Source organism: Serratia sp. CC22-02, assembly GCF_900182895.1.
GTDB classification, from domain to species: Bacteria; Pseudomonadota; Gammaproteobacteria; order Enterobacterales; family Enterobacteriaceae; genus Serratia; species Serratia nevei.
Genome location: NZ_FXUD01000002.1, coordinates 396,086 through 452,099 on the forward strand (window position 1 = coordinate 396,086; position 56,014 = coordinate 452,099).

The 56,014-nt window shown below is 61.3% G+C and carries 53 protein-coding genes, 6 tRNA genes and 3 other RNA genes (1 of these 62 only partly in view); 44 read left to right on the forward strand and 18 right to left on the reverse strand.

Features of this window, described 5'->3' with window-relative positions; translation table 11 throughout:
• Together sucC and sucD are read left to right on the forward strand one after the other, a co-directional pair.
• Positions 1–65: the final stretch of an ADP-forming succinate--CoA ligase subunit beta gene (gene sucC, locus QOL81_RS08680; RefSeq protein ID WP_283439782.1), read on the forward strand. The gene continues 1,102 nt to the left of window position 1, outside the view; 65 of the gene's 1,167 nt are visible here — the last part of the coding sequence; its start codon lies beyond the left edge, outside the window; its stop codon occupies positions 63–65.
• Complete coding sequence (sucD, locus tag QOL81_RS08685; protein ID WP_004939878.1) at positions 65–937, forward strand: succinate--CoA ligase subunit alpha; 873 nt, start codon at positions 65–67, stop codon at positions 935–937. The genes sucC and sucD overlap by 1 nt, the downstream gene beginning before the upstream one ends.
• A gap of 72 nt (positions 938–1,009) precedes the next feature.
• Here the strand turns inward: sucD and QOL81_RS08690 are convergent, their stop codons facing one another.
• Positions 1,010–2,908, reverse strand: a complete 1,899-nt coding sequence (locus tag QOL81_RS08690) for a bifunctional metallophosphatase/5'-nucleotidase (protein WP_283439783.1) — start codon at positions 2,906–2,908, stop codon at positions 1,010–1,012.
• Positions 2,909–3,591: 683 nt separating this feature from the next.
• Here QOL81_RS08690 and cydA point away from each other — a divergent pair.
• The 22 genes from cydA (at position 3,592) to pnuC (ending at position 16,060) form a co-directional block, all read left to right on the forward strand.
• Positions 3,592–5,160 carry a cytochrome ubiquinol oxidase subunit I gene (cydA, locus tag QOL81_RS08695; protein WP_019454034.1) on the forward strand — a complete coding sequence of 523 codons (1,569 nt, stop codon included), beginning with the start codon at positions 3,592–3,594 and terminating at the stop codon, positions 5,158–5,160.
• Positions 5,161–5,174: 14 nt separating this feature from the next.
• On the forward strand, positions 5,175–6,314 hold the full coding sequence (gene cydB / locus QOL81_RS08700; RefSeq protein WP_019454033.1) for a cytochrome d ubiquinol oxidase subunit II: 1,140 nt from the start codon (positions 5,175–5,177) through the stop codon (positions 6,312–6,314).
• 17 nt (positions 6,315–6,331) lie between these two features.
• A complete protein-coding gene (gene cydX, locus QOL81_RS08705; protein ID WP_004939868.1) occupies positions 6,332–6,445 on the forward strand; it encodes a cytochrome bd-I oxidase subunit CydX in 114 nt (37 codons plus the stop codon).
• Positions 6,445–6,741, forward strand: coding sequence for a cyd operon protein YbgE (gene ybgE / locus QOL81_RS08710; RefSeq protein ID WP_038877538.1), 297 nt, complete (start codon positions 6,445–6,447; stop codon positions 6,739–6,741). The genes cydX and ybgE overlap by 1 nt, the downstream gene beginning before the upstream one ends.
• Positions 6,742–6,871: 130 nt before the next feature.
• Complete coding sequence (gene ybgC / locus QOL81_RS08715) at positions 6,872–7,276, forward strand: tol-pal system-associated acyl-CoA thioesterase (protein WP_025160034.1); 405 nt, start codon at positions 6,872–6,874, stop codon at positions 7,274–7,276.
• Positions 7,273–7,956 (forward strand): Tol-Pal system protein TolQ, encoded by a 684-nt coding sequence (gene tolQ, locus QOL81_RS08720; RefSeq protein ID WP_004939862.1) that lies wholly within the window; start codon positions 7,273–7,275, stop codon positions 7,954–7,956. Before ybgC ends, tolQ begins: the two co-directional genes overlap by 4 nt.
• Before the next feature lie 12 nt (positions 7,957–7,968).
• Positions 7,969–8,397 carry a colicin uptake protein TolR gene (gene tolR, locus QOL81_RS08725; protein WP_004939859.1) on the forward strand — a complete coding sequence of 143 codons (429 nt, stop codon included), beginning with the start codon at positions 7,969–7,971 and terminating at the stop codon, positions 8,395–8,397.
• 81 nt (positions 8,398–8,478) lie between these two features.
• Positions 8,479–9,705 carry a cell envelope integrity protein TolA gene (gene tolA / locus QOL81_RS08730; RefSeq protein ID WP_060440506.1) on the forward strand — a complete coding sequence of 409 codons (1,227 nt, stop codon included), beginning with the start codon at positions 8,479–8,481 and terminating at the stop codon, positions 9,703–9,705.
• A gap of 132 nt (positions 9,706–9,837) precedes the next feature.
• A complete protein-coding gene (gene tolB, locus QOL81_RS08735) occupies positions 9,838–11,130 on the forward strand; it encodes a Tol-Pal system beta propeller repeat protein TolB (RefSeq protein ID WP_004939856.1) in 1,293 nt (430 codons plus the stop codon).
• A gap of 44 nt (positions 11,131–11,174) precedes the next feature.
• Positions 11,175–11,684, forward strand: a complete 510-nt coding sequence (gene pal, locus QOL81_RS08740; RefSeq protein WP_025160033.1) for a peptidoglycan-associated lipoprotein Pal — start codon at positions 11,175–11,177, stop codon at positions 11,682–11,684.
• Between the two features lie 9 nt (positions 11,685–11,693).
• Positions 11,694–12,488, forward strand: coding sequence for a cell division protein CpoB (gene cpoB, locus QOL81_RS08745; RefSeq protein WP_033647153.1), 795 nt, complete (start codon positions 11,694–11,696; stop codon positions 12,486–12,488).
• Between the two features lie 178 nt (positions 12,489–12,666).
• Positions 12,667–12,742, forward strand: a tRNA-Lys gene (locus QOL81_RS08750).
• Positions 12,743–12,873: 131 nt separating this feature from the next.
• A tRNA-Val gene (locus QOL81_RS08755) sits at positions 12,874–12,949 on the forward strand.
• Positions 12,950–12,956: 7 nt separating this feature from the next.
• A tRNA-Lys gene (locus QOL81_RS08760) sits at positions 12,957–13,032 on the forward strand.
• A gap of 15 nt (positions 13,033–13,047) precedes the next feature.
• Positions 13,048–13,172, forward strand: a non-coding RNA gene (locus QOL81_RS08765) — RtT sRNA.
• A gap of 154 nt (positions 13,173–13,326) precedes the next feature.
• A tRNA-Lys gene (locus QOL81_RS08770) sits at positions 13,327–13,402 on the forward strand.
• Positions 13,403–13,415: 13 nt separating this feature from the next.
• A non-coding RNA gene (locus QOL81_RS08775) (RtT sRNA) lies at positions 13,416–13,538 on the forward strand.
• Between the two features lie 36 nt (positions 13,539–13,574).
• Positions 13,575–13,650, forward strand: a tRNA-Val gene (locus QOL81_RS08780).
• A 7-nt stretch (positions 13,651–13,657) separates the two neighbouring features.
• A tRNA-Lys gene (locus QOL81_RS08785) sits at positions 13,658–13,733 on the forward strand.
• A gap of 74 nt (positions 13,734–13,807) precedes the next feature.
• Positions 13,808–13,932: non-coding RNA, RtT sRNA (locus QOL81_RS08790), on the forward strand.
• Positions 13,933–14,252: 320 nt separating this feature from the next.
• Entirely contained in the window at positions 14,253–15,314 is a 1,062-nt protein-coding gene (gene nadA, locus QOL81_RS08795; protein ID WP_015376982.1) for a quinolinate synthase NadA, read from the forward strand.
• Positions 15,315–15,334: 20 nt separating this feature from the next.
• Complete coding sequence (pnuC, locus tag QOL81_RS08800) at positions 15,335–16,060, forward strand: nicotinamide riboside transporter PnuC (RefSeq protein ID WP_048232945.1); 726 nt, start codon at positions 15,335–15,337, stop codon at positions 16,058–16,060.
• 36 nt (positions 16,061–16,096) lie between these two features.
• Here pnuC and zitB read toward each other — a convergent pair whose 3' ends face one another.
• The 3 genes from zitB to QOL81_RS08815 are packed head-to-tail and all read right to left on the reverse strand — an operon-like array spanning position 16,097 to position 20,861.
• A complete protein-coding gene (gene zitB, locus QOL81_RS08805; RefSeq protein ID WP_033637476.1) occupies positions 16,097–17,059 on the reverse strand; it encodes a CDF family zinc transporter ZitB in 963 nt (320 codons plus the stop codon).
• Complete coding sequence (locus QOL81_RS08810; protein WP_283439784.1) at positions 17,059–20,259, reverse strand: ATP-binding protein; 3,201 nt, start codon at positions 20,257–20,259, stop codon at positions 17,059–17,061. The genes zitB and QOL81_RS08810 overlap by 1 nt, the downstream gene beginning before the upstream one ends.
• Complete coding sequence (locus QOL81_RS08815) at positions 20,256–20,861, reverse strand: response regulator (protein WP_060423720.1); 606 nt, start codon at positions 20,859–20,861, stop codon at positions 20,256–20,258. Before QOL81_RS08815 ends, QOL81_RS08810 begins: the two co-directional genes overlap by 4 nt.
• A gap of 212 nt (positions 20,862–21,073) precedes the next feature.
• On the opposite strand from QOL81_RS08815, the gene aroG reads away from it, so the two are divergent.
• From aroG to QOL81_RS08830, 3 genes are all read left to right on the forward strand, one after another.
• Entirely contained in the window at positions 21,074–22,126 is a 1,053-nt protein-coding gene (aroG, locus tag QOL81_RS08820; protein WP_047568857.1) for a 3-deoxy-7-phosphoheptulonate synthase AroG, read from the forward strand.
• 270 nt (positions 22,127–22,396) lie between these two features.
• The gene (locus tag QOL81_RS08825; RefSeq protein WP_060423723.1) at positions 22,397–23,587 is read left to right on the forward strand and encodes a YjgN family protein; all 1,191 of its coding nucleotides are present in this window, start codon (positions 22,397–22,399) and stop codon (positions 23,585–23,587) included.
• A 7-nt stretch (positions 23,588–23,594) separates the two neighbouring features.
• On the forward strand, positions 23,595–24,638 hold the full coding sequence (locus QOL81_RS08830; RefSeq protein ID WP_070914098.1) for a M48 family metallopeptidase: 1,044 nt from the start codon (positions 23,595–23,597) through the stop codon (positions 24,636–24,638).
• Positions 24,639–24,694: 56 nt separating this feature from the next.
• Here the strand turns inward: QOL81_RS08830 and gpmA are convergent, their stop codons facing one another.
• The 9 genes from gpmA to modE form a co-directional block, all read right to left on the reverse strand.
• Positions 24,695–25,447, reverse strand: coding sequence for a 2,3-diphosphoglycerate-dependent phosphoglycerate mutase (gpmA, locus tag QOL81_RS08835; protein ID WP_004939834.1), 753 nt, complete (start codon positions 25,445–25,447; stop codon positions 24,695–24,697).
• A gap of 215 nt (positions 25,448–25,662) precedes the next feature.
• Entirely contained in the window at positions 25,663–26,010 is a 348-nt protein-coding gene (locus tag QOL81_RS08840; protein WP_283439785.1) for a PsiF family protein, read from the reverse strand.
• A gap of 197 nt (positions 26,011–26,207) precedes the next feature.
• Positions 26,208–27,251, reverse strand: coding sequence for a galactose-1-epimerase (galM, locus tag QOL81_RS08845; RefSeq protein ID WP_283439786.1), 1,044 nt, complete (start codon positions 27,249–27,251; stop codon positions 26,208–26,210).
• Positions 27,245–28,396, reverse strand: coding sequence for a galactokinase (galK, locus tag QOL81_RS08850; RefSeq protein WP_060423662.1), 1,152 nt, complete (start codon positions 28,394–28,396; stop codon positions 27,245–27,247). The genes galM and galK overlap by 7 nt, the downstream gene beginning before the upstream one ends.
• Entirely contained in the window at positions 28,393–29,445 is a 1,053-nt protein-coding gene (gene galT, locus QOL81_RS08855) for a galactose-1-phosphate uridylyltransferase (protein ID WP_283439787.1), read from the reverse strand. Before galT ends, galK begins: the two co-directional genes overlap by 4 nt.
• A gap of 284 nt (positions 29,446–29,729) precedes the next feature.
• Positions 29,730–30,551, reverse strand: coding sequence for a CPBP family intramembrane glutamic endopeptidase (locus QOL81_RS08860; protein WP_060440498.1), 822 nt, complete (start codon positions 30,549–30,551; stop codon positions 29,730–29,732).
• 167 nt (positions 30,552–30,718) lie between these two features.
• Complete coding sequence (locus QOL81_RS08865; RefSeq protein WP_283439788.1) at positions 30,719–31,291, reverse strand: cysteine hydrolase family protein; 573 nt, start codon at positions 31,289–31,291, stop codon at positions 30,719–30,721.
• Between the two features lie 95 nt (positions 31,292–31,386).
• Positions 31,387–32,874, reverse strand: a complete 1,488-nt coding sequence (modF, locus tag QOL81_RS08870) for a molybdate ABC transporter ATP-binding protein ModF (RefSeq protein ID WP_060423726.1) — start codon at positions 32,872–32,874, stop codon at positions 31,387–31,389.
• Between the two features lie 90 nt (positions 32,875–32,964).
• Complete coding sequence (gene modE / locus QOL81_RS08875) at positions 32,965–33,756, reverse strand: molybdenum-dependent transcriptional regulator (protein ID WP_049201184.1); 792 nt, start codon at positions 33,754–33,756, stop codon at positions 32,965–32,967.
• A 189-nt stretch (positions 33,757–33,945) separates the two neighbouring features.
• On the opposite strand from modE, the gene QOL81_RS08880 reads away from it, so the two are divergent.
• From QOL81_RS08880 to modC, 9 genes are all read left to right on the forward strand, one after another.
• Positions 33,946–36,105, forward strand: a complete 2,160-nt coding sequence (locus QOL81_RS08880; RefSeq protein ID WP_060432148.1) for a TonB-dependent siderophore receptor — start codon at positions 33,946–33,948, stop codon at positions 36,103–36,105.
• A gap of 4 nt (positions 36,106–36,109) precedes the next feature.
• A complete protein-coding gene (locus QOL81_RS08885) occupies positions 36,110–37,105 on the forward strand; it encodes an ABC transporter substrate-binding protein (RefSeq protein ID WP_283439789.1) in 996 nt (331 codons plus the stop codon).
• Between the two features lies 1 nt (position 37,106).
• Complete coding sequence (locus QOL81_RS08890; protein ID WP_033642220.1) at positions 37,107–37,862, forward strand: class I SAM-dependent methyltransferase; 756 nt, start codon at positions 37,107–37,109, stop codon at positions 37,860–37,862.
• 1 nt (position 37,863) lies between these two features.
• Positions 37,864–38,889 carry a FecCD family ABC transporter permease gene (locus tag QOL81_RS08895; RefSeq protein WP_060423683.1) on the forward strand — a complete coding sequence of 342 codons (1,026 nt, stop codon included), beginning with the start codon at positions 37,864–37,866 and terminating at the stop codon, positions 38,887–38,889.
• Positions 38,886–39,674 (forward strand): ABC transporter ATP-binding protein, encoded by a 789-nt coding sequence (locus QOL81_RS08900; protein ID WP_149572044.1) that lies wholly within the window; start codon positions 38,886–38,888, stop codon positions 39,672–39,674. Before QOL81_RS08895 ends, QOL81_RS08900 begins: the two co-directional genes overlap by 4 nt.
• A gap of 145 nt (positions 39,675–39,819) precedes the next feature.
• Positions 39,820–39,969 (forward strand): AcrZ family multidrug efflux pump-associated protein, encoded by a 150-nt coding sequence (locus tag QOL81_RS08905; RefSeq protein ID WP_004939813.1) that lies wholly within the window; start codon positions 39,820–39,822, stop codon positions 39,967–39,969.
• Between the two features lie 158 nt (positions 39,970–40,127).
• Positions 40,128–40,901, forward strand: coding sequence for a molybdate ABC transporter substrate-binding protein (gene modA, locus QOL81_RS08910; RefSeq protein WP_038870956.1), 774 nt, complete (start codon positions 40,128–40,130; stop codon positions 40,899–40,901).
• On the forward strand, positions 40,898–41,587 hold the full coding sequence (gene modB / locus QOL81_RS08915) for a molybdate ABC transporter permease subunit (RefSeq protein WP_019454005.1): 690 nt from the start codon (positions 40,898–40,900) through the stop codon (positions 41,585–41,587). Before modA ends, modB begins: the two co-directional genes overlap by 4 nt.
• On the forward strand, positions 41,588–42,655 hold the full coding sequence (gene modC / locus QOL81_RS08920; RefSeq protein ID WP_016928697.1) for a molybdenum ABC transporter ATP-binding protein ModC: 1,068 nt from the start codon (positions 41,588–41,590) through the stop codon (positions 42,653–42,655).
• A gap of 31 nt (positions 42,656–42,686) precedes the next feature.
• On the opposite strand, the gene QOL81_RS08925 is transcribed toward modC, so the two are convergent.
• Positions 42,687–43,505, reverse strand: a complete 819-nt coding sequence (locus QOL81_RS08925; RefSeq protein WP_149572570.1) for a pyridoxal phosphatase — start codon at positions 43,503–43,505, stop codon at positions 42,687–42,689.
• Between the two features lie 178 nt (positions 43,506–43,683).
• Between QOL81_RS08925 and pgl the strand changes: the two genes are divergently transcribed.
• Positions 43,684–44,679 carry a 6-phosphogluconolactonase gene (pgl, locus tag QOL81_RS08930; RefSeq protein WP_060423698.1) on the forward strand — a complete coding sequence of 332 codons (996 nt, stop codon included), beginning with the start codon at positions 43,684–43,686 and terminating at the stop codon, positions 44,677–44,679.
• Between the two features lie 67 nt (positions 44,680–44,746).
• On the opposite strand, the gene QOL81_RS08935 is transcribed toward pgl, so the two are convergent.
• Positions 44,747–45,229, reverse strand: coding sequence for a kinase inhibitor (locus QOL81_RS08935; RefSeq protein WP_060420913.1), 483 nt, complete (start codon positions 45,227–45,229; stop codon positions 44,747–44,749).
• Positions 45,230–45,385: 156 nt separating this feature from the next.
• Between QOL81_RS08935 and QOL81_RS08940 the strand changes: the two genes are divergently transcribed.
• Positions 45,386–45,787, forward strand: a complete 402-nt coding sequence (locus QOL81_RS08940) for a YkvA family protein (protein WP_038870940.1) — start codon at positions 45,386–45,388, stop codon at positions 45,785–45,787.
• 4 nt (positions 45,788–45,791) lie between these two features.
• On the opposite strand, the gene bioA is transcribed toward QOL81_RS08940, so the two are convergent.
• Positions 45,792–47,066, reverse strand: a complete 1,275-nt coding sequence (gene bioA / locus QOL81_RS08945) for an adenosylmethionine--8-amino-7-oxononanoate transaminase (RefSeq protein WP_060440490.1) — start codon at positions 47,064–47,066, stop codon at positions 45,792–45,794.
• Between the two features lie 88 nt (positions 47,067–47,154).
• On the opposite strand from bioA, the gene bioB reads away from it, so the two are divergent.
• Genes bioB through bioD form a run of 4 tightly spaced genes read left to right on the forward strand, consistent with a single transcriptional unit; the run spans position 47,155 to position 50,761 of the window.
• Entirely contained in the window at positions 47,155–48,192 is a 1,038-nt protein-coding gene (gene bioB / locus QOL81_RS08950) for a biotin synthase BioB (protein WP_031299723.1), read from the forward strand.
• Positions 48,192–49,343, forward strand: coding sequence for an 8-amino-7-oxononanoate synthase (gene bioF, locus QOL81_RS08955; RefSeq protein WP_197757747.1), 1,152 nt, complete (start codon positions 48,192–48,194; stop codon positions 49,341–49,343). The genes bioB and bioF overlap by 1 nt, the downstream gene beginning before the upstream one ends.
• Positions 49,327–50,094 carry a malonyl-ACP O-methyltransferase BioC gene (bioC, locus tag QOL81_RS08960; protein WP_060420921.1) on the forward strand — a complete coding sequence of 256 codons (768 nt, stop codon included), beginning with the start codon at positions 49,327–49,329 and terminating at the stop codon, positions 50,092–50,094. Before bioF ends, bioC begins: the two co-directional genes overlap by 17 nt.
• Positions 50,087–50,761 carry a dethiobiotin synthase gene (bioD, locus tag QOL81_RS08965; RefSeq protein WP_070914085.1) on the forward strand — a complete coding sequence of 225 codons (675 nt, stop codon included), beginning with the start codon at positions 50,087–50,089 and terminating at the stop codon, positions 50,759–50,761. The genes bioC and bioD overlap by 8 nt, the downstream gene beginning before the upstream one ends.
• Positions 50,762–50,787: 26 nt before the next feature.
• On the opposite strand, the gene QOL81_RS08970 is transcribed toward bioD, so the two are convergent.
• Positions 50,788–51,510, reverse strand: coding sequence for an ATP-binding cassette domain-containing protein (locus QOL81_RS08970; protein ID WP_049195911.1), 723 nt, complete (start codon positions 51,508–51,510; stop codon positions 50,788–50,790).
• 1,106 nt (positions 51,511–52,616) lie between these two features.
• On the opposite strand from QOL81_RS08970, the gene uvrB reads away from it, so the two are divergent.
• Together uvrB and QOL81_RS08980 are read left to right on the forward strand one after the other, a co-directional pair.
• The gene (gene uvrB, locus QOL81_RS08975; protein WP_049201153.1) at positions 52,617–54,629 is read left to right on the forward strand and encodes an excinuclease ABC subunit UvrB; all 2,013 of its coding nucleotides are present in this window, start codon (positions 52,617–52,619) and stop codon (positions 54,627–54,629) included.
• A 100-nt stretch (positions 54,630–54,729) separates the two neighbouring features.
• Entirely contained in the window at positions 54,730–54,996 is a 267-nt protein-coding gene (locus tag QOL81_RS08980; RefSeq protein ID WP_049201151.1) for a VF530 family protein, read from the forward strand.
• Between the two features lie 6 nt (positions 54,997–55,002).
• Here QOL81_RS08980 and yvcK read toward each other — a convergent pair whose 3' ends face one another.
• Positions 55,003–55,920 (reverse strand): uridine diphosphate-N-acetylglucosamine-binding protein YvcK, encoded by a 918-nt coding sequence (gene yvcK / locus QOL81_RS08985; RefSeq protein WP_060420927.1) that lies wholly within the window; start codon positions 55,918–55,920, stop codon positions 55,003–55,005.
• Positions 55,921–56,014 lie beyond the last annotated feature (94 nt).

Here is a 56,014-nt window from a genome sequence, read left to right on the forward strand (position 1 = left end):
TCATTGCTGCGACCAGCCTGACTGATGCGGCTCAGCAAGTTGTTGCAGCAGTGGAGGGTAAATAATGTCCATTTTAATCGATAAGAACACCAAAGTAATTTGCCAGGGCTTCACCGGTAGCCAGGGGACTTTCCACTCCGAACAAGCTATCGCTTACGGCACCAAAATGGTTGGCGGCGTAACCCCGGGCAAAGGCGGCACTCAGCACCTGGGCCTGCCGGTGTTCAACACCGTGCGCGAAGCGGTTGAAGCGACCGGTGCGACGGCCTCGGTCATCTACGTTCCAGCGCCGTTCTGCAAAGACTCCATCCTGGAAGCGATCGATGCCGGCATCAAACTGATCATCACCATCACCGAAGGCATCCCGACCCTGGACATGCTGACCGTGAAAGTGAAGCTGGACGAAGCCGGCGTGCGCATGATCGGGCCGAACTGCCCTGGCGTGATCACCCCAGGCGAGTGCAAAATCGGCATCATGCCTGGCCACATCCACCTGCCGGGCAAAGTGGGCATCGTTTCCCGCTCCGGTACCCTGACCTATGAAGCGGTGAAACAAACCACCGATGCCGGTCTGGGCCAGTCTACCTGCGTGGGCATCGGCGGCGACCCGATCCCGGGCTCCAACTTCATCGATATCCTGAAGATGTTCCAGCAGGATCCGCAGACCGAAGCGATCGTGATGATCGGTGAGATCGGCGGCAGCGCTGAAGAAGAAGCGGCAGCTTACATCAAAGAACACGTCACCAAACCGGTTGTCGGCTACATCGCCGGCGTGACCGCGCCGAAAGGCAAGCGTATGGGCCACGCGGGCGCCATCATCGCAGGCGGCAAAGGCACGGCGGACGAGAAGTTTGCTGCGCTGGAAGCCGCGGGCGTGAAAACCGTTCGCAGCCTGGCAGACATCGGCGACGCGGTAAAAGCGGTGCTGAAGCGCTAAGAATTTAGTACGAAATAACAATATCTCGACATGTTTGGCCACCCATTGGGTGGCCTTTTTTATGGGTGAAGATCAGAAATCGTTGAGTGCCTTGATCAGCGCGATCCGATCCTGCAGGCGGCGCTGTTGCACCGGATCCGTAGCGGCTTGGCGCTGTTGCTCCAGCGAGGTGAGGGTGGCGCGGTAATCGTCGGCGTTGCGGAACAGCGCGTCTTTGACGTTGATCGAGGCGACGTTGGTGTAGCGGCCGTCGTCGGTGGTCGGTACCTGGATAACGCCTTCATTGAGCAGCTGTTTGACGATCGCCCGCTGCGGTTCGTACCCCTCCATGCCGATCAGCTTCCAGCGCTGCGGCGGCACGCCCTGATAGTGGCCGTGTTTCACCTCCGTCAGGTAGCGCAGAGTCAGGTGGCGAATAGTGCCTTCTTCTTCACCGTATTGCGCTTTGCTGTCGAACAGCACCGGGAAGGATTGCCCCTCCAGCGCACCACCCTTTTGCGTCAGGTGGCCCATACGGTAACTGTTCATGCCCAGGCGGATCGGCATATCGTCGGTGACCGGCGTGCCGTCCGCCAGGCGCAGGTCGACGATGCGCGAGCCGGCAGGTTGGCGCAGGTCGATGGTGTAAGTGACGCCGTCGAAGAAATCATTGGTGGAATATTTGGACGATCGCCGCGCCGGGTTAAAGCTGTAGGTGACATCGCCAGGCTGCAGCTGATTGAAATAGTCGGCGGACCACTCCATGTAGCGTTTAAGCGCTTTGCCGTTGAGCTGATACACGGTGATCTCACCGCCGGCGTATTGGTAGTTAAAGGCGATGTCCTTGGCCTTGATGTCGCCGACGTCCAGCTTGGCGCGATCGTTGTCGATCTGCAGGGCGATCACCTGCGCCAGCGGCGCATAGTGGCGGGCGGCCTGCTGGAACAGCGCGCCGATGCCGGTATCCTGCACGTGTACCTGGGGAATGCCGCGGAATTCGTCGGCGGGCACCAGATCGCTGCCGCTCAGCTTCGCCACGACCCGGTTGGCGTTGGCGCGCAGAATGTCATGGTACGGCTGGTAGAGCGCTTGCATGGCGCTGTCCGGCGTCATCCCCTTGATGGAGTAGGTGTAGCTGTTTTTGTCGATCAGCGTGAACTTGCCGTCGCGGCGCTCAAACTGCAGATCGATGCGCGACAGCGCGCGGCCGTATTTATCCGGCTCGGTGATGATGACGCCGTTAACCACCGCTTTGTCGATCTTCACATGCATATGGCCGGCGACGATCGCCGCGAGCTCCGGGTTGGCGTTGGCTATGTCGGCTACGCCGGTGCCGGGACGCTGATTTTCGTTGTCGATGCCCATATGCGCCACCAGCACGATGGCGTCGACCTGGCCGTCGATTTGCCTGATGACCTGTTTCACCGCCTGCACCGGATCGGTGAAGTTCAGCCCTTTGATGCGATCGGTGCCCTTGGCGAATTCCGCGGTCATCGGCGTGTCCATGCCGATAATGCCGATCTTCACGCCCTGGCGTTCGACGATGGTGTAGGCGGGCAGATAGGGCTTGCCGTTGTCCCAGACGATATTGCCCGCCAGCGCCGCGCCCTTGAACTGCTTGAGCGGGGTGGCCAGCACCGGCAGGCCGAAGTCGAACTCGTGGTTGCCCATCACCCAGACATCGTAATTGAGCGCGTTGAGGCCCAGCATCATCGGGCTGACGGCCTCATGCTTGAAAGTTTCGACGAAGTTGCCCTGAATGGTGTCGCCGGCGTCCACCAGGATCAGGTTGGGCTGCTCGGCCCGCACTTTTTTGACCTGGGTGGCTATCTGGCTCAGGCTGCCCGCCAGATTTTCCGTGTCGCTGGCGTAGTCCCAGGGCACGAAGGTGCCGTGCAGATCGGAGGTGCCCAGCAGGGTGATATTTACCGTTTCGGCGGCCATGGCGTTTCCCGAGAGTCCCAAGACAGAGGCAAAGATGATTTTTTTCATAAGTTATTGTCACTCAATGCAATTTTAACATAAGTGGTCATTTTGCTACAAAATCGCAACCTTTACGATCCCATCGCGAGAAATAGACTAATATTGGAGAGAGATTTGTTGTTTTGTGACTGCTATCACTGTCACGGCTTATTGGAAATAAAAGGTTAATTATGTCGCATAATAAGCGCGTAATAATACAATGGCGGCCCTTTTAAATTACATTTATTTAACACAAAAATATCATTAAAAAACAATTAAACCATTGCGCAACATGACCCTAAGAAAATTATGCGAAATGTGCTGATGAATATGGAAATAAGATGCGGATAGGCTTAAATTGTCTCAGATCAAATTAGCCCGAAGTACCTCTTTCGGCTAAGATTTGACCTGTAACCAAAAGTCTAACCCACGTCACGTAAAAACCTATTTATTGTGTGGGATTGGGCGAGTATCATCCATGTTGTGATTATGGATGGTTGATCTTGTTGCATTTGTTACCCGTTGTCGGTTTTCAGTGGCGTGCTTGTCGGCGGCCCGTGGGGCTATTGGCCGAGTGTGCGGTTGAAAGCGGAGAAGCTGGATCAAATTTGTTGTGTTTAAGGGCATTCACTGCGGGGCGTTACTGGCGGCTTTGAAAGAGGCGTGCCGATAACCGCGTGTCGGAGTCTTCCTGCGAGGAGCAAGGAGTCAAGATGTTTGATATTGTCGAACTGTCGCGCTTACAGTTTGCTTTAACGGCGATGTACCATTTCTTATTTGTCCCATTAACGCTCGGTATGGCGTTCTTGCTGGCAATTATGGAAACGGTATATGTCCTGTCTGGCAAACAAATCTATAAAGACATGACCAAATTCTGGGGAAAGTTATTTGCGATTAACTTTGCTCTGGGTGTGGCCACCGGTTTGACCATGGAGTTCCAGTTCGGGACTAACTGGTCGTATTTCTCTCACTACGTCGGCGATATCTTCGGGGCCCCTCTGGCTATCGAAGGTCTGATGGCGTTCTTCCTTGAATCGACGCTGGTCGGCCTGTTCTTCTTCGGCTGGGATCGTCTGAGCAAGGTGCAGCACATGGCGGTAACCTGGTTCGTGGCCCTCGGCTCCAACCTGTCCGCGCTGTGGATCCTGGTCGCTAACGGCTGGATGCAGAACCCGATCGCTTCGGATTTCAACTTCGAAACCATGCGCATGGAGATGGTCAGCTTCTCCGAACTGGTGCTTAACCCGGTTGCGCAGGTGAAATTCGTTCACACCGTGGCTTCCGGCTACACCTGTGGCGCGATGTTCGTTCTGGGCATCAGCTCCTACTACCTGCTGAAAGGCCGCGACATCGCCTTCGCCAAGCGCTCCTTCGCCATCGCTGCCAGCTTCGGTATGGCTGCCATTCTGTCCGTTATCGTTCTGGGTGATGAATCCGGCTACGAAATGGGCGACGTGCAGAAAACCAAACTGGCCGCTATCGAAGCGGAATGGGACACCCAGCCGGCGCCGGCGTCCTTCACCCTGTTCGGCATTCCCGATCAGGACAAGATGGAAAACTCCTTCTCTATTCAGATCCCGTATGCGCTTGGCCTGATCGCCACCCGCTCCACGGACACTCAGGTCACCGGCCTGAAAGATCTTATGGCGCAGCATGAAGTGCGTATCCGCAACGGGATGAAAGCCTACCAGCTGCTGGAAGAGCTGCGCGGCGGCAACACCGATCCTGCGGTGCGCGCCGAATTCAATAAAACCAAGCAAGACCTGGGCTACGGCATGCTGCTGAAGCGCTATACCCCGAACGTCACCGACGCGACGGAAGCGCAGATCCAGCTGGCGACCAAGGACTCCATTCCGCGCGTGGCGCCGCTGTACTTCGCCTTCCGCATCATGGTGGCCTGTGGCGTGATCATGCTGCTGATCATCGGCCTGTCGTTCTGGAACGTGATCCGCGGCCGCATCGGCCAGAAAAAATGGCTGCACCGCGCGGCGCTGTACGGTTTGCCGCTGCCTTGGATCGCGATCGAGTCCGGTTGGTTCGTGGCGGAATACGGCCGTCAACCGTGGGCGATTGGTGAGGTGCTGCCGACGGCGGTCGCCAACTCTTCGCTGACCGCGGGCGACATTCTGTTCTCGATGGGGCTGATCTGCGGCTTGTACACCCTGTTCCTGGTGGCTGAATTGTACCTGATGTTCAAGTTTGCGCGTCTGGGTCCAAGCAGCCTGAAAACCGGCCGCTATCACTTTGAACAACCGACTGCCGCCGTGCAGGAAGCGCGCTAAACAGGAGTCCACGTATGTTTGACTATGAAGTACTGCGATTTATTTGGTGGGTCCTGGTTGGCGTACTGCTGATCGGCTTCGCCGTCACCGACGGTTTCGACATGGGCGTCGGCATTCTGGTGCGCATCATCGGGAAAACCGATACCGAGCGCCGGGTGATGATCAACTCCATCGCCCCGCACTGGGACGGTAACCAGGTGTGGCTGATCACCGCCGGCGGCGCGCTGTTCGCCGCCTGGCCGATGGTCTACGCAGCGGCCTTCTCCGGCTTCTACGTCGCCATGATCCTGGTGCTGGCCGCCTTGTTCTTCCGCCCGGTCGGTTTCGACTACCGTTCCAAGCTGGAGAGCAGCCGCTGGCGCAACATGTGGGACTGGGGCATCTTCATCGGCTCCTTCGTGCCTGCCGTGGTATTCGGCGTGGCGTTCGGCAACCTGCTGCAGGGCGTGCCGTTCCACATGGACGAGTACATGCGCCTGTTCTACACCGGTAACTTCTTCCAACTGCTGAATCCGTTCGGTCTGTTGGCGGGCGTGGTCAGCCTGACCATGCTGGTTACCCAGGGGGCGACCTACCTGCAAATGCGCACCACCGGCGAGATCCACCTGCGTTCACGCGCTGCGGCGCAGATCGCGACGCTGATCATGGCGGTGTGCTTCCTGCTGGCGGGCGTATGGCTGGTGAAAGGCATCGACGGCTTCGTCGTGACGTCGGCGCTGGACACCCTGGCGGAATCCAACCCGATGCGTAAAGAAGTGGCGCATCAGGCCGGGGCCTGGCTGATCAACTTCAACAAGTACCCGCTGCTGTGGGCGTTGCCTGCGCTGGGCGTGGTGCTGCCGTTGTTCACCATCCTGTTCTCGCGTCTGGAGAAAGGCGCACTGGCGTTCGTCACCTCGTCGCTGACCATCGCCTGCGTCATCCTCACCGCCGGGGTCACCATGTTCCCGTTCGTGATGCCGTCCAGCACCGTGCCTAACGTCAGCCTGACCATGTGGGACGCGACGTCGAGCCTGTTGACGCTGAAAGTGATGACCGTCGTGGCGGCGATCTTCGTGCCTATCGTTTTGGCGTACACCAGCTGGTCGTACTACAAAATGTTCGGTCGCCTTGACAAGAACTACATCGAAAACAACAAGCATTCGCTGTACTAAGGATAAGGAGCTAAACCATGTGGTATTTTGCCTGGATTCTCGGAACGCTTCTTGCCTGCGCCTTCGGCATCATCACGGCGCTGGCGCTTGAGCAGAGCGAAGCAACCAAAGCTCAGCAAGATGGTAAGTGATGAGCTCGTCCGTGATTGACAAGCTGTACGCTGTCACCGACAAGGGCCCGATCCGGGCCCTTTCCCTGGTGCTGGCGTTGATTTTGGCGGGGTGCGTGTTCTGGGATCCGACGCGTTTCGCCGCCAAAACCAGCTCGCTGGAGATTTGGGAAGGGCTGTTGCTGATTTGGGCGGTGTGCGCCGGGGTGATCCACGGCTTCGGATTCCGCCCGCAGCGCAGCATCTGGCGCGCCTTTTTCGCGCCACTTCCCGCAATTGTGATCCTGTGCGCAGGATTACTTTACGTTTCTTTATAATCTCCCTGATGTCCCCACGTTATGGGCCCTCACGGCCCATAATTATTTTCATTCCCATCTTGTAACCCATTCCCAACCCGATCCGTCTTGCGTATAGTAGCAGCGTTAAATTGCATTGCTGGGAAGTAGAGTGAGTAATACGTTGTTTCGATGGCCGGTTCGCGTTTACTACGAGGATACCGATGCCAGTGGTGTGGTCTATCACGCCCGCTACGTCGCCTTTTTTGAAAGAGCGCGCACAGAGATGCTGCGTCAGCACAACTTTCATCAACAGCAGCTGCTCAGTGAACAAGTCGCTTTTGTCGTCCGGCGCATGACGGTGGATTATCTGGCTCCGGCTCGTCTCGACGAGCAACTGGAGGTCCAGAGCGAAATCACCTGTCTGCGCGGGGCTTCTCTCACGTTTGCTCAACGCATTGTCAATTCTGACGGGGCCCTACTGAGCCAGGCAGATGTCCTGATTGCCTGTATTGATCCACACCAAATGAAGCCAAGAGCGCTTCCTAAGTCTATTGTCGCGGAGTTTAAGCAGTGACTGACATGAACATCCTAGATTTATTCTTGAAGGCGAGCCTGCTGGTTAAGCTTATCATGTTGATTTTGATATGCTTCTCGGTAGCCTCTTGGGCGATCATCATTCAGCGCACCCGCATCCTCAATGCGGCGACGCGTGACGCCGAAGCCTTTGAAGACAAATTCTGGTCCGGTATCGAGCTTTCCCGTCTGTACCAGGAAAGTCAGGCGCGTCGCGATAGCCTGACCGGTTCCGAGCAGATCTTCCATTCCGGGTTCAAAGAGTTCGCCCGCCTGCACCGCGCCAACAACCATGCGCCGGAGTCGGTGATCGAAGGGGCGTCGCGCGCGATGCGTATTTCGATGAACCGCGAGCTGGAAACGCTGGAAACCCATATTCCGTTCCTCGGCACCGTCGGTTCGATCAGCCCGTATATCGGCCTGTTCGGCACCGTGTGGGGGATCATGCACGCCTTTATCGCGCTGGGCGCGGTGAAGCAAGCCACGCTGCAGATGGTGGCGCCGGGTATCGCCGAAGCGCTGATCGCCACCGCGATCGGTCTGTTCGCCGCCATCCCGGCGGTAATGGCCTATAACCGTCTCAACCAGCGCGTCAACAAGCTTGAGCAGAATTACGACAACTTTATGGAAGAGTTCACCGCTATTCTGCATCGTCAGGCCTTCTCCAGCGACAGCAAATAAGTAGGAGGTAGCATGGCGAGAGTACGTGGACGTAGTCGGCGCGAGCTGAAGTCCGAAATTAACATCGTTCCGCTGCTCGACGTGTTGCTGGTGCTGCTGCTGATCTTTATGGCAACCGCGCCAATCATCACGCAGAGCGTGGAGGTTGACCTGCCGGACGCCACCGATTCCAAAACGGTGTCCAGCGATGACAATCCGCCGGTGATCCTCGAGGTTTCCGGCGTAGGTCAATACACCCTGGTGGTGGATCACAACCGTATGGAGCTGCTGCCGCCTGAGCAAGTCGCGGCCGAAGCCAAGTCGCGTTTGGCAGCTAACCCGAAAACGGTCTTTTTGATCGGCGGTGCGAAGGAAGTCCCTTACGATGAGATTATCAAGGCATTGAATATTCTCCATCAGGCGGGCGTGGCTTCCGTGGGGCTGATGACCCAGCCGATCTGACCGTAAGGCGAACGGCAACCCGGTTCCTGCGCTGCGGCCCAGGAACCCCGTATAAGCAACACCAGTTTTTGGGAATCTATTTTGGTAAAGGCAACTGAGCAAAACGATAAGCTGAACCGCGCCGTTATTGTTTCGGTCGTTCTGCACTTCATATTGATTGCCCTGCTGATTTGGGGATCGCTGCAGGAAAAGGTCGACATGGGCGCCGGCGGTGGCGGTGATGGCACCGTGGTGGGCGCAGTGATGGTCGATCCTGGCGCGGTGGTGGAGCAATACAACCGCCAGCAGCAGCAGAGCAACGATGCGCAGCGTGCCGAGAAGCAGCGCCAGAAAAAGGCGGAGCAACAGGCCGAAGAGCTTCAGCAGAAGCAGGCGGAGCAACAGCAGCGCCTGAAGGAGCTGGAGAAAGAGCGTTTGGCGGCGCAGGAGAAAGCTGCGCAGGACGCCAAGGCGCAGGCTGAGCAACAGCAGAAGGCAGCGGAGCAGCAGAAACAGGCCGCCGAGCAGCAAAAAGCGGCGGAAGCCGCCGCAGCCAAGGCCAAAGAGCAACAGAAGGTCGCCGAAGCCGCCGCCGCCAAGGCGAAGGCCGAAGCGGAAAAGGTCGCCAAGGCACAGGCGGACGCGCAGAAGAAAGCCGAAGCGGAAGCCAAGAAAGAAGCGGCCGCCGCTGCCGCCGCCAAGAAACAGGCGGAAGAGGCGAAGAAAGCCGCGGCGGCTGCCGCAGAGCAAAAAGCCGCAGAGGCCGCGGAGAAGAAAGCGGCCGCTGAAGCTGAGAAAAAAGCCGCAGCGGAAGCCGAGAAGAAGGCTGCCGCCGAGGCAGAGAAGAAAGCTGCGGCCGAGAAAGCGGCTGCCGCCAAAAAAGCCGCTGCGGATGCCAAGAAGAAGGCTGCCGCTGAGGCTGCGAAACAATCGGATGAAGTTAGCGATCTGTTTGGCGGCCTGGCGGACGGCAAGAACGCGCCGAAAGGCGGCGGTGCTAAATCGAAAGGCGACGGTAAACCGGCCGGGCAGGGCAATGCCAAAGCGGCTGGGGCCAGCGGGGCGGATATCAGCGGTTATATGGGGCAGATTCAAGGGGCGATTCAGAGCAAATTCTATGACGCCAGTTCGTTCGCCGGCAAAACCTGCGACCTGCGTATCAAGCTGGCGCCGGACGGCCTGCTGATAAGCGTACAAGCGGCGGGGGGCGATCCTGCTCTGTGTCAAGCAGCAGTGTCTGCCGCCAAGTTGGCGCATATACCGAAGCCGCCGAGCGATGCCGTTTATCAGCACTTTAAGAATTCTATACTTGAATTCAAGCCGCAATAACGGTTGATTGAGTGAGTGATATCACAGGGATGTACTAAGGTAACCAACAGGGATTATGTAGTTTTACGTAAGTTGGTTTGTTAAAATTCTGCTAATTTATCGCAGGCATCCCGCCTGGATAAGGGAGATGAGATGAAGCAGGCATTTCGAGTAGCGCTAGGTTTTTTAATTCTGTGGGCGTCCGTACTGCACGCGGAAGTTCGCATTGAAATCACCCAAGGGGTCGACTCCGCTCGTCCGATTGGCGTGGTGCCGTTTAAATGGGCGGGCCCTGGCACGCCGCCGGAAGATATCGGCAAGATTGTCGGCGCGGATCTGCGCAACAGCGGCAAATTCAACCCGATCGACGTGGCGCGCATGCCGCAGCAACCGACCTCCGCGTCTGAAGTGACGCCGGCGGCCTGGACTGCGCTGGGCATCGACGCCGTGGTTGTCGGCCAGGTTCAACCTGGCGCCGACGGCAGCTACCTGATCTCCTACCAGCTGGTGGACACCTCGGGTTCGCCGGGCACCGTATTGGCGCAGAACCAGTATAAAGTAACCAAACAATGGTTGCGTTATTCTGCCCATACCGCCAGCGACGAAGTGTTCGAGAAGCTGACCGGCATCAAGGGCGCGTTCCGTACCCGTATCGCCTACGTCGTGCAGACCAACGGCGGGAAATTCCCGTATGAGCTGCGCGTAGCGGATTACGACGGTTACAACCAGTTCACGGTGCACCGTTCGCCTGAGCCGCTGATGTCACCGGCCTGGTCGCCGGACGGCAGCAAACTGGCTTACGTGACCTTCGAGAGCGGCCGTTCCGCGCTGGTGGTGCAGACCCTGGCTAACGGCGCAATCCGCCAGATCGCCTCGTTCCCGCGCCACAACGGTGCGCCGGCGTTCTCGCCGGACGGCAGCAAGCTGGCCTTCGCGCTGTCCAAGAGCGGCAGCCTGAACCTGTACGTGATGAACCTCGGCTCCGGCCAGATCACGCAGCTGACCGATGGTCGCAACAACAACACCGAACCGACCTGGTTCCCGGATGGCCAGTCGCTGGCGTTTACCTCCGACCAGGGCGGGCGTCCGCAGATTTATAAAATCAGCGCCAGCGGCGGTGCCGCACAGCGTCTGACGTGGGAAGGCTCTCAGAACCAGGATTCTGAAGTCAGCTCCGACGGTAAATTCCTGGTGATGGTAAGCACCAACAGTGGTGCGCAACACATCGCCAAACAAGATCTTGGATCGGGCGCCGTTCAGGTTTTGACCGGCACCTTCCTGGATGAAACGCCTAGTATTGCGCCAAACGGCACCATGGTGATCTATAGCTCCACGCAAGGTATGGGCTCCGTGTTGCAGCTGGTGTCAACTGATGGGCGTTTCAAAGCGCGTCTTCCGGCAACTGATGGACAGGTCAAATTCCCTGCCTGGTCGCCGTATCTGTGATGCATGTGTAAATATGTATGGCAAACTATAAAAGGATCAAAGAAATGCAACTGAACAAAGTGCTGAAAGGGCTTCTGCTGGCACTGCCAGTTCTGGCTGTAGCAGCTTGTAGTTCTAACAAAAGCGCAAACAACGACCAATCTGGTATGGGCGCTGGCACTGGTATGGAAAACGGCAGCAGCAACCTGTCTTCCGAAGAACAAGCTCGTCTGCAGATGCAAGAACTGCAGAAGAACAACATCGTTTACTTCGGCCTGGACAAGTATGACGTAAGCTCCGAATTCGCTCAGATGCTGGACGCGCACGCTGCATTCCTGCGTAACAACCCGTCTTACAAAGTGACCGTTGAAGGCCACGCTGACGAACGCGGCACGCCGGAATACAACATCGCTCTGGGTGAGCGCCGTGCTAACGCCGTTAAAATGTACCTGCAGGGTAAAGGCGTTTCCGCTGACCAGATCTCTATCGTTTCTTACGGTAAAGAAAAACCAGCAGTACTGGGCCACGACGAAGCGGCTTATGCTAAAAACCGTCGTGCCGTTCTGGTTTACTAAGAGAATCGCATGAACAGTAACTTCAGACGTCACCTGTTGAGTCTGTCGTTACTGGTTGGCGTAGCGGCCCCTTGGGCCGCTACTGCCCAAGCGCCAATCAGTAATGTCGGCTCCGGCTCGGTCGAAGACCGTGTCACCTCGCTTGAGCGCATCAGCAATGCTCAAGGCCAGCTTTTAAACCAACTCCAGCAACAACTCTCTGATAACCAACGCGACATTGATTCTCTCCGTGGGCAAATCCAGGAAAGTCAGTATCAGTTGAATCAGGTGGTTGAACGCCAGAAGCAAATCTATCAGCAGATGGATAGCCTCAGCCAGGGCGGCGCTCAGAGCGCCTCTGCGGCCGCGGGCGCTGCCGGTGGGGCAGCCGCAGGCGCATCTTCCGATGCGGGCGGCAGCGCGCCTGCAGCCGCGTCTGCAACGCCGAGCGGCGGTGATGAGAACAGCGACTACAACGCCGCTGTTTCTCTGGCGCTGGAAAAAAAACAGTATGACCAGGCGATTTCCGCCTTTCAGTCCTTCGTAAAACAGTACCCGAAGTCTACCTACCAGCCCAACGCCAACTATTGGCTGGGGCAGTTGTTCTACAACAAGGGTAAAAAAGACGACGCGGCCTACTATTTTGCGGTGGTGGTGAAGAATTACGCGAAATCACCGAAGGCGCCGGACGCCATGTACAAGGTGGGTATCATCATGCAGGAGAAAGGGCAGGCCGATAAAGCCAAAGCCGTGTTCCAGCAGGTGATTAAACAGTACCCAACCAGTGCGGCGGCCAAACAGGCGAAAAGCCGCGTAGGCGGTTAACAGTCAGAAAAATGAGCCCAGAAGTTAGTCGATTTGACCGATTTCTGGGCTCATTCGCGTGAAGAACAAGCAGTTGAACGCATCAGTAAAAAATTTAGGTTGCGCTGCCAAGATAAATTAGTAATATATGCCGCCGTTGCCAAGACATCTTGCAAGATGTTAAAGCGGCAGGGAAATTGGGTCGTTAGCTCAGTTGGTAGAGCAGTTGACTTTTAATCAATTGGTCGCAGGTTCGAATCCTGCACGACCCACCAATTTTGAAGCAAGAAATGAAGTGGAATCGGGAAGGATAACATCACGAAGTGATGGCCCGTCAGGGCGAGGCCAAAGGCCGAGTCATCCTGCACGACCCACCAATTTCTGAAGTAGCAGTAACCACAACAGTGGGTGATTAGCTCAGTTGGTAGAGCATCTCCTTTACACGGAGGGGGTCGGCGGTTCGAGCCCGTCATCACCCACCACTGTTATGGGTCGTTAGCTCAGTTGGTAGAGCAGTTGACTTTTAATCAATTGGTCGCAGGTTCGAATCCTGCACGACCCACCATTCTTTAAGAATGGCTGCGATAGAGAATCGTAAAGGATGAGAACCGTAAAGGTTCGAGTCTCGCGAAGCGAGACAACATCACTCCGGTGATGGCCCGCAAGGGCGAGGCCAAAGGCCGAGTTATCCTGCACGACCCACCATTCTTTAAGAATGGCAGCTTCAGAATCGGTTTGATGTGGCAAAGTAAAGGTCCGAGTCGAGTACCCGTCGAGTTGTCCTGAACATCCCCATCCTTGTTTTCCGCGAGTCGGTTCCAATAGAGCCTATTCGCCATCAGCAGTAAACCACATCAGTGGGTCGTTAGCTCAGTTGGTAGAGCAGTTGACTTTTAATCAATTGGTCGCAGGTTCGAATCCTGCACGACCCACCACTCTTTAATAGAGCAAGGTGTTAAATCGTCAGGATGAGAACCGTAAAGGTTCGAGTCTCGCAAAGCGAGACAACATCACTCCGGTGATGGCCCGAAGGGCGAGGCCAAAGGCCGAGTTATCCTGCACGACCCACCACTCTTTGAGAGTGAAAAATAGCAGTACCACAGCAGTGGGTGATTAGCTCAGTTGGTAGAGCATCTCCTTTACACGGAGGGGGTCGGCGGTTCGAGCCCGTCATCACCCACCACTTCTGCGGGTCGTTAGCTCAGTTGGTAGAGCAGTTGACTTTTAATCAATTGGTCGCAGGTTCGAATCCTGCACGACCCACCAATTCAGAGAAAAGCGCCTTTTGGCGCTTTTTTCGTTTCTGTAACATCTAAACCTGACCTCATCTTCTTGCCAACATGGTCACCGAGTCGTGCGGGTGAGATCCTGCGTTCAGGTTCGAGCATCGCGCAGCGATACGACAACGCGCAGCGTTGCCCGCAGGGTGAGGCCACAGGCCGAATCAATCCTGCACGACCCACCAATTCAGAGAAAAGCGCCTTTTGGCGCTTTTTTCGCATCTGCAGCACCGTCAGCTACATTCGTGCTTTCTCGTTTCAACACCGCACCGATCATCACGCTGTTCTCTGAACGGCTATACGGTCTCGTCAGGCCATTTCCCGCTGTGAGCTGTGTAACCAATATCTGTTTTTTTTAATCCATTAAACAATAGGTGCGCAAATATGAAAATATCAGCGGACTTTTCGCGCAGTTTTAGGTATTTTGTTTAGTATATAAAACGAAGGGCGTTGCGGCAGGCGATATTCACGCGGCAGGCGCCCAGCCTAGCATGAGATTGCAGCGATGAGTGAAATGTTTGATGTCAATGCGGCGGTGTATCCCTTCCCGCCGAAACCGGTTCCGCTGGACGTAGCCGAAAAAGCCTTTTATCGCGAAAAGATCAAAACCCTGCTCAAGCAGCGCAATGCGGTGATGGTCGCCCACTATTATACCGATCCGGAAATCCAGGCGCTGGCGGAAGAAACCGGCGGCTGCGTGGCGGATTCGCTGGAAATGGCGCGCTTCGGCAGCGCCCATCCGGCTTCCACGCTGTTGGTGGCCGGCGTGCGCTTCATGGGGGAAACCGCCAAGATCCTCAGCCCGGAAAAGCAGGTGCTGATGCCGACGCTGTTTGCCGAATGTTCGCTGGATCTGGGCTGCCCGGAAGAGGAGTTTCATGCGTTTTGCGACAGCCACCCCGATCGTACCGTGGTGGTCTATGCGAACACCTCGGCGGCGGTCAAAGCGCGCGCCGACTGGGTGGTCACTTCCAGCATCGCCGTTGAGCTGATCGAGCACCTGGACAGCCTGGGCGAGAAGATCATCTGGGCGCCGGATCGCCATCTCGGCAGCTACGTGCAGAAGCAGACCGGCGCCGACGTGCTGTGCTGGCAAGGCGCCTGCATTGTCCATGACGAGTTCAAGACTCAGGCGCTGCGGCGCATGAAGGCGCTTTATCCGCAGGCGGCCATCCTGGTGCATCCCGAATCGCCACAGGCGGTGGTTGAGTTGGCGGATGCGGTGGGATCGACCAGCCAACTGATTCAGGCGGCGAAAACATTGCCGCATCAACAGCTGATCGTCGCCACGGATCGCGGTATCTTTTACAAGATGCAGCAGGCCTGCCCGGACAAGGAGCTGTTCGAAGCGCCGACCGCCGGAGAAGGGGCGACCTGTCGCAGCTGCGCGCATTGCCCGTGGATGGCGATGAATGGCCTGAAGGCGATTGCCGAAGGGCTGGAGCAGGGGGGCGCGCAGCATGAGATCCACGTGGACGCCGCGCTGCGTGAGAAGGCGCTGGTGCCGCTGAACCGCATGCTGGATTTCGCCGCTCAGCTTAAGATGCAGGTTAAAGGCAACGCTTAACCGTTTAAAAGGATGACTTCATGAGCTTCTTCAGTACCAGCAATATTCTGGTGCACATTCCGCTTGGCGCGGGCGGTTACGATCTGTCGTGGATCGAAGCCATCGGCACGCTGTTCGGGTTGCTGTGCATCTGGTACGCCAGCAAGGAAAAAATCATCAACTACCTGTTCGGCCTGATCAACGTCACGCTGTTCGCGGTAATTTTCTTCCAGATCCAGCTGTACGCCAGCCTGCTGTTGCAGCTGTTCTTTTTCGGCGCCAACATTTACGGTTGGTATGCCTGGAGCCGCCAAACCCAGGATAATCAGGCTGAGCTGCAGATCCGCTGGCTGCCGTTGCCGAAAGCGTTGGCCTGGGCGGCGGTTTGCGTCATCGGCATTGGCCTGATGACCTTTAACATCGACCGCGTGTTCGCCTGGCTGACGCAGATCGCGGTAGCGGTGATGCAAGGGCTGGGGCTGAACGTGCAGATGCCTGAACTGCAGCCGGACGCGTTCCCGTTCTGGGATTCGGCGATGATGGTGCTCTCCATCGTGGCGATGATCCTGATGACGCGCAAGTACGTGGAAAACTGGCTGCTGTGGGTGGTTATCGACGTCATCAGCGTGGCGATCTTCGCTTACCAGGGGGTGTACGCGATGGCGCTGGAGTATGTCATTCTGACGCTGATCGCCCTGAATGGCTCCTGGCTGTGGATCAAGAGCGCCGGGCGCAACCGTTCCAACCCGCTCTCGTCCGCACCGTAGCAACAGCAGAGGGCGCCGTGGTGGCGCCCTCTTGGCTTAGTGACGATGTCCCAGATGGGAGTGCGCTTCGGCATGTGAGTGTTCACTCGGCTCCGGCGCCCGGTTGATACCGCAGTCCGGCGTCTCGCAGTGCCGGTACTCCATCTGAATGGTCACATGGCCAATCTTGTAGTGTTCCAACAGATAAGCCTGAATGCGTTGCAACAGCCCATCGTGGTCATGCGGCGGGATCACCTGCGCATGCAGCGTCATCAGCTTCTGTTCGCCGATCTGCCAGACATGCACGTGATGGATGTTGCGCACTTCCGGGATATTCAGGCACAGGTCTTTTTGCAGCTTGGCGATATCGACCTCCTGCGGCGTGCCTTCCAACAGCTCGTGGAAACTCTCCTTCAGCAGCCGCCAGGCGCTGCGTAGCACCAGACAGGAGACCAGCACCGACAGGATCGGGTCAATCGGCGTCCAGCCGGTGGCAAGAATGACGATGGCGGCGACGATGGCGCCCACCGAACCGAGCAGGTCGCCCAACACATGCAGCGCGGCGGCGCGCACGTTGATATTTTTCTCTTCGCTGCCGCGATGCAGCAACCAGAAGGCGAACAGGTTCGCCAGCAGCCCCGCTACGGCGATGATCAGCATCGGGGTACCCATCACCGGCTGCGGTTCGAAGAAACGCCGTATCGCCTCCCACAGGATGAATACCACGATCACCAGCAGCGCCGCGGCGTTGAGGAAGGCCGCCAGGGTGGTGAGGCGCAGATAGCCGAAGGTGTGGCGCGCGTTGGGCTTGCGCTGGGAGAAGTGCACCGCCATCAGCGCCACCAGTAGCGCGGCGGCATCGGTCAACATATGGCCGGCGTCGGCCAACAGCGCCAGCGAGCCGGACAACAGGCCACCGACCACCTCGGCCACCATAAAGACGGCGGTGACTAAAAAAGCGGTCAGTAGGCGTTTACTATTACTGTCTTTCGGCAGGTGTACGTGTGGAGTGTCCGACATTATTCATCCTTATGCATAGCGAAAGAGGGGGCGGCGGCGAGCAGAGCGTCCAGCTCCGGTTCTATCTGCGCCACTAACGCCTTTAATTTAGTATAAGCGGCGGCGGCAAGCTCGCCCCGACGTGCGGTATCCACCAGCTGCTGGCACAGCTGCGCGGCTTCCGGCAGCTGCAGCATCAGCAGGCTGCCCTTGATGCGGTGCGCCGCCTGCTCCAGCTGTGGCCAGTCGCTCGCGGCGACGGCGTCCGCGAGCCGCTGCCGGTCTTGGCGCAGCGTATCGCCGAGCGTCTGCGCCAGCCGCTGCAGCATGGCGCGATCGCCACCTGCCATTTCGGCCAGCGTTTGTCGCAGGTCAGTAAGGACTGACTTTTCTTCCTGAGCCTGCGGTTGCTGAGCCAATACCTGGCCGATCGCCGCCAGTGAAATCGGTTTGGTCAGGAAGTGGTCGATCGCCACCAGCCCCGGCGGGATGCGGGTAAACTCCTGCACGTCTGCCGAGCAAAGCACGATGCGGCAAGGCGGGCGTTGCAGCCGCTGTTCGTCGCGGCGGATCAGCCTGGCCAGCGTCAGCCCGTCCGGGCGCGGCATGTTATAGTCGATAAACAGCAGATCGAACGGTTGCCGGCGCTGGGCCTTCAACAGCGCATAGCCTTGTTCAAAGCGGGCGGGTTGCAGCCCGAAGTGGCGCAGCTGGCGTTCCAGCAGCAACAAATTGGTGGGGTGATCGTCGATCAGCGCGGTACGCAAGGCGGAAGACGGCAGAGCATAGGTGTGCTCCTCCTGGGCGACAGCCGGCGCCGCGCCGCTCAGCTCGACCGGTATCGCGACCTCGACGCGGGTGCCGACGCACGGCTGCGAGTGCAGCTCGATGCGGCCGCCCATCTGTTCGACGATCTCTTTGCAGATAGACAGTCCCAAACCGGTGCCCTGCACCGAAATGCGTTGCGCGCCGCGCGCGCGGTAAAACGGTTGGAACAGCTTGCCTATCTCATCGGCGGCGATGCCGCAGCCGCTGTCGTTCACCGTTAATCGTAATTCCCCCTGCCGCTCATCTTGCGCGCGCCAGCCGATCTCGACCTGAATAGTGCCGCGCGGTGTAAACTTTATCGCGTTGTTTATCAGGTTGTTAGCCACTTGAAGTAAACGCTCACCATCAATAATCACCGCCTCAGGCAGCGCCGGATCCGCCAGCACGCTCAGCGTCAACGGGCGTTCGCCGATCAGCGGCCGGTAAAGGGCATCGATGCGCGCTACCCAGGGGCGCAGCGCCACCGGTTTCGGTGCCAGCGTCAGCGAACCGGTTTCCAGCCGGGCGTGATCCTGCAGGTCGTTGAGCAGGTTGAGCAGCGAAGAGGCCGAGCTGTATATCACCGGCAGGCCTTCCGGCGCGGGTTGGCGTTTGAGCTCCAGCTCCAGCAGGCCGAGGATGGCGTGCATCGGCGTGCGCAGCTCGTGGCTGACGGTGGCGAGGAATTTGCTCTTCATGCGGTTTTCCGCCTCGGCGCGGCGGCGCGCGTGCTCGAGTTCTTCGCGTTCGCGTTTTTCACGGCGCTGCAGCATGAAACGGCGCAGCGTTAGCGCCAGCAGCAGCACGGTGGCGGCGGCCAGCAGCGCCAGCAGCCAGGTGGTCTGCGGCGGCATACGGTTGTCATTCACCGCGTCGATAAGATTGCTGCGGTCGACGATCCACTCGTCGCGCAGCGATTGCAGGGTGTCCGCCGGGATCTGCATCAGATTCTTATCGAGGATCGCCAACAGAAGAGGTTGATCGCGGCGCACGCCGAAGGCCACCGGGTAGGGGATGTTGTTGGCGGCAAAGGCCAGCTTGATGGCGCCGGAATAGCGCGACAGCGCCAAAAAGTTGGCGGAGATGACGTTATCCACCAGCGCATCCAACTGGCCGTTGGCCAGCGCGTCGTACATCGACTTGCTGTCGGCGAAGCTGACGGTCTGCTCCTGTTCCGGCACCAGCCCCTGCGCCAAATCGCCCTGCAGCACGCCGATGCGCTTGCCGGCCAAATCGTTCCAGGTGGAAATGCCGTCGGCGTGCTGGCCGACGTAAACGCCCCACAGCGAGCGGTGGATCGGCATGCTGGCGCCGTAGCGCGCCTTGACGCCGCGCGCCAGCGGCAGGGCGGCGCGGAAGCTGGCCTGGCCGGCCTGCACCAGCTGATCGGCCTGCTCGGCGTTGCGCGCCCACAGCGGTGCGAAACGCAGCCCGGTGTTTTGCGCGATGATGTTGAGAATGTCGATGGCGTAGCCGCGCGGCTGGCCGTCAGAGCCGCGGTAGGCGAACGGGAAGTTGTTCTCGATGGCGGCGTAGTACACCACGCGGTGGCTCGCCACCCAATTCTTCTCCATCGTCGTCAGGTCGGCATTGCCGGTGTCGAGGTAGCTGGGGATCTTTTTGCTCCAGCGGCTCTGCAGGGCGTTCATCAGCTCCATCGGCGCGTCGGCGATGGCGGTGTCCAGCGTGTCTATCAGCCGTGAGTCGGCGGCGGCGAACACGAAGGACAGGTTGCCCAGATTCTCGTTGCTTTCAATCTGATAGAGCTGGCCGAGCTGCAGCTGGTCGATGATAAAGCTGGCGCTGGCCTCGTCGGCGATAAAGTAGTCGCTGCTGCCGTTGAGCAGCGAGTAGACCGCCTGCAGATTGTTGTCGTAGCGCTGGATCTGCGACGCCACGGCCTGCAGAGCGCCGCCGGACTGCATGTCGGTCAGCGCGCCGATCGCGACGCGGGCGTTGGCGGAGTTGAGCATCACCGGTCGATCGTTGCTGCGATCGCGCAATACGCGCAGGTTGCTGACGTAATAGGGCTGAGAGATCGCCAGGCCGTGCAGCGCCTCACTCTGCGGGATGCCGTACAGCAGATCGATCTTGCCGTCGTGCAGCGCCTGCTCCAGCTGGGTCAGATCGGCAAAGCCGTAAATGGCGAAGCGAATGCCGGTTACCTGCTGGATATAGCCGAGGTAGTCGGCGTTCAGCCCATACAGATCGTCGTCCACGATGATGTTGTACGGGCTGGTGTTCTCACTGATGATGCCGATGCGCAGCGTTCGGTCGCGCCAGGGATTTTTCTCGCCGACGATCAGCATGTTCTCGGGGGTATTCAGATTGCTGACCAGCTGATAGCGCACCGGCTCCGCCGCCTGCGCCAGACCGCACCACAGGATCAGCAGCAGCAGCGCGCGGCGCATCATGGCGCCAGCTCTTTAAACACCGCCACCAGCTCCAGCAGGTTGCCGGCGCCGGTTTTGCGCTGGATGTTCTTCTTGTGCGTGCTGACGGTCTTGTTGCTGATGTGCAGCCGATCGGCGATCTGCAGGTTGGACAGCCCCTGGCTCAGCAAGCCCAGCACTTCGAGCTCTTTGGGAGTGAGCAGCCCACCGTCCGCCGTCGGCGCTTCTTCGGCCAGCGCGGCGGCGGGGAAGTGGGTTTCACCGTCCAGCACCTGCTCAATCGCCTGTACCAGCTCTGCCAACGAGCTGCCTTTATTGACGAAACCGTTGGCTCCGGCGGCATGGGCCATGCGCGCATAGACCTCGGCCTCCTGCGCGGTATAGATCAGGATCGGCTGCTGCGGGTAGCGGCGGCGGATTTTTTTCAACAGCTGCAGCCCGTCGACCTGCGGCAGGCCGATATCCAGGATCACCAGGCCGAAAGCGGCCTCGGCCAGCAGGGCCAGCGCCTGGACGTCGTCCTGCGCCGCCTGCAGGCGGTAGGAGCGGGATGATTTCATTAGCGCCGCTTCCAGTGCGACATGAACCACCGGGTGGTCATCAACTAATAACAGAGAGGGCATGTTCAACTCGGGTCGCTTTATATTCCGATCGCTAGCATAGCGAAAAAGGAGGCTCTGCGCTCCCCTGATGAAACAGCACAATCTGCTGTTAATTTGGCGGTTCCAGCGGAGGGGGGCAAAGGTGATTTACAGCGTCATTCCCACAGGCTAGATTGTTGGGATCTACACCGTTACGCACTGCGAAATACCCCTCGATACCGAATGGAAAAGCTATGAATTACCAAAACGACGATTTACGCATTAATGATATTAAGGAACTCCTGCCGCCGGTGGCTTTGCTGGAGAAATTCCCGGCCACTGAACGCGCAGCAAAGACGGTGTCCCAGGCCCGCAGCGCAATTCACAATATCCTCCGCGGCAGCGACGATCGCCTGCTGGTGGTGATTGGCCCTTGCTCTATCCACGATACCCAAGCCGCCAAAGAGTACGCGGGGCGCCTGCTGGCGCTGCGTGAAGAACTGAAGGGCGAGCTGGAAGTGGTCATGCGCGTATACTTCGAAAAACCGCGCACCACCGTGGGCTGGAAAGGCCTGATCAACGATCCGCAGATGGACAACAGCTTCAACATCAACGACGGTCTGCGCCTGGCGCGCAAGCTGCTGGTGGAGATCAACGACAGCGGCCTGCCGGCCGCGGGCGAATTCCTCGACATGATCACGCCGCAGTACCTGGCGGATCTGATGAGCTGGGGCGCCATCGGCGCGCGCACCACGGAATCGCAGGTGCACCGCGAGCTGGCCTCCGGCCTCTCATGCCCGGTCGGCTTCAAGAACGGCACCGACGGCACCATCAAGGTGGCGATCGACGCCATCAACGCCGCCGGCGCGCCGCACTGTTTCCTGTCGGTAACCAAGTGGGGCCACTCGGCGATCGTTAACACCAGCGGCAACGGCGACTGTCACATTATTCTGCGCGGCGGCAAAGAGCCGAACTACAGCGCGGCGCACGTGAAGGACGTCAAAGCCGGCCTGAGCAAAGCCGGGCTGCCGGCGCAGGTGATGATCGATTTCAGCCATGCCAACAGCAGCAAACAGTTCAAAAAGCAGATGGACGTGAGCGCTGACGTTTGCGGGCAGATTAGCGGCGGTGAAAAAGCGATCATCGGCGTGATGATCGAAAGCCACCTGGTGGAAGGCAACCAGAACCTCGAAAGCGGCGAACCGCTGGTTTACGGCAAGAGCGTGACCGACGGCTGCATCGGCTGGCAGGACACCGAAACCGTGCTGCGCGATCTGGCGGCGGCGGTGAAAGCGCGCCGCGGTTAATCGCGAAAATGACAAGGGCTCGGCAGCGGGCCCTTGTTTTATCCTTGTCATTGCACTTCTCTATCTCCATCTTCCGTTAATATAAGGCTTACAATTAATAGGCCAATGAAATCATTAAGCGACCTCCTTCGCATTATTCCTATTTAATAAAAGAATAATTGTCACTGCTCATGGCATTGTGCTTATATAAGACGCTTTTTTATTCCACAAACCCCGCATGACAAATAAGCGGGGAGTGGTATGACCTATTCCTTTCAGGACGAAAGAATTATGACAAGCAATACCTCGCAGCCGCTGGGGCTGCACCGGATTAAATTCCATGGGAAAGGTGGCGAGTACTTCGCTATTTGGTTAGTCAATGCATTATTGACCATCGTGACCCTGGGCATCTATTCCGCCTGGGCGACGGTGCGTCGTCGCCGCTATTTTTACGGCAACACGGAATTGGACGGCGATCGTTTCGATTACCATGCGCAGCCGCTGCAAATTCTGAAAGGGCGGCTGTTGGTGATCGGCGGTATCATCGTGTTTTATATCCTGCTGGCGGTGGCGCCGCTGCTGGGGCTGCTGGCCTTATTGGCGTTGCTTGCCCTGCTGCCATGGGTGGTGATTCGCAGCTGGCGCTACAATGCGATTATGTCGAGCTATCGCGGCGTGCGTTTTAATTATGTTTGCCGCACCGGGCGCGCTTATTGGGCGCTACTGTTCTGCCCGCTATTACTGATTATCGGGCTTTATGTCGGCTTAATCATTTTGCTCAGTATTGGCAGCAGCTTTGACAGCATTAACGCCATCGGCCTGATGCTGGTGTTGACGCTGCTGTTGGCCGTGCCGGCATTCGCCGCCGTCAACGGTATTATTAGCGCGCTGCAGCACGATCTGTACGTTAATAATCTGTTCTTCGGCCGCACGCCGTTTATTGCCGAACTGAAAAAGTCGGCCTTTATCAAATTTGCCTTGATCGGCCTGCTCATTTTCCTGCCGTTTATGTTGGCGGCGCTGGTGTGTATGGGGTCGTTCATGCTGTCGCTGTACCAAATGGTATTGATGGGCATACTGACGGATGAAACCGCCGACTTGCTGGTGTTGGAGAATATTGGCAGCCTGCTGCTGATGATGGTGGTGTTGCTGGTTGGCGCCTTGATTGCCGGCAGTTACCAGATTGTCGCCCAACGCAACTATCTGTTTAACCAGGCGACGCTGAACGGCAGCATCAAATTGCACTCTTCAATGCAAACGCTGCCGTATATGGGGCTGTTGATCACCAATACCCTGATCACGCTGTTCTCGCTCGGCTTTGCTGCGCCGGTGGCGGAAGTGCGTCACGCCCGTTATCTGGCGGAGTGCACGGCGGTTGAAGGCGATCTGGCATTGCTGGACATCGCGGCGCATCAGGAAACCGCCAACAGCGCGGTGGCTGAAGAAGCGGTGCAGGCGCTGGATCTGGGCGGCAGCTTCTGAGGCGCCGATGATCCTTGAGGGCGCCTATCAGTTGCCGGGGCGGGCCGCACGTGAGGCGGCCCGCCTGCTGGTGAACGAAAGCGGCGAGGGCGTGATGCTGCAGCGGCAGGATGAGCAACGTTACATCCCCTTGGCGGACATCACCGTCTCTGCGGCGCTGGGCAATATTCCGCTGACGCTGACCTTTAAGGACGGCGCGCGCTTTGTGCCGGACGACGACGCGGCGTTTCGCCGCTGGTTCTATCAGCGCCGTTCGCCGGGCTGGGTGCATCGCCTGGAACGCCACAAACGCGGCGTCGCTCTGGCGCTGCTGATGACGCTGCTGGCGGTCGTGGCCTACGTTTACGTCGTGCTGCCGTGGGCGAGCAGCGAGATCGCCATGCGCATCCCCACCTCGGTGGAACAGACGCTGGGCGAACACACGCAGACGTTTTTAAGCCAGAGCGGCTTCAAGCCTTCTGCACTCCCGGCCGAGCGGCAGCGGGCGTTGCAGCAGCTGTTCCGGCAGGTGATGCCGGCCGAAATGCGTGAGGAGCGTACGCCGCTGTCGTTGAAGCTGATGGCGGTGCCCGGTGCGCCGAACGCCTTTATGTTGCCGGACGGCACGCTGGTGCTCAGCGATAGTCTGGTCGCCCTGGCGAAAAACGACGATGGGCTGGCGGCAGTCATGTTGCATGAGATGGGGCACCACGCTCATCGCCACCCAATGCGCATGCTGGTGCGTTCGTCGCTGGTGGCGTTGACGCTGATGTGGATGACCGGTGACGTCAGCGGCATCGGCGATACGCTGCTGCAGTCTGCGTCCTTCGTGAATGAGATGCAGTTTTCCCGCGGGATGGAGCGCGAGGCGGATGCGTTCGCGATAGCGCAAATGCAGCGACAGGGGCGTTCGCTGGCGCAAATGGCAGCGATCTACCGCGCGTTGGCGCAGGCGCCTGAACGAGAACAGGCCGATGACTGGGCGCTGCCGGCCTGGCTCAGCACCCACCCGGCGATGCAGGAACGGCTGGACGCGGTGAACGATGCGATGGCGCAGCAGCCGCCACAGTAATCAGTAATAAAAAAGCCCCCGGTTTTCACCGGGGGCTTTTTCGTTAACGGGCGAAATTACTTCGCTTTACCCTGGTTTGCCACGGCGGCCGCTTTTGCAGCGATCTCGTCGGCGTTACCCAGGTAGTAACGTTTGGTTGGCTTGAAGTTCTCGTCGAACTCATACACCAACGGCACGCCGGTTGGGATGTTCAGCTCGAGGATTTCGTCTTCGCTCAGGTTATCCAGGTATTTCACCAGCGCGCGCAGCGAGTTGCCGTGCGCGGCAACGATCACACGCTCGCCGCTCTTGATGCGTGGCAGGATCTCTTCGTCCCAGTAAGGAATCACGCGATCGATGGTCAGCGCCAGGCTTTCGGTCAGCGGCAGCTCTTGCTCGGTCAGCGAGGCGTAGCGCGGATCGTGGCCAGGGTAACGTTCGTCTTCTTTGGTCAGCTCAGGTGGGGTCACCGCGAAGCCGCGACGCCATTGTTTCACCTGCTCGTCGCCGTATTTTTCAGCGGTTTCCGCTTTGTTCAGACCCTGCAGCGCGCCGTAATGACGTTCGTTCAGCTTCCAGGATTTTTCGGTCGGCAACCAGGCCTGATCCAGCTCGTCGAGGATGTTCCACAGGGTGTGGATCGCGCGCTTCAGAACGGAGGTGTAAGCGAAGTCGAAAGTGAACCCTTCTTCTTTCAACAGCTTGCCTGCGGCTTTCGCTTCGGTACGGCCCTTGTCGGACAGATCGACATCATACCAACCGGTGAAGCGGTTTTCTTGGTTCCACTGGCTTTCGCCGTGACGCACCAGAACCAGCTTAGTTACAGCCATAGCTTAACTCCTTAATAATCTGACATTTCAATGATAACGAAAATCATTATATTGCCGCGGGCCAGGGCTCGGCAATCGATAGTGTCTAACCATAGCCAATTTCTTGCCGCAAAGTAAGGGCTGGCGAAAGGAAAAAGCTGAATCGTTCAGGCTGGCGCTGCGAGGGGGAAACGGCGCGCCGAAATCGCTTCGGGCGCGCCGTGGCGTGGGGCAAATCAGGCCGATTTTTTCAGGCAACTGCTCATGAAGGTTTTACGCGCGTCGCCCTTCAGATTATTGGTCTTGGCGTCGGCGTTGCAGGTTTTCATTTTCTGCTGCTGCGGCGTCAGGGTTTTGCCCGTCGCGGCGGCGCCTTCAGATTTCAGGCAGGTGCTCATAAAGGTGGAGCGATCCGCGCCTTTCAGCGACTTGGTGGATGCCTGTTGGTTGCAATCGGTCATGCGTTTCTGTTGGGCCGCCTGCGCCGGCGAAGGCGTTTTTGTCGCCGTCGTCGCGTCGGCCGCCATCAGATTGGTGCTCAGCATTAAGCCCGCCAGCAATGGAAGTGCAGTAATCAGACGCATAGGTGTTCCTTCAGCTATTGATTGGCCGCCATCGGCCGAAAATTGTGACGTTGCACAAGGCGTTGTGCTTATCACGGTAGCCTGAGTGTAGTGCGCGCTTTGGAATAAGGAAAGGTGGGCGCCGGCGGGGGAATAGCGCTAAAAGGTAAGCATTTATAACAAATCGCCCCCGGCCGCGTGGCGAGGGGCGTGGCGGGTCAGATAGGATAAAACTGATAATGCGTGGCGCTGCGGTAGCGGCTCCCCGGCTGCAGCCAACAGTCCGGCTGTGGCCATTCGGGATGGTGCGGACTGTCCGGCAAAAACTCGCTTTCCAGCGCCACGCCAGCGTGGTTGGCATAGCTGCCGCCGTCGCGCGCCGGCGTGCCGGCCAGATAATTGCCGCTGTAGAGTTGCAGTGCGGGCGCGTCGGTGAACACGCTCATCTGCACTTGCCCGTCGGCGGACCATAAATGGGCCGCCGGGCACTCCAGCGCGCCGCAGGTGCGGTGCAGCAGAAAAGCGTGATCGTAGCCTTTTACCCGCTGCTGGTCGCGGTCGCGCAGAAAATCCTGCAGCAGCGTTTTCGGCTGGCGGAAATCCATGCCACTGCCGTCCACCGGCGTCAGCTCGGCGCAGGGAATGCCCTCGGCGTCGACGGGCAGATAGCGATCGGCGAACAGCTGCAGCCGCTGGGCGCGGGAGTCGGTGCCGGCACCGTCCAGATTGAAATAGGCGTGGTTGGTCAGGTTGACCGGGCAGGGGCGATCGACCTGCGCCAGATAGCTGATTTCCACGCGATTGTCGGGGGTCAGGCGGTAGCAGACCTGCACGTCGAGATTGCCCGGGAAACCCTGATCGCCCTCCGCCGAGTGCAGCGCATAGCAGACCTGCTGCGCATCGTGCTGTACCCGGCGCCAGCGGCGGGCATGGAAGCCGTCGGGGCCGCCGTGCAGCTGGTGGGCGCCCTGATTGGCGGCCAGCGCATGGGGTTTCCCGTCGATGGGCAGACTGGCGTTGGCGATGCGGTTGGCGTAACGGCCGACGGTGGCGCCCAGATAGGCGCCCTGACGTTGGTAGTCCGCCGGGCTGCGGCAGCCGAGCAGCAGCTCGCGCCTTTCACCGGATTTAAGCGGCAAGACGGCGGACAGCCAGGTGGCGCCCCAGTCCATCAGCGTCACCGTCATGCCGCCGGCGTTTTGCAGCTGCGTCAGCTGATAAGGCTGACCATCGGGGGCGAGTGCCGCCGTTGCCGTCAGCATAGGCCGGCGCCTTGTGAAGCCTGGCAGACATAGAAGGTTTCCCGCAATCCGCCGGTTTGCCGCGGATACTCGTGCGCCACGGCGGCACGCACTGTCTCCACGAGATCCTGCGGCATCAGCGCGACGATGCAGCCGCCAAAGCCGCCGCCGGTCATGCGCACGCCGCCGCGTGGGCCGATCGTCGCTTTGACGATCTCGACCAGCTTATCGATCGGCGGCACGGTGATTTCAAAGTCGTCGCGCATCGAGGCGTGCGACTCCGCCATCAGCCGGCCCATGCGCTGCAGATCGCCGGCCGCCAGCGCGTCGGCCGCTGCCAGCGTGCGGGCGTTCTCGCTGATCACATGGCGCGCGCGTTTGGCTACTAACGGATCGAGCTGGTGTTGACGCGCCTCAAACTGTTCGGGGCTGACGTCGCGCAGCGCCTTGACGCCGAAGAACCGCGCCGCTTCCTCGCACTGTTTGCGGCGGGTGTTGTATTCGCTGTCCACCAGCCCGCGTTGCACATTGGAGTTGACGATCACCACCGCGACGTTGTCCGGCATCGGTACCGCACGGGTTTCCAGCGAGCGGCAGTCGATCAGCAGAGCGCTGTCGCGCCGGCCGAGCGCGGAGATCAGCTGGTCCATGATACCGCAGTTGCAGCCGACGAATTGGTTCTCCGCCTCCTGGCCGTTCAGCGCCAGCGCTACGCCGTCCAGCGGCAGCTGATAGAGCGCCTGCAGCGCCTGGCCCACCGCCACTTCCAGTGCGGCGGAGGAGCTGAGCCCCGCCCCTTGCGGCACATTCCCGGCGATCACCAGATCCGCACCGCCGAAGTCGGCGCTGCGGCGCTGAAGGTGCTTCACCACGCCGCGCACATAGTCGGACCAGCGCTGATCGGGGTGGCTGACGATCGGATCGTCGAGCGAGAATTGATCCTGCTGATTCTGATAGTCGGCGGCGAGTACGCGGATCTGGCGGTCGTCGCGCTTGGCGCAGGCGATGACGGTTTGATAATCGATGGCGCAGGGCAGCACGAAGCCGTCGTTGTAATCGGTATGCTCGCCGATCAGGTTCACCCGACCCGGCGCCTGGATGGTCAACGCCGGCGCGTAGCCGAAGTGTTCGGTAAACAGGGAATGGGTAAGCGGTTTCAGGCTCATGCTTGGGCTCCGGCTTCACGGTAATGAATATCGCTGACGGCGCGCAGACGCGCTGCGGCCTGTTCGGCGGTCAGGTCGCGCTGGGTTTCCGCCAGCATCTCGTAACCGACCATAAATTTGCGCACGCTGGCTGAACGCAGCAGCGGCGGGTAGAAATGGGCGTGCAGCTGCCAGTGCCGATTGTCGGCACCGTTGAACGGCGCACCGTGCCATCCCATCGAATAGGGGAAGGAGCACTGGAACAGGTTGTCGTAGCGGCTGGTCAGCTTCTTCAGCGCCAGCGCCAGATCTTGGCTTTGTGCCGCGCTGAGATCGGTAATGCGCTGCACCGCCGCTTTCGGCAGCAGCAGCGTTTCAAACGGCCAGGCGGCCCAGTAGGGCACCACCGCCAGCCAGTGTTCGGTGTTCACCACGATGCGTTCGCCGGCGGCCAGCTCGCGCTGTGCGTAGTCCAGCAGCAGCGGGGAGGCATGTTCCCGAAAATACTCGTGTTGCAGGCGATCTTCGCGCTCGGCCTCGTTCGGCAGAAAACTGTTGGCCCAGACCTGCCCGTGCGGGTGCGGGTTGGAGCAGCCCATCGCCGCGCCTTTGTTTTCGAACAGCTGTACCCAGGGGTACTGCCTGCCCAGCTCATCGGTTTGCGCCTGCCAGGCGGCGACCACCTGCTCCAGCGCCGGCAGCGTCAATTCGGGCAGGGTCTTGCTGTGATCGGGAGAGAAGCAGATCACCCGGCTGACGCCGCGCGCGCTCTGGCTGCGCATCAAAGGATCCTGGCTGTCGGGCGCCGGTGGCGTATCGCTCATCAGCGCGGCGAAATCGTTGGTGAAGACGTAGGTGCCGCGATAATCCGGATTGCGATCGCCGGTGACGCGCGCGTTGCCCGGGCACAGGAAACAGTCGGGATCGTGCTCTGGCAGCGTTTCCGTGGGGACGGCCTCTTGTTGGCCCTGCCAGGGGCGCTTGGCGCGGTGCGGTGAGACCAGCACCCATTGGCCGCTCAGCGGGTTATAGCGGCGGTGTGGATGATCGATAGGGTTAAATGCCGTCATACGGTTCCTTTCTTGGCGTCGACGAGGTGTAATCGCTTTCAGCCGCCGTCTTGATACGCCCGTTGCTGAAAAGGGAGAGTACATTGCGCAAAAAGATAGCATGCTCGCGGCGATAAAAAGGTGATCTAACGCGAAAAATGGAATCGTTTACACTTCATTGAAAAGCGCCGGATGCGCGGAGATGAGCCGGTGGCTACGTGCTTGAGGGGATTGCGGTGAGCTGCCGGTGATAGCGTTTTCACCTGGTCAACCGGCAGAGAGAGGCTCTCTGCCGGCGTCAGCCGTCAGGGGTGCTGATACAGCGGGTAGGTGAAGAACAGCAGATGGGTCAGGTTAAGCCCGAAATGGAACAGAATCGGCACCCACAGGCGGCCGCTCCACATCCATGCCAGGCCGTAGATCACGCCGGCCAGCGTCGCGAAGATCACCATCAGCATGCCGCCGGCCAAATGCGCGGCGCCGAACACCAGGGCGGCGACGATCAGCGCCGGCCAGGCCCCCAGCCATTGGCTGAGGCGCTGTTGCAGGTAGCCGCGAAACAGCGCTTCTTCGGCCATGCAGACGAAGAACAGGTTCGCCATCACGAACGGCAGGATCCAGGCGGGCGCATGCAGTTCGATTTTTAAACCGCCCAGCGCCACGGCCAGCAGCAACAGCGCCGGTACGCTGATGATCAATGCAATCCAGGAACCCGAGGCGACGCTTTTTTCCGCTTTATCGGTTCTGAACAGCGTGGGCAAGCAGGCGAACAGCAGGAAGGGCACCATCGCCTTGTCGAAGTTGTAATACATGGTGAACGGCGCGCTGAGCGGGCCGGCTTTGTCGCCGTCGATCATCAGCTGGTTGTGGATGCCCGGCACCAGATGCAAGAACAGCGCGATGCAGCCGGCGACCACCAAGCCTTCGAACGCGATCGCCAGATTACGCTGCTCGCGAAAATGGTGACGCAGCCCCGCCAACGCTACGATCGCCAGCAGATAACTCAGGCTGAGCGGCGTCAGTACCCCATGATAAAGCCCCATGCCCGCCGAGGCGGCCAGGATCACCCAGGCTATCAGCCGATTAAACGGCAAGAAAAATAACGAAGCAGCCAGTACGCCCCACATAATATGTCCCTTTAAAATATGTACACGGCGCTCAGCGCCTTTGCGGCGTGCGATGATGGCGAAATTGAGCGCTAAAGCGGATAGTAGCACACCCAAATGACGCTAAAGGTCGGGGCAGTGACGGATTTGTGCATGATGCCGGCCCACACGACCGGCGACAACGCGGGTCAGCCTTTCATCCAGGCCTGCGAGCGGGTGATTTCGGCCAGGTTTTGCAGGGTGTCCAGGCTCTGCTGGTGGATCTCCTGCGTGGGGGCCGCGCACAGGTCGTGCAGCACGGTCACCTGAAAGCCGGCGTCGTGCGCCTGACGCGCGGTGCTCTCGATGGCGAGCGGCGTGCTGACGCCCGTCAGCAGCAGATGATGGCACCGATGCTGCCGCAGCCAGGCTAACAAATTGTTACCGGAGAAGGCGCTCACCGCCGTTTTTTCAAACAGCAGATCGGTTTCTTCCTGATGCAGTTCGGGCATCCAGCGGCAGCCCGGGCTGTTAAGCCGCAGCGCGCCTATCTGTTTCAAATGGTTGAACAGCGGCGAGTGGGGGGGAATATCATGATAATCGTCGGCGAATCCCACCCGCACCCAAATCACCGGGATTTTTCGCACCCGGGCGTAGGCCGCGGCGGCATTGACGTTGGCGAGCAGGTGGGTCGCCACCACCTGTTCGCGGCAGTGGTTGGCGCGCCCTTTGGGCCCGATCAGATCCTCGATCAGGTCGATAATAATCAACGCAGCGGACATGGCGTCTCCAGAAAATGGCCTTCTTTCTTTCTATGATAAAAGGCCAAATGTGATGTGCTGCGGTGAAGTGTTGCCGGATATGTTTACGCCGCGCTTCAGGCGGAGGCCGCCTCCAGCCGTTGCCGTTGGTAGCCGTAGCCGCCCTCGCCGTCGGGCACGAAGCTGAGGCGGTGAGTGATGCACTGCGGCGCGTCTTCGGCATGGTGCGAGACGAACAGCAGCTGGGTGGCACCCTGGCCGATCAGCACGTCGATGAAGCGACGCACCAGCTGGCGATTGAGCGGATCCAGCCCTTGCAGCGGCTCGTCGAGGATCAGCAGCGCCGGGTGTTTCACCAGCGCGCGGGCGATCAGCGCCAGCCGCTGTTGGCCCCAGGAAAGGCTGTGGAACGGGGCATCGCCGCGCGCGCCGTCGAGCCCGAGCAGCGCCAGCCATTGTTCGGTCAGCTGCCGCTGACGATCCGAGACCGCCTGATAAATGCCGATCGAATCGAAGAACCCCGACAGCACCACGTTGCGCACGCTGGTGTTGACGCGATAGTCCAGATGCAGGCTGCTGCTGACGTAGCCGATATGGCGCTTGATCTCCCAGATGGTTTCCCCGCTACCGCGGCGGCGGCCGAACAGCGTCAGATCGTTGCTGTAGCCCTGCGGATGATCGCCGGTGATCAAACTGAGCAGCGTGGATTTGCCGGCGCCGTTCGGGCCGACGATCTGCCAATGTTCGCCGGGGTTAACCTGCCAGTCGAGATGATTGAGGATCGGCCGATCGTTATAGCTGACCACGCCGTCGCGCAGGACGATCAGCGGCCGATCCGCCGGCAGCGTCACCTTTTGCGTCGGATCTTCGGTCTCCGGCAGCGCCAGCCCGCTGAGGTTTTCGCTGTGCGCCAGCTGCGCCACCAGCGCGTCCGCCATCACCTGGCGGCGCGGCCCGCGGCTGGTCAGGGTGCAGTCCGCCAGCACGCCCACCTGCCGGACAAAATCCGGTATTTCGTCGAACCGGTTGAGCACCAGCACCACGGTTTGGCCCTGGGCGGAAAGCTCGCTCAGCAATGCGGCGAGCTGCGCGCGCGAGTGAACGTCCAGCCCGTCGAAGGGCTCGTCGAGGATCAGCAGGTCAGGCTCGGGCATCAGCGCCCGGCACAGCAGGGTTTTACGCGTTTCGCCGGTGGAGAGGTATTTGAAGCGGCGCGTCAGCAGGGCGGTGATGCCGAACTGCGCGGCCAGCCGCTCACAGCGCGCGGCGTCTTTCACCTCTTCCTGAATGATTTCCGCCGCGGTGCGGCCGGTGTCGTCCTCGTCCGCGCTGAGCAGATCGGTGTTGTTGCGTTGCCACTCGTCGCTGACCATTTTTTGCAGCTGTTCGAAGGAGATGCGCACCGCGTGCTGAAAATCGCTGCGGCGTTCACCGCTCAGCAGAACCAGTTCGTCCGCCAGCGCGCGCGCCAGGGCAGATTTGCCGCTGCCGTTGGCGCCGACGAAGGCCCAGCTGTCGCCGGCCTGGATTTCCAGCGCGTCCAGCGTCAGGGTGCGGGTATCGCTTAAGCGGAATGAACCTTGCGAAATGTGCAACGACGACATCACCTGTTCCTTTTTTTGCAATTATTTGCCTTAGAAATAGGCGCATTGCAGGGGGATGTCAATCAACAAAAACGCAACGTCACGTTGCGCTTAACACAACGTGGCGACAATCACGCGATCGGCGTTGAACAGGGCGTGTACGGCGGCACCGACGCTCAGCTGCAGACGCTGCAGCTCCGCCGTCGTCAGGGTGGCGCACAGGGTTTCGCCGCCCGCCAGCGTCACCAGCACCTCGCTGTGTTCAGCGCCTGGCTGAATGCCGGCCACCACGCCCGCCAGCGCGTTATCTGCGCCGGTATGCTCCGCCGTATCGACGCTTAACCGCACCCATGGCGCCTTGATCAGCGCCAGCACCTCTTTACCCGGCGTCAGCTGCAGCCGGTCGGCGCTTTGTTGGGTGACGGCCGCCATCAGGCGAGTGGTGCCGTCGTTCAACAAAATCGCCAGGTGCTGCTGCACCTGCTGATGATCGCGTTCGATGACGGTGCCGAAGAACTGATTGCGCGCGCTGGTTTGCAGCGAGAAGCGCGAGATGGCCGCCAGCAGGCTGTCGAGCGGCAGATCGTCCTGCTGCAACACGTCGAAAGCTTTTTGCTGCACCTGGCCCAGCAGGTCATACAGCTGGATCAACCGCTGGCCATAGTGCGTCAGCTGCGCGCCGCCGCCGCCTTTACCGCCGGTGGCGCGTTCCACCACCGTTTGTTCCGCCAGCTGGTTCATTTCATTGATGGCGTCCCAGGCGCTTTTATAGCTGATGCCCGCCAGTTTGGCGCCCTGGCTGATGGAGCCGGTGTGCTGCACCTGTTTCAGCAGCGCGATGCGGCGCGGATCGGCGAACAGCTTTTGCTGGAGTTTGAGAGTCAGAAGAATTTCGGCCTGCATAGCGCATCCTGTCGGCGGCAAAAATCTTATTGTCGCCGATTTGGCGGCAAAGCGCCAAACGCAGTGCGGTGGAGCGCGGGGCAATAAAGACTGGCATTGCTTTGTTGTTATAATATAACATAACAGAAAAACGATAAGGCTTTACGCCGGCTTACGGCCGGTTTTTATTTCACCACAGGGATGCTCCACATGAGTACGACACGCCGGCGTCTTGTCACGCCCAGAAAATCTTTATGCCTTGCCGCCTGGGTCGGCGGCGCACTGACGGCGCCGCTGGCTTTCGCTGCCGACTGCGATAAAGCTCGCAATGCCACGGGGTGCGAAGAACAGCTCACGGTGGAGGCGGCGGCCCCCGCCGGGCGCTACGATGCGTTGAGCGCCGTGAGCCGCAGCGCTTCGCAGCTCGGGCTGACCGCTCGGGAAACGCCGCGCAGCGTCGATATCATCAGCGCAAGAGCGATCCAACAGCGGGGCGACCGCTCGCTGGCCGCCGCCGTCGAGCATGCCACCGGTCTGTCCGGCGTCGCTTCGCCAACGTTGTCCAATAACTTTTCCGCGCGCGGTTTCCGGCCTATCGCCTGGTTGTATAACGGCGTGGAGATGCCCGGCAGCACGCTGCAGCTGGGCGATCCGGCGCATTACGACAGCATCGAGGTACTGCGCGGGCCGGGATCGGCCTTGAACGGCCTGAGCGCCGCGGGCGGCAGCGTCAACCTGATCTCGCGGCGGCCGACCTTCAGCCGCCAGCCGCTCGAGCTCGATTATGGCTTCGGCAGCTACCGCAGCCAGCGTCTGCATCTGGGGGCCGGCGGCGCGCTGGTGGACGATGCGGTGGCGTACCGGTTGGACGTCAGCGGCAACGACAGCGGCAGCAACGTGCAGTATGAACGCGATCGGCAGAAGCGGGTTTCCGGCTCGCTGCTGTTTAAGCTGACGGACGATGCGCTGTTGACGCTTAGCCTGGACCGCATGCTCAACCGCACCAACAACCCTTACTACGGCACGCCGCTGCTGGACGGGCGCATTGCCGGCGAGCTGCGCGACATCAATTACAACAACCTGACCGACAGCCGCATCCAGAGCAACGCCACCGCATTTCAGGCCAGCCTGGACTGGTTTATGACGCCCGAAGTGGAATGGCATAACCAATTCTATTACTACAGCGGCTTTCGCGAATGGCGCAACGTCGAGCGCTTCCGCGTCGCGGCGGCGGCCCGGCCCGGCGACGTCAACCGCGACTCCTTCGGCGCCCTGGCGCACGACGACGATCTGATCGGCAACCGCAGTTCGCTGGTATTCGACCGCGCCATCGCCGGTTTTGATAACCGGTTGCTGGTCGGCCTCGATCTGAGCAAGCGGCATTTTCAGTATTATTCCAACGGTTTCCCCGGCTCGGAAGACGTACCGCTTGGCGCGCCGCCCAGAGAGCCGTTCGCCCAGGGTACCGACCGCCAACGCGCGCCGGTGCGCCACGTTACCCAGAACCAGTACGCCGCCTTTCTCGAGGATCGCTTCAGCCTGACCGAGCGTTTAGCGTTGCTGGGCCAGCTGCGCTACAACCATATGAACATGGACTGGCGCTTCCAGGGGCCGCAGGAAGAGAGCCGCGCGCACACCTACGTTTTCAGCACCTGGAGCCTGGGCCCCAGCTATGCATTGACCGACAACCTCACGCTCTACGCCAACTACACCACCGGCCAGGAGCCGGGCAACGATCTGTTCTTCCTCAGCCCAACGCAGACCGATCTGCCGCTGACGCGAGCGCGCCAGTGGGAGGCCGGCGCCAAAGGGCAGTTCTGGGGGAACAAGGGCGAGGCGACGCTGGCGCTGTACGAACTGCGCAAGGACAACCTGTTTGTGCCCGACGCGCAGCGGCCGGATGCGTTGAACGCGGTAGGCAGGCAGACGTCGCGCGGCATTGAGCTTGGCGTGGTGCTGCGTCCCGACGAACGCTGGGAGCTGGCCGGCAACGCCGCTTACACGCATGCCCGCTACGACGACTATCGCGGCGGTAGCCCGCTGCGCAGCTACAACGGCAATCGCCCGGCCTATATCCCGGACTGGACCGCCAACCTCAGCGTGCATTATCAGGCGACGGAGCGCCTGGGGCTGGCTTCTTCACTGCGCTACGTCGGCAGCAGTTACAACGACGACTCCAACCAGCGCAAGATGCGCGCGTACACCACGCTCGATCTGGCGGCGGATTATCAGCTGACGCCGATCGTTGATGTCGGTTTTCGCATTCGCAACGCCACCAACCAGCTGTACGCCTATCAGCGCACCTATCCGGATCAGGCGCTGATCGCGCCGCCGCGCAGTTATGAAACCTTCGTGTCGGTCAGGTTCTGACAGCGTGAAACGCTGGCTTGCCCTGCTGTTGTACGCCCTGGGATTGGGCGGCAGCGCGCCGCTGCGTGCCGATGCCGTCAGCCTGCAAAATTGCGGGGTAACGCGCGATTACCCGCAGCCGCCGCAGCGGGTGCTGGTTTACGCCAACCCGGCGCTGGAAAACCTGCTGGCGCTGGGGCTGGCTGGCCGCGCGATCGGCGTGGTCGGGTATGACCGCACGCGCGATCCCGTGCCAACGGCGTCGGCCGAGACATTGCAGGCGCCCACCAGCCCGGCGCCGCCCACGGCGGAAGCGTTGCTGCTGATGCGGCCGGATTTTGTCTATTCGGCTAGCTATTACTGGCTGCACAGCCCGGAAACGCCCGATCGGGCGCGGCTGGCAGAATGGGGCATCGGCACTTATCTCTCTCCCGGCGCCTGCAGCGGCCAGCAAAGCGCGATCGCCGCCGCGCTGACATTCGAAGACATTTTCACCGAGCTGCGGGAGCTGGCGCGCATTTTCAACGTCAGCCGCGCCGGTGAAGCGCTGATCGCGCGGCTGCGCGGGCAGCTGAGGGCGTTTGAGGCGCAGCGCGCGCCGCTGCCGCATTTACGTCTGCTGTGGTGGTATGCCGGCGCGCAAACGCCCTACGTGGCGGGCTGCTGCGGCGCGCCAGGTTTGCTGAGCCGCAGCGTCGGCAGCGAGAACCTGTTCGGCGATCGGCCCGAGCTGTGGCCGACGGTGTCCTGGGAGGTTATCGCCGCCCGCGATCCGGATGCGATCGTGCTTGGCGATCTGCCGCGCGGCGGCCTCGGCGACAGCGCGGCCGATAAGATCGCCTTTCTGGAACATCACCCGCTGACCGCGACGCTGCGCGCCGTGCGTCAGCGGCACTACGTGATCCTCCCCGGTTACGACATGGACCCTTCCGCCCGCACCGTGGCGGCGCTGGGCCGTTTGATTCGGGGCCTGGCGGCCTTGCCGCCGCAGGCGCCGACTTTTTCCAACAAGGAACCTTGATATGACTGCCGTTTCATTCTCTTCGCTGCTGGACTCCTGGGATCGCCAGCAGGCGGCCTACATCGCCGAACGGGAAGCGCGTTTTAACGCCCAGCTGGAGGTGCTGGCGCTGGCCGCCGGCCAGGATTTTCACGTGGTGGATCTGGCCTGCGGCCCGGGATCGCTGAGCCTGCGCATTTTGCAGCGCTTTCCGCAGGCCAGGGTGACCGCCATCGATCTCGATCCGCTGTTGCTGGCGGTGGCGCGCGGTGCGCTGGCGGAGTACGGCGATCGGATCCGCATTCTGCAGGCCGATCTGGCGGATCCGGCCTGTTTTGCCGCGCTGTCCGGCCCCGCGCCACAGGCGGCGGTATCCAGCACGGCGCTGCACTGGCTGATGCCCGAGCAGCAGCTGGCGCTGTACCGCAACGTTGCCGGGCTGCTAGCCGACGGCGGCGTGTTCCTGAACGCCGATCATCAGCGCTATGACCAGCGTCAGCCGCGGCTGAAAGCGTTGGCGGAGCGGCACGACGAGCAGACCCAACAGCGCGCCTGGGACAACGGCGTCGAGGATTGGGATCGCTGGTTTGCGGGCGCGCTGCAATCGCCGGCGCTGGCCGCTTATCAGGCCGAGCGTGAAGCGCTGTTCGCCGGCCGCCCGGTGCCGCCGCCGACGCCGGTGGATTTCCAGCTCGCGGCGCTTAGACAAGCCGGTTTCAGCGAGGCGGGGACGGTGTGGCAGCTGTTGGACGACTATGTGATCGCAGGCTGGAAATAGCATGATCCGGGGGTTACTGCCCGGCCGTAAGGCCGGCTGGCTGCTGTTGCTGGCGGCGGCGCTGCCGCTGGCCCTGCTGGGCGCCACCCTGTCGGGGCCTGCGCCGATCGCGTGGCACGACGCCTGGCGCATCGTGTTCGGCGTCAGCGGCAGTGCGGCGACCGACGCCGAGGTGTATCAGCGCATCATCTGGTCGCTGCGGATGCCGCGCGCGCTGTTGGCGGCGCTGGCCGGCGCCGGGCTGGCGTTGGCGGGCACCGTGCTGCAGTCGCTGACCCGCAACCCGCTGGCCGATCCCTGGGTGCTGGGCATCTCCTCCGGCGCCGGCGTGGGGGCGGTAACGGTATTGGTATTGGGGCTGGGGAGCGGCCTGCTGTCGGTGTCCGGCGGCGCGTTTATCGGCGCGCTGGGAGCGTTTGCGTTGGTGATGCTGCTGGCCGGGCGTTCGCTGCAGGGGGAGTCCACGCTGTTTATTCTGGCCGGGGTGGCGGTGACGCAGCTGCTTTCTGCGTTGACTTCGCTGATCACCCTCTGGCAGGCGGACGCCAACGCCACGCGCGGCGTGATGTTCTGGCTGCTGGGATCGTTCAGCGACGCGCGCTGGCCGCAGGTCGGGCTGTGCGGGCTGGCGCTGGCGGCGGCGCTGCTGCTTTGTTGGCTGCGGGCGGGTGAGCTGGACGCGCTGGCGTTCGGCGGCGTGACCGCCGCTTCGTTGGGGGTGGCGGTGGCTCCGCTGAAGCTGCTGCTGTATGTGGTGACTACCGCGCTGACGGCGGCGATCGTCGCGTTCAGCGGCGCGGTGGGATTTATCGGGCTGACGGTGCCGCATGTCGCCCGGCGGCTGGTCGGCTCGCGGCATCGGCTGCTGTTGCCGGCCAGCGCGCTGTGCGGCGCGCTGTTCGCCGTGGCGGCGGACACGCTGGCCAGAACGCTGTTTGCCCCGCGCGAGCTGCCGGTCGGCGTGCTGACGGCGCTGCTGGGGGTGCCGGTATTCCTGCTGTTGCTGTATCGGAAGGTCAATGCATGACGATTGAAAAAGCGCGATCCGGCCTGCGCGCCGAAGCGGTGAGCTGGCGAGCGGGCGAACGCACGGTGCTGGAAAATCTGGATTTCTGCGCCTTGCCCGGTGAGGTCACCGGCGTGCTCGGCGTCAACGGCAGCGGTAAATCCACGTTGCTCAAGCTGCTGGCCGGGTTGCAGCCTGCCGCCGGGGGCCGCGTTTGGCTGGAAGGGCGCGAAATTACTGCGTTTTCCGGGCGGGAGCGCGCCAGGCGCATCGCCTTTCTCGAGCAATCCGCCCCCGGCGCCTTCGCGCTGCCGGTGAAGGAGGCGGTGCTGCTGGGGCGCTTGGCCCATATCGGCCGCTGGCGCGGTTTCGGCCCCGAAGATCGCCGTCTCGCCGGGCAGGCGATGGAGCAAGTGGGCATCAGCCACCTGGCCGATCGCGATTGGCAGCGGCTGTCCGGCGGCGAACGGCAGCGGGTGCACCTGGCACGCGCGTTGGCGCAGCAAACGCCGTGGCTGCTGCTGGATGAGCCCGCCAACCATCTGGATATCGCCCATCAGCAGCAATTTATGGCCTTGCTGCGGCGGCTGAAGCTCAGCGTGGTGGTGACGCTGCACGATCTGAATCTGGCCGCCTGCTATTGCGATCGGGTGGCGCTGCTGCAGCGGGGCAGGGTCTGCGCGGCGGGTGCGCCGCGGCAGGCGCTGACGCCGGAGAACATTCGCGCGGTGTACGGGGTGGAGGCCCGGCTGGCGGCGCCCGCCGGCTATGCGCCGCCGCTGATCTATTACCCCGCACCGGCATGAGCCCGGTGGAAAGGGCACGTTTAGCCGATCACAATTTCGCCCCGCTGGCTAAAATAACTCCGGTTTTACCGATTTTTTGGGTTAGAATAACCCGATATGCGGTGAAAGGCATTTGCCGCTCAATGGGCAGTTAAGCGAGGCTATCATGTTGGAATTATTGAAAAGTCTGTTGTTTGCCGTGGTCATGGTGCCGGTGGTCATGGCGCTGATCCTCGGCCTGATCTACGGTTTTGGCGAAGTATTCAACGTCTTCTCCAAAGTGGGCCGTTCGAAAGAAAATCGCACCCAGCACTGACCGTTCCCCATCCCGATACCCGCCGGCATCGCCCGGCGGGCATTCCTCAAGTTATCTCACGCTTTGCCGATAAACCGCATGACAAGCTTTCGCGCAACGTTATATTATTTTTTATATAACGAAGAGTGATAATGCACGTTAACTTGCGGAGAAAAACAATGAAACAGCAATGGACCAAATGGGTTGGCGGGATCGTGTTGGCATCGGGCCTGGTGGCACAGGCTTCGGCGGCGGAAAAGATCACCGTGTTCGCCGCTGCGTCGCTGACCAACGCGCTGCAGGACATCGCCACCCAGTATCAAAAAGGCAAGGATGTGCAGGTGGTTTCCTCCTTTGCGTCCTCTTCGACGCTGGCGCGCCAAATTGAGCAGGGCGCCCCGGCCGATCTGTTCATCTCCGCCGATCAACAGTGGATGGATTACGCCATCGACAAGCAGCAGATGGTGAAAGACACCCGCTATACGCTGCTGGGCAACGAACTGGTGCTGATCGCCGCCAAGAGCGATAAGCAAGATAAGATCGCCATCGACAAGCAGACCGACTGGACCAAGCTGCTCAACGGCGGCCGTCTGGCGGTGGGCGATCCGGATCACGTGCCGGCCGGCATCTACGCCAAAGAGGCGCTGGAACACCTGGGCGCCTGGAGCGCGCTGGAGCCGAAACTGGCGCGCGCCAACAACGTGCGCAGCGCGATGGCGCTGGTGGAGCGCGGTGAAGCGCCGCTCGGCATCGTCTACGGCTCCGACGCGGTCGCCAGCGACAAGGTGAAAGTGGTGGGCGTATTCCCGGAAGACAGCCACAAACCGGTTGAATATCCGATGGCGATTGTGAAAGATCGTCAAAATCCGACGGTCAGCGCTTTCTATACCTATCTGAAGGGCCCGGAAGCGGCCGCTATTTTTGAACATTATGGATTCACCCCGCGTAAATGATTCTGAGTGAGTACGAGTGGCAGGCGGTTGAGCTGAGCCTGAAAGTCTCCGGTTTGGCGGTGGTCTGCAGCCTGCCGTTCGGCATTCTGATGGCCTGGGTGCTGGTGCGTTGCCGCTTTCCCGGCAAGGCGCTGCTGGATGGCGTCATTCACCTGCCCCTGGTACTGCCCCCGGTGGTGGTCGGCTATTTGCTGCTGATCGCCATGGGGCGGCGCGGCGTCATCGGCGAGTGGCTGTACGACTGGTTCGGCTTCAGCTTCAGCTTTAGCTGGCGCGGCGCCGCGCTGGCATCGGCGGTGGTGGCGTTTCCGCTGATGGTGCGCGCCATCCGGCTGGCGCTGGAGGCGGTGGATACCCGGCTGGAGCAGGCGGCGCGCACGCTGGGCGCCAACCCGTGGCGGGTGTTTTTCACCATCACGCTGCCGCTGTCGCTGCCCGGCGTCATTGTCGGCGTGGTGCTGGCCTTCGCCCGCTCGCTGGGGGAGTTCGGCGCCACCATCACCTTCGTCTCCAACATTCCCGGTGAAACCCGCACCATTCCGCTGGCGATGTATACGCTGATCGAAACGCCGGGGGCGGAAGCCGCCGCCGCGCGGCTGTGCGCGATCGCCATCGTGCTGTCACTGGCTTCGCTGATGGTGTCCGAATGGCTGGCCCGCTGGGGCCGCAAACGGATGGGGGTGTAAATGCTGGAGCTGGATTTCTCGCAGCAACTGGGCGACCTTAATCTCAACGTCCGCGCCGATTTGCCGGCGCAGGGCATCACCGCGATTTTCGGCCTGTCCGGCGCGGGCAAAACTTCCCTGATCAACGCCATCGGTGGCCTGACCCGTTTGCAGCAGGGGCGCATCGCGCTCAATGGCCGCACGCTGGTGGATACCGCCGCGGGCCTTTGCCTGCCGCCGGAAAAGCGTCGTATCGGCTACGTGTTTCAGGATGCACGGCTGTTCCCGCACTATCGGGTGCGCGGCAACCTGCAGTACGGCATGGCGGCCGGCATGCGCGCACAGTTCAACACTATCGTCGAGCTGCTGGGCATCGGGCCGTTGCTCAATCGGCTGCCGCTGACGCTCTCCGGCGGTGAAAAACAGCGGGTGGCGATCGGCCGCGCGCTGCTGACCGCGCCGGAACTGCTGCTGATGGACGAGCCGCTGGCCTCGCTCGATCTGCCGCGCAAACGCGAGCTGCTGCCGTATCTGGAGCGGTTGGCGCAGGACGTCAACATCCCCATCCTCTATGTCAGCCATAGCCTGGACGAGATCCTGCGCCTGGCCGAGCAGGTGATGGTGCTGGATCGCGGCGAGGTGCGTGCGTTCGGCGGGCTGGAAGCCGTCTGGGCCAGCAGCGCGCTGCGGCCGTGGCTGCAGCGTGAAGATCAGAGCAGCGTGCTGCGCGTCAGCGTGATTGAGCATCATCAGCGCTATGCCATGACCGCGCTGGCGCTCGGCGATCAAAGGCTGTGGGTCAGCGGTATCGACGCCGAACTGGGCACCCAGTTGCGCATTCGCATCAACGCCGCCGACGTCTCGCTGGTGCTGCAGCCGCCGGTCAACAGCAGCATTCGCAACGTGTTGCCGGCCAAGGTAAGCGAGTGTCTGGACGTGGACGGGCAGGTGGAAGTGAAGCTGGCGGTCGGGGAGCACGTGCTGTGGGCGCGGATCACGCCGTGGGCGCGAGACGAACTGGCGATCCGCCCTGGGCAGTGGCTGTACGCGCAGGTGAAGAGCGTGTCGATCAGCCGCGAGAGCCGCTAAGACAGGCCCTCCCGGCGGGAGGGCGAAAAGATTACAGCACGCGGGTGCGGATCACCTCGGCGATGCCCGGCTGCAGGTTATCGGCGATCACCAGATCGGCGCGTTCCTTGATCGCGTCATCGGCGTTGCCCATCGCCACGCCCAACCCGACTGCTTCCAGCATGCTGATGTCGTTGTAGTTGTCGCCGAACGCCACCACCTGATCCATGCTCAGCCCCTGCGACTCCACCCATTGGCGCAGGCGCTTGCCTTTGCTGTTGCCGCCTTTGGCGATATCCACCTGATCGTGCCAGGACCATTCGCACGCCAGCCCCAGCTCTTTCTCCACCGTGTCGGCAAACTCGCGCAGCGCCAGGGTATCGGCGTGCGAGGTGGCGAATTTCCAGATCGCCTGCGCGTCGTCGGCCGCCTGCGCCAGGCTGCCGACCTGCAGCAGCGTTGGGCGCTGCGCTACCGGCAGGGTTTCGGCCCAGGCCAGCGAGCGGGTCACGTGGCCGCTCGGCTTCTGGTAGAGCATGGCGTCGTCAACGTACATCAGCCCGTGAATGTCGGTCTGTTTGAGCATCTGCAGCACCTGCTTGGCCTGATCTTTCGCCAGCGGATCGGCCGCCAGCACCTTCTTCTGCTGAAAATCATACAGGTAGGTGCCGTTGCAGCAGATGGCCGGGGTGTCTATCTGCAGCGCCTGGTAGAACGGATGGATAGCGACGTGATGGCGGCCGGTGACCACCACCACCTGGATGCCGGCGGCGCGCGCCTGCGCCAGCGCTTCCAGCGACTGCGGTAAGATGCGTTTTTGGTTGTCCAGCAGGGTGCCGTCAAGATCGAGGGCGATGACGCGGTAGCTCATAGGGTTCTCGTTATCGTTAGCCATAAAATTAATCCGATGGTACACCGGATAGCCAACGGAGAAAACCGCGTGAGCTTCCGGTGCTAAGCGGGGTTGCCATGCGACGGATGTGCGGTAAGCTAGGGGCAATCGAACGGCCTGAAACCGGTTCCTCTTTTACCCTTTGCAAGGAGAACACATGAAGCAAATCGTTTATGTCGCCAGCCCGGAGAGCCAGCAGATCCACGTTTGGCAGTTGGACGATGCCGGCGCGCTGGCGCTGCTGCAAACCGTTGATGTGCCGGGCCAGGTGCAGCCGATGACCCTTCATCCGGACAAGACCCACCTGTACGTCGGCGTACGTCCGGCGTTCGGCATCGTCAGCTATCGCATCGAGGCGGACGGCACGCTGCAGCAGGCCGGCATGGCGCCGCTGCCGGGCAGCCCGACCCATATCTCCACCGATTTGCAGGGGCGTTACCTGTTCTCCGCCTCCTACAGCGGCAACTGCGCCAGCATCAGCCCGATCGGCCACGACGGCGTGGTGACGGCGCCTATTCAGCAGATCGACGGCCTGACCGCGCCGCACTCGGCGAACATCGATCCGACCAACCAGCTGGTGCTGGTGCCTTGCCTGAAAGAAGACCGCATCCGCCTGTTCAACCTGAGCCTGGCGGGCCAGCTGACGCCACACGCGCAGGAAGCGGTGGCGACCGCCGCCGGCGCCGGGCCGCGTCATATGGCGTTCCACCACAACGACAAGTTCGCTTACTGCGTCAATGAGCTGGACGGTACGGTGGACGTGCTGGCCATCTCGGAAAACGGCGGTCACTACACCGTGACGCAGACGCTGGACATCATGCCGGCCGACTTCGACGGCACCCGCTGGGCGGCGGACATTCATATCACGCCGAACGGCCGCTTCCTGTACACCAGCGATCGCACCGCCAGCATTCTGACCATCTTCAGCGTTTCCGAAGACGGCGGCACGCTGAGCGTGGTCGGCTATCACCCGACCGAAGCGCAGCCGCGCGGTTTCAATATCGATCACAGCGGCCGCTTCGTGATTTCGTCCGGCCAGAAGTCCGATCACATCGCGGTGCATGAGATTGATCAGCGCAGCGGTGAGCTGACCACGCTGGCGCGTTATCCGGTGGGCAAAGGCCCGATGTGGGTGAGCGTGCTGGCGAAGTAATTCGGCGGTCAGACGAGTATGGAAAAAGCGCGGTTCGGTTGAATCGCGCTTTTTTATTGGCGGGGGATCAGTTGAACGTCACCGTCAGCGTGGCGCTGCCGAGGCTGTGGAAATGGACGTTAAAGCCCACCAGCGCGCCGCTGGATCCCTCATCTACTTCGATACGCTCCACGTCCAGCGCATGCACGGTGAACTGGTAGCGGTGGCTCTCGCCCTCTGGCGGCGCCGCGCCGCCGTAGCCAGCCGAGCCGAAGTCGGTGCGGGTCTGCAGTGCGCCGGCGGGCAGCGGCGCTTTGCCGGAGCCCGCGCCCTGCGGCAGCTCGCGCACGTCGGCGGGAATATTGGCCACGATCCAGTGCCACCAGCCGGAGCCGGTCGGGGCATCGGGATCGTAAACGGCGATTACGAAGCTCTTGGTGCCGGCCGGCACGCCGTCCCAGGCCAGGTGGGGCGACAGGTTATCGCCGTGGTAGCCCATGCCGTTGAAGACCTGCGCCTGCGGCAGCTTGCCGCCGTCCTGCAGATCGTTGCTGTACAAACGAAAAGCCATAGTGACTCCCAGTTGTCGGTAAACGCGGACCCTTAAGCTAGATCGTTTCGCCGTGACAATACAAGTGGGATTGCCATTCGCCAACGGCGGCGCGGATCGGTTACCATGGCCGCATCTTCCTTCCTACAGACCGCCGGATAGCCAAACAACGCCACCATGATCTCACTGAAAAAACGCACGCCGTGGTTCGGCTGGCTGCGCCGTTGGGCCAAAAGCATCAAGCGCGATATTTATGCGTTGTGGCTGGCTGCCCGTGATAAGCGCACCCCGTGGTACGCCAAACTGATCGCGCTGCTGGTGGCCGGCTATGCGATCTCGCCGATCGATCTGATCCCGGACTTCATTCCGGTGCTGGGCTATCTGGATGACGTCATCATCGTGCCGTTGGGCATCATGCTGGCGGTGCGCCTGATCCCCAAGCCGCTGATGGCCGAGCTGCGCGAGAAGGCGCAAAAGCGCGTTGATAACCCCACCGGCCGCATGGCGGCGGCGATGATCATTTTACTTTGGCTGCTGTGTCTGGGATTGCTGGCCCGCTATCTGGACCAGCATTGGTAAGGCATTAACGCGCGGCGGCGGCGACGGCGGCGGTCAGGCGGCTGAGCTGTTCCGCTTCGATGATGTAAGGCGGCATCAGGTAAATCAGCTTGCCGAACGGCCGGATCCACACCCCGCGTTCGACGAATCCGCGCTGCAGCTCGGCGACGTCCACCGGTTCACGCATCTCCACCACCCCAATCGCGCCCAGCACCCGCACGTCCGCCACCTTCGGCAGCGCCGCGAGCGGCAGCAGTTCCTGTTTCAGCTGGGCTTCGATGGCGCTCACCTGCGCCTGCCAGCGATTTTCCGCCAGCAGCGCCAGGCTGGCGTCCGCCACCGCGCAGGCCAGCGGGTTGCCCATAAAGGTTGGGCCGTGCATAAAGCAGCCGGCCGCGCCGTTGCTGATGGTCTCCGCCACGTGGCGGGTGGTCAGGGTGGCGGACAGCGTCATGTAGCCGCCGGTCAGCGCCTTGCCCAGGCAGAGAATGTCCGGCACCACCTGTGCGTGCTCGCAGGCGAACAGCTTGCCGGTGCGGCCGAAGCCGGTGGCGATCTCGTCGGCGATCAGCAGCACCTGATGGCGATCGCACAGCTCGCGCACCCGCTTGAGGTAGGTCGGGTGGTAGATACGCATGCCGCCGGCGCCTTGCACCACCGGTTCCAGGATCACCGCCGCCACTTCACCGGCGTGCTGCTCCAGCAACGCGGCGAACGGCGCGATGTCCTCTTCGCGCCATTCCTCGTCGAAGCGGCACTGCGGCGCGGTGGCGAACAGGTGCGGCGCCAGGTAGCCCTGATAGAGGCTGTGCATCGAGTTGTCCGGATCGCAGACCGACATCGCGCCGAAGGTATCGCCGTGATAGCCGTGGCGCAGCGTCAGGATGCGCTGCCGCCGCTCACCGCGCGCCTGCCAGTACTGCAGCGCCATCTTCAGCGACACTTCCACCGCCACCGAACCGGAATCCGCCAGGAACACGCACTGCAGCGCTTCCGGCGTCATCGCCACTAACCGGCGGCACAGCGAGATGGCGGCCGGATGGGTAATACCGCCGAACATCACGTGCGACATCTTCTCCAGCTGCCGGCTGGCGGCCTGATTCAGGTGCGGATGGTTGTAACCGTGGATCGCCGCCCACCAGGAGGACATACCGTCCACCAGACGCCGGCCGTCCGCCAGCTGCAGCTCGACGCCGCTGGCCGACTCGATCGGGTAACAGGGTAACGGGCGGCTCATGGAGGTGTAGGGGTGCCAGATATGACGTTGGTCAAACGCCAGGTCGGAAGCGGTGACAGACATACTTGTAAACCAAATTGAATTAAGATTGGTTGACAGTATATCCACAATATTTAAACTGGCGACACTTTTTCGTTTTGGAGACGCCATGATGGCCGATCGCATTCACTGGACAGTAGGGCAAGCCCAGGCCCTGTTTGATAAACCTCTGCTTGAACTGCTGTTCGAAGCGCAAACCGTACACCGCCAGCACTTTGACCCGCGTCAGGTGCAGGTCAGCACGCTGCTGTCGATCAAGACCGGCGCTTGCCCGGAAGACTGCAAATACTGCCCGCAAAGCTCGCGCTACAAGACCGGCCTGGAGTCGGAGCGGTTGATGCAGGTCGAACAGGTACTGGAATCGGCGCGCAAGGCCAAGGCAAACGGCTCGACCCGTTTTTGCATGGGCGCGGCGTGGAAGAACCCGCACGAGCGCGATATGCCTTATCTGCAGCAGATGGTGCAGGGCGTGAAAGCGATGGGCATGGAAACCTGCATGACGCTGGGCACGCTTGACGGCACTCAGGCCGAGCGGCTGGCGGAAGCCGGGTTGGATTATTACAACCATAACCTCGATACCTCGCCGGAGTTTTACGGCAGCATCATCACCACCCGCAGCTACCAGGAACGCTTGGATACGCTCGACAAAGTGCGCGACGCCGGCATCAAAGTATGCTCCGGCGGCATCGTCGGGCTGGGTGAAACGGTGCGCGACCGCGCCGGGCTGCTGGTGCAGCTGGCCAACCTGCCGAAACCGCCGGAGAGCGTGCCGATCAACATGTTGGTGAAGGTAAAAGGCACGCCGCTGGCGGATAACGACGACGTCGATCCGTTTGACTTTATCCGCACCATCGCGGTGGCGCGCATCATGATGCCGTCTTCTTATGTCCGCCTCTCCGCCGGCCGTGAACAGATGAACGAACAGACGCAGGCGATGTGCTTTATGGCCGGCGCCAACTCGATCTTCTACGGTTGCAAGCTGCTGACCACGCCGAACCCGGAAGAAGACAAGGATCTGCAACTGTTCCGCAAGCTGGGGCTGAACCCGCAGCAGACCGCCACCGAACATGGCGACAACCAGCAACAGCAGGTGCTGGCTAAGCAGCTGCTGAACGCCGATACCGCCGAGTTTTACAACGCGGCGCCGTGATGAGCTGGCAACAACGCATCGAGCAGGCGCTGGCAGAGCGGCGCCTCAACGCCGCCTACCGTCGGCGACAGACCACCGAGGGCGGCAACGGCCGCCAGATCCGGCTGGGCGATCGTCTCTACCTGAACTTCTCCGGCAACGACTATCTGGGGCTGAGCCAGGATGCGCGGGTGATCGCTGCCTGGCAGCAGGGCGCGCAGCGTTACGGTGTCGGCAGCGGCGGGTCGGGCCATGTCACCGGCTTTTGCGCAGCGCATCAGGCGCTGGAGGAGCAACTGGCGGCGTGGCTCGGCTATCCGCGCGCGCTGCTGTTCATCTCCGGTTACGCCGCCAACCAGGCGGTGCTGGCGGCGTTGATGCAGAAAGGCGATCGCATTTTAGCCGATCGCCTCAGCCACGCCTCGCTGCTGGAGGCGGCGGCGCAATCGCCGGCCGAGCTGCGCCGCTTCCAGCACAATCAGCCGCAGGCGCTGGCGGATCTGCTGGCCAAACCCTGCGACGGGCAGCGGCTGGCGGTGACCGAAGGGGTGTTCAGCATGGACGGCGACGGCGCACCGTTGGCGGAACTGCATCGCTTAACCCGCGCGGCGGGCGCCTGGCTGATGGTGGACGATGCCCACGGCGTCGGCGTGCGCGGCGAGCAAGGCCGCGGCAGCTGCTGGCAGCAGGGCGTGCGCCCTGAACTGCTGGTGGCGACCTTCGGCAAGGCGTTCGGCGTCAGCGGCGCGGCGGTGCTGTGCGATGAGGCGACCGCCGAGTATCTGCTGCAGTTCGCCCGCCATCTGATCTACAGCACCGCGATGCCGCCGGCGCAGGCCTGTGCGCTGCAGGCGGCGCTGGCCTGCATTCGAGAGGGCGATGAACTGCGCGCCCGGCTGCAGGACAACATTCGGCGTTTCCGCCAGGGCGCGGCGCCGCTGGCGCTAACCCTGACGGATTCCGATACCGCCATCCAGCCGCTGCTGGTGGGGGACAATCAACGCGCGCTCGATCTGGCGACCCGCCTGCGCGAGCGCGGGCTGTGGGTGAGCGCCATCCGCCCACCGACGGTGCCGCCGGGCGGCGCGCGGCTGCGCATCACCCTGACGGCGGCGCATCAGCCGCAGGACATCGATCGCCTGCTGGAGGTATTGCATGACGTCAGCCAATGACGCGGTGAACAAACAGGCGGTCGCTTCGGCCTTCAGCCGCGCCGCCGGCAGCTACGACGCCGCCGCCGCGCTGCAGCGAGACGTTGGCGAGCGCTTACTGGGGATGGGGAGTGCCCATCCGGGCGAACGGCTGCTGGATGCCGGCTGCGGCACCGGCTATTTCAGCCGCCTGTGGCGCGAGCGCGGCAAGCAGGTGACCGCGCTCGATCTGGCGCCGGGCATGCTGGACGTTGCCCGTCAACGGCAGGCGGCGCACCATTATCTGCTGGGCGATATCGAACAGGTGCCGCTGCCCGATGCGGCGATGGACATCTGTTTCAGCAGCCTGGTAGTGCAGTGGTGCAGCGATCTGCCCGCCGCGCTGGCGGAGCTGTATCGCGTGACCCGCCCCGGCGGAGTAATTTTGTTTTCCACGCTGGCGGCGGGATCGCTGCAGGAACTGGGGGACGCCTGGCAACAGGTGGACGGCGAGCGCCACGTGAACGCCTTTCTGCCGCTGGCGCAGATCCGCGCCGCCTGTGCTGACTATCGGCACGAACTGGTCACGGAGCTGCGCACCCTGAACTACCCGGACGTGATGACGCTGATGCGTTCGCTCAAGGGCATCGGGGCCACGCACCTGCATCAGGGGCGCGAGGGCGGCCTGATGTCGCGTGGCCGTCTCGCCGCGCTGCAGGCGGCTTACCCGTGCCGGCAGGGGCAGTTCCCACTCAGCTATCATCTGGTTTATGGAGTGATTTATCGTGATTAAACGTTGGTTCGTGACCGGCACCGACACCGAAGTCGGTAAAACCGTCGCCAGCAGCGCCTTGCTGCAGGCCGCCAACCGGGCGGGCTACCGCAGCGCCGGTTATAAGCCGGTGGCTTCCGGCAGCGAAATGACCGCCGAGGGGCTGCGCAACGGCGATGCGCTGGCGCTGCAGGCCAACAGCGGCGTGGCGCTCCGCTACGACGAAGTGAACCCTTACGTTTTTGCCGAACCGACCTCGCCGCATATCGTCAGCGCCGATGAAGGCCGGCCGATCGAGGCGGCGCGGCTGTCCGACGGCCTGCGCCGGCTGGAGCAGCGCGCCGACTGGGTGCTGGTCGAGGGCGCGGGCGGGTGGTTTACCCCGCTGTCGGCGCAGTACACCTTCGCCGACTGGGTGCAGCAGGAGCAACTGCCGGTGATCCTGGTGGTGGGCATTAAACTGGGCTGCATCAACCACGCGGTGCTGACGGCGCAGGCGGTGCAACAGGCGGGGCTGACGCTGGCCGGTTGGATCGCCAACGACGTGACGCCGCCGGGGCGGCGGCATCAGGAATACCTGGCCACGCTGCGCCGTATGCTGCCGGCGCCGCTGCTGGGTGAAATCCCGCACCTGCCGCAGGCCGAGCGGGCGCCGCTGGGGCAGTATCTGGATATCAGCCTGCTATAAACCCTCCATGAGGGAGGCTTTCTCCCTCATTCTCCTTCCTGGCGCGCCAGCCCGGCGCCGATCAACGCCTCATCCAGCTGCGCCAGCGCGCCGTGCGCCACCGTGCGCCCGCTGTCCAACAGGCAGAAGCGGTCCGCCACCCGGCGCACGAACGGCAGCTGATGCTCCACCAGTAAAATGGTCATGCCCAATTCGCGGTTGAGCCTGCGGATCACGTTGCCGATGTCGGCGGCGATCGAGGGGGGAACGCCCGCCGTCGGTTCGTCGAGGATCAGCAGCGCCGGCTCCTGGGCCAGCGCCCGGCCAATCGCCAGCTGGCGTTGGGCGCCCACGCAAAGATCGCCGGCGCGGCGCGCGCGCATCTGGCGCAAATGGGGAAACAGGCTGTAGATCAGCGGCGGAATGCGGCGAGGGGCGCCGCGCCCGGCCATTTGCGCCACCTGCAGATTCTCCTCCACGCTCAGCTGCGAGAAGAGCTGCCGCCCCTGGGGCACGTGGCTGATGCCCAGCGCGGCGCGGCGCTCCATCGGCTGCAGCAACAGGTTTTGCGGCGGCTGATCCGCCGGCTGCCAGGTCATGCTGCCGCTCACCACCGGCACATGCCCCATGATGCAGTTGACCAGCGTGGTCTTGCCCACGCCGTTGCGGCCGAGCAGCACGGTGCACTGGCCGCGTGGCAGCTCCAGGTTGATGTCCCACAGGGTGTGGTTCTGCCCGTAAAATTGATTGACCGATCTCAGGCTCAGCATTTGGCATTCTCCTCATAGACGCCCGTTTCACTCGTTGGCGGGGACTGCAAAGGCCGCATGCGCGGCGAATTTCCCGAGTGTGGCAATGTCTGGAACAAAATGCCGTCCGTCTAATGAGCCAGAGCAAGGTCTGCGGTAGACGGAATGACAGTCAATATGTCGTTAAAAACGACGCTTGTGACGACTTGGTGTCGTTCTTGCGCTTTTACGGGCGATAGCGCCGCGGAGATTACGCGTCGCGGCAGGCAGCGCATCATGCTGTCGCACCGCGTTTATACGCAGGAAGATAAAGCAACTCTCAGGCCAGTTTTGCCGCCGGGTGAAAACGGGGATTGTTATCGCCTTGTTAACCACGTGTCAGGCCTGACAGGCGCTGCCGTGGCGGCCCGAAAATACGCGGGGAAGTTAACCCGGACGTTTTTTGCACTCTTGTGGTGCTCTTTGGTCAGGGCATGGTGCAAGGCGTTGCGCCGCCGTCAAGAGCGATCCGCGTGAAAGGGGCCAATGCGATTTTGGCAATGGGGATTTTTAGTATTAATCGGCATAAACAAAGCGATATTTTTATGAAAAAATAACTAAAAAAGGCATTTTGGCGAGTGTAAAGGGCGAAAAGCTTTCTTTCTGTAACTCCCGCCCCGGGCGGGGCGGTGAGAGTTATCCACTATTCCTGTGGATAACCTTGTGTATTAGATTTAGAAAAACGCTGTAAAGCGAGAGCCGACGCGGGTTCTGTTCGCTTTGTCCGCATTCTCGTCTTTTTATTAATATTATTAAATATCAATAATTTAATTAAAATCAAGACGCAGGGGTATTGATCAGGCCTCTATGTATGATTTTTCGACGCGGTGCTATCAATAAGTTAATTCGCGGCAAGTTCTGGGGATAAATCTGTTATTGACAATAAAAATGTCACCGGGCTGTAACGCCACGGTGCAGCGGCGTTGCTGCGGCGTCGATCCCGGCGACGAATCCGCTTGAAGCTGGTTTTATATCCAGTATCATGGGCACTGGCGCAAATCGCCGACACTTTCCATAATTAGGGGCCATGCCCGGTGCAGAGCCGGCTGGCCGCCTGAGCGCGCGCATCTCCACAGGGTAGCCGAGCAATGAGTAAACTTTTCAAACTGCATTCAGAGTTCAAACCGGCCGGCGATCAGCCGGAAGCCATCCGCAAGCTGGAAGAGGGGCTGGAAGACGGCCTGGCGCACCAGACGCTGCTGGGGGTCACCGGTTCGGGCAAGACATTCACCATCGCCAACGTGATAGCCGATCTGAATCGGCCGACCATGGTGCTGGCGCCGAACAAGACGCTGGCGGCGCAGCTGTACGGCGAGATGAAAGAGTTTTTCCCGGAGAATGCGGTGGAATACTTCGTCTCCTACTACGACTACTACCAGCCGGAAGCCTATGTGCCCAGCTCCGACACCTTCATTGAAAAAGACGCTTCGGTGAACGAGCACATCGAGCAGATGCGTCTTTCCGCCACCAAGGCGCTGCTGGAGCGGCGCGACGTGGTGGTGGTGGCGTCGGTGTCGGCGATCTACGGCCTGGGCGATCCGGATCTTTACCTGAAGATGATGCTGCACCTGACCCAGGGTATGATCATCGATCAACGATCCATTTTGCGCCGGCTGGCGGAGCTGCAGTACTCCCGCAACGATCAGGCCTTCCAGCGCGCTACCTTCCGCGTGCGCGGCGAGGTGATCGACATTTACCCGGCGGAGTCGGACGAGCTGGCGCTGCGCGTCGAGCTGTTCGACGACGAAGTGGAACGGCTGTCGCTGTTCGATCCGCTGACCGGGCAGATCGAGCAGGTGGTGCCGCGTTTTACCATCTACCCGAAATCGCACTACGTGACGCCGCGCGAGCGGATCATGCAGGCGATGGAAGAGATCAAGGTCGATCTGGCGGACCGCCGCAAGGTGCTGCTGGCCAACAACAAACTGCTGGAAGAGCAGCGCCTGACGCAGCGCACCCAGTTCGATCTGGAAATGATGAACGAGCTGGGTTACTGCTCGGGCATCGAAAACTACTCGCGCTACCTGTCCGGGCGCGCCGAGGGCGAGCCGCCGCCGACGCTGTTCGACTACCTGCCGGCGGACGGCCTGCTGGTGGTCGACGAATCCCACGTCACCATTCCGCAGATCGGCGCGATGTTCAAGGGCGACCGCGCGCGTAAAGAAACGCTGGTGGAGTACGGCTTCCGCCTGCCGTCGGCGCTGGACAACCGCCCCTTGCGCTTCGAGGAGTTCGAGGCGCTGGCGCCGCAGACCATCTATGTCTCCGCGACGCCGGGCAAATATGAGCTGGAGAAATCCGGGGGCGATCTGATCGATCAGGTGGTGCGGCCGACCGGGCTGCTGGATCCGATCGTGGAGGTGCGGCCGGTCGCCACCCAGGTGGACGATCTGCTCTCCGAGATCCGCAAGCGCGCGGCGATCAACGAGCGCGTGCTGGTGACCACCCTGACCAAACGCATGGCGGAAGACCTGACCGAATACCTGGAAGAGCATGGCGAGCGCGTGCGCTACCTGCACTCGGACATCGATACCGTGGAACGGGTCGAAATCATCCGTGACCTGCGTCTGGGCGAGTTCGACGTGCTGGTGGGCATCAACCTGTTGCGTGAGGGGCTCGACATGCCTGAGGTGTCGCTGGTGGCGATTCTGGACGCCGACAAGGAAGGCTTCCTGCGTTCCGAGCGTTCGCTGATCCAGACCATCGGCCGCGCGGCGCGTAACCTGAACGGCAAGGCGATCCTGTATGGCGATCGCATCACCGATTCGATGGCCAAGGCGATCGGTGAAACCGAGCGGCGCCGCGCCAAGCAGCAGGCCTACAACGAAGCCAACGGCATCGTGCCGCAGGGGCTGAACAAGAAGATCGGCGATATTCTGCAGATCGGCCAGCCGGTCAACCGCGCCAAGAACAAAGGCAAGGGCAAGGCGCTGGACGGCGGTGCTTCGCTTCAGAACCTCACGCCGAAAGCGCTGGATCAGAAAATCCGCGATCTGGAGGCGCAGATGTACACCCACGCGCAAAACCTGGAGTTCGAACAGGCCGCTGCGCTGCGCGACGAGATCCACCAGCTGCGCGAGCAGTTCATCGCGATTTCCTGACCGTTAGATGGCGCCCGCGCCGCGGGCGTCAAAATTCCTTGTCGGCCGCGCCAAAGCTGTTATGGTGTGCGGCCCGATTTGACCACGAAGAGTACCGAACATGAGCCAACACCAGTCCAAAGACCCGCTGCACGGCGTGACGCTGGAGCAACTGCTGACTAAACTGGTGGATCACTACGGTTGGTCCGAGCTGGGTGCGCGCATTCGCATCAACTGCTTCCGCAGCGATCCGAGCATCAAGTCCAGCCTGAAGTTTTTGCGTCGCACGCCCTGGGCGCGCAAAGAGGTGGAAGACCTGTATATCGATATGGTCAGCCATCCCGCCCCAGCCAGCGATAATCCCTGGCTGCGTGGGCGAGACGGTTAAATTCGATCAGCGGCGATCGGCCAGCGCCACCAGCGCCCGATCCAGCGCCTGACGCAGCAGCTGGCGATCGTGGCGGTAGGGGATGTCGCTCGCTTCCAGCGGCTGTTGAATCACCACCCGATCCTGCACTTCACTGGCGTCCACCGCCGGGCCGACGATCAGCGCATCGATCATCCGGCGGCCAATCTTCTCTTCCATCAGCGTCAGCTTATCCTGTAGCGACAGCGCCGCGGCGGCCACGCTCAGCTCGCGGCCGAGGTTGCCGATATAGATCATGCTGGCGCTGCTGCGACGCAGTGCCTGGGTGAGATCGTCCAGCAGCAGCAGCGGCATCAGGCTGGTGAGGAAACTGCCCGGCCCGATCAGGATCACGTCGGCCTGCGCGATGGCGTCCAGCGCTTCGCGCGTGGCGTTGACCGGTGGTGACAGCATCAGCTCCTGCGGCATATGGGTCAGCTGGTCGACATTCACTTCACCGTAAACATGGTTGCCTTCGTGATCGTGCGCCATCAAATCCACCGGCTGCTCCGACATCGGGATCAGCGCTGCGTCCACCTTCAGCAGGCTGCGTACCAGGTTGATCGCTTCCAGCGGGCGCACGCTCAGGTGATCCAACGCTTTCAGCATCAGGTTGCCGAGGTTGTGGCCGGCCAGCTCACCGTTGCCGCTGAAGCGGTACTCGAACATCGCCGAGGCGACGCTCGGTTCGGTGATCAGCTGGTTGAGACAGTTACGGGTATCGCCCCAGGCAATGCCGCCTTCCGAACGGCGGATACGGCCGGTGGAACCGCCGTTGTCGGTGGTGGTGACGATGCCGGTCAGGCGGGAGCCTAAGGACGACAGGGCCGACATCACACGGCCCAGACCGTGTCCGCCGCCTAACGCCACCACGCGGTCGAGATCGGCCAGGGTACGATTACGCATAAATTTCCTTACAAAGGGGCTGAACTGCCCGCATAAGGTAGCGGATCCGGCATAAAAACGCGATAAGAGTGTCATTTGCGTGATTCCGGTCAAT

Coding starts and splice junctions, on each gene's coding strand:
- modC (WP_016928697.1), top strand. CDS start 41,588: ATGCTGGAGCTGGATTTCTCGCAGCAACTGGGCGACCTTAATCTCAAC.
- QOL81_RS08840 (WP_283439785.1), bottom strand. CDS start 26,010: ATGCGTCTGATTACTGCACTTCCATTGCTGGCGGGCTTAATGCTGAGC.
- nadA (WP_015376982.1), top strand. CDS start 14,253: ATGAGTGAAATGTTTGATGTCAATGCGGCGGTGTATCCCTTCCCGCCG.
- pal (WP_025160033.1), top strand. CDS start 11,175: ATGCAACTGAACAAAGTGCTGAAAGGGCTTCTGCTGGCACTGCCAGTT.
- yvcK (WP_060420927.1), bottom strand. CDS start 55,920: ATGCGTAATCGTACCCTGGCCGATCTCGACCGCGTGGTGGCGTTAGGC.
- QOL81_RS08860 (WP_060440498.1), bottom strand. CDS start 30,551: ATGTGGGGCGTACTGGCTGCTTCGTTATTTTTCTTGCCGTTTAATCGG.
- QOL81_RS08905 (WP_004939813.1), top strand. CDS start 39,820: ATGTTGGAATTATTGAAAAGTCTGTTGTTTGCCGTGGTCATGGTGCCG.
- QOL81_RS08880 (WP_060432148.1), top strand. CDS start 33,946: ATGAGTACGACACGCCGGCGTCTTGTCACGCCCAGAAAATCTTTATGC.
- QOL81_RS08940 (WP_038870940.1), top strand. CDS start 45,386: ATGATCTCACTGAAAAAACGCACGCCGTGGTTCGGCTGGCTGCGCCGT.
- QOL81_RS08815 (WP_060423720.1), bottom strand. CDS start 20,861: ATGCCCTCTCTGTTATTAGTTGATGACCACCCGGTGGTTCATGTCGCA.
- QOL81_RS08935 (WP_060420913.1), bottom strand. CDS start 45,229: ATGGCTTTTCGTTTGTACAGCAACGATCTGCAGGACGGCGGCAAGCTG.
- modE (WP_049201184.1), bottom strand. CDS start 33,756: ATGCAGGCCGAAATTCTTCTGACTCTCAAACTCCAGCAAAAGCTGTTC.
- modB (WP_019454005.1), top strand. CDS start 40,898: ATGATTCTGAGTGAGTACGAGTGGCAGGCGGTTGAGCTGAGCCTGAAA.
- QOL81_RS08690 (WP_283439783.1), bottom strand. CDS start 2,908: ATGAAAAAAATCATCTTTGCCTCTGTCTTGGGACTCTCGGGAAACGCC.
- uvrB (WP_049201153.1), top strand. CDS start 52,617: ATGAGTAAACTTTTCAAACTGCATTCAGAGTTCAAACCGGCCGGCGAT.
- modF (WP_060423726.1), bottom strand. CDS start 32,874: ATGTCGTCGTTGCACATTTCGCAAGGTTCATTCCGCTTAAGCGATACC.
- QOL81_RS08890 (WP_033642220.1), top strand. CDS start 37,107: ATGACTGCCGTTTCATTCTCTTCGCTGCTGGACTCCTGGGATCGCCAG.
- QOL81_RS08900 (WP_149572044.1), top strand. CDS start 38,886: ATGACGATTGAAAAAGCGCGATCCGGCCTGCGCGCCGAAGCGGTGAGC.
- gpmA (WP_004939834.1), bottom strand. CDS start 25,447: ATGGCTGTAACTAAGCTGGTTCTGGTGCGTCACGGCGAAAGCCAGTGG.
- QOL81_RS08865 (WP_283439788.1), bottom strand. CDS start 31,291: ATGTCCGCTGCGTTGATTATTATCGACCTGATCGAGGATCTGATCGGG.
- bioB (WP_031299723.1), top strand. CDS start 47,155: ATGGCCGATCGCATTCACTGGACAGTAGGGCAAGCCCAGGCCCTGTTT.
- bioA (WP_060440490.1), bottom strand. CDS start 47,066: ATGTCTGTCACCGCTTCCGACCTGGCGTTTGACCAACGTCATATCTGG.
- pgl (WP_060423698.1), top strand. CDS start 43,684: ATGAAGCAAATCGTTTATGTCGCCAGCCCGGAGAGCCAGCAGATCCAC.
- galK (WP_060423662.1), bottom strand. CDS start 28,396: ATGAGCCTGAAACCGCTTACCCATTCCCTGTTTACCGAACACTTCGGC.
- tolB (WP_004939856.1), top strand. CDS start 9,838: ATGAAGCAGGCATTTCGAGTAGCGCTAGGTTTTTTAATTCTGTGGGCG.
- cpoB (WP_033647153.1), top strand. CDS start 11,694: ATGAACAGTAACTTCAGACGTCACCTGTTGAGTCTGTCGTTACTGGTT.
- sucD (WP_004939878.1), top strand. CDS start 65: ATGTCCATTTTAATCGATAAGAACACCAAAGTAATTTGCCAGGGCTTC.
- pnuC (WP_048232945.1), top strand. CDS start 15,335: ATGAGCTTCTTCAGTACCAGCAATATTCTGGTGCACATTCCGCTTGGC.
- modA (WP_038870956.1), top strand. CDS start 40,128: ATGAAACAGCAATGGACCAAATGGGTTGGCGGGATCGTGTTGGCATCG.
- bioC (WP_060420921.1), top strand. CDS start 49,327: ATGACGTCAGCCAATGACGCGGTGAACAAACAGGCGGTCGCTTCGGCC.
- QOL81_RS08825 (WP_060423723.1), top strand. CDS start 22,397: ATGACAAGCAATACCTCGCAGCCGCTGGGGCTGCACCGGATTAAATTC.
- QOL81_RS08810 (WP_283439784.1), bottom strand. CDS start 20,259: ATGATGCGCCGCGCGCTGCTGCTGCTGATCCTGTGGTGCGGTCTGGCG.
- ybgE (WP_038877538.1), top strand. CDS start 6,445: ATGAGCTCGTCCGTGATTGACAAGCTGTACGCTGTCACCGACAAGGGC.
- QOL81_RS08830 (WP_070914098.1), top strand. CDS start 23,595: ATGATCCTTGAGGGCGCCTATCAGTTGCCGGGGCGGGCCGCACGTGAG.
- aroG (WP_047568857.1), top strand. CDS start 21,074: ATGAATTACCAAAACGACGATTTACGCATTAATGATATTAAGGAACTC.
- QOL81_RS08970 (WP_049195911.1), bottom strand. CDS start 51,510: ATGCTGAGCCTGAGATCGGTCAATCAATTTTACGGGCAGAACCACACC.
- QOL81_RS08980 (WP_049201151.1), top strand. CDS start 54,730: ATGAGCCAACACCAGTCCAAAGACCCGCTGCACGGCGTGACGCTGGAG.
- bioF (WP_197757747.1), top strand. CDS start 48,192: ATGAGCTGGCAACAACGCATCGAGCAGGCGCTGGCAGAGCGGCGCCTC.
- QOL81_RS08895 (WP_060423683.1), top strand. CDS start 37,864: ATGATCCGGGGGTTACTGCCCGGCCGTAAGGCCGGCTGGCTGCTGTTG.
- cydB (WP_019454033.1), top strand. CDS start 5,175: ATGTTTGACTATGAAGTACTGCGATTTATTTGGTGGGTCCTGGTTGGC.
- galM (WP_283439786.1), bottom strand. CDS start 27,251: ATGCTGACGGCAACGGCGGCACTCGCCCCCGATGGTCAGCCTTATCAG.
- cydX (WP_004939868.1), top strand. CDS start 6,332: ATGTGGTATTTTGCCTGGATTCTCGGAACGCTTCTTGCCTGCGCCTTC.
- zitB (WP_033637476.1), bottom strand. CDS start 17,059: ATGTCGGACACTCCACACGTACACCTGCCGAAAGACAGTAATAGTAAA.
- cydA (WP_019454034.1), top strand. CDS start 3,592: ATGTTTGATATTGTCGAACTGTCGCGCTTACAGTTTGCTTTAACGGCG.
- tolR (WP_004939859.1), top strand. CDS start 7,969: ATGGCGAGAGTACGTGGACGTAGTCGGCGCGAGCTGAAGTCCGAAATT.
- QOL81_RS08925 (WP_149572570.1), bottom strand. CDS start 43,505: ATGAGCTACCGCGTCATCGCCCTCGATCTTGACGGCACCCTGCTGGAC.
- galT (WP_283439787.1), bottom strand. CDS start 29,445: ATGACGGCATTTAACCCTATCGATCATCCACACCGCCGCTATAACCCG.